Source organism: Photorhabdus hindustanensis (assembly GCF_002968995.1).
In the GTDB taxonomy this organism is placed as follows: domain Bacteria; phylum Pseudomonadota; class Gammaproteobacteria; order Enterobacterales; family Enterobacteriaceae; genus Photorhabdus; species Photorhabdus akhurstii.
This window is the reverse complement of sequence record NZ_PUWT01000028.1, coordinates 1-57,671: the sequence shown is the minus strand read 5'-3', so window position 1 is coordinate 57,671 and position 57,671 is coordinate 1. Positions and strand designations below refer to the sequence as shown.

Below are 57,671 nucleotides of genomic sequence, written 5' to 3'. Positions count from 1 at the left end.
ACTACGGTATCCCATTTGATTACATCAGGGACAATTATAACGATTTGTTTTACTTGTTTTCCAGATATATTTTCTTATTAATCCATTGGGAATATACACCCGAGATTATTTTATATATTTATTGCTGATAAAACACCCAGAAAATTAACAACTAAATATATAATGCAATTCTATCTTATGACATTTTTATATTTCCTTTAAATCAATTAAAATCCGATTGCAAGATATTGTCCAACTACATAGGCATCAGCAGATAATTTGATTTCATTTCCAAGATAATCGAAAGCTTTACCAGCTACCCAAGCGTTAAAACTATTCAATGTTCCGTTGGATAATGCAGCCATTGGAAGTGCCCACCCACCACCATCTGTCATAAAAACCCTCAAGCAACTATAACAGCCATGAAAAATATAATTAAAGCGAAATCATAAGAATCAGAGATAAAAATTATACATATAAATTTTTTTATTTTTCCTGCCACACCTTTTATCTCAACCTCCAATATAAATCTTTCCATATATAAACCATCAAAGATAGTTAGTAGAAACAAAACATTAATACCTTAGGTATATTTTCGATTAAAAATATTGACTATTTATTACTACCAATTACATATAAATAATTAACATCTTAAATTATAAATTAACGGACACTATCTTTACAACAACTCAAGGTATGGTCTATAAATACATAACCTAATTTGAGGAAAGTATATGAGTCTCAAAAATGATTTTAAGAATTTTTCTACTAGCAATAATGCTAATGTAGTAAATCAAGAAAAATACGAAAAAATCCTGAGTTTGTATTCTGAGTTTCTACCAGATAATGTCCCCACTCATTTATTAAATAAGGTATTACGTCGATCGTCAACAATAGTCTCTGTTGTGGCTAATTTCATCACGACACAATCTGGTGATCGTGTTCTCGATAATGGCGATATCACTAAACTCAACACTCAATTAAATAGAGAGTTAGAACAAAAAATCATAACTAAAATTTCCAATTACGCATTGGAAAAATTAAAAAATATTGCAGATATTCCTAATAAAAATGTACTTGTGAAAAACCGAAACTTATTGGAAAAGTTAATTCCGGTAGGTGTATCACCTCTTTGGCCGACTGACATACCACCAAATGGTGGGTGAAATGTAATGGAACGATCTTCGATAAAACTTTATATCTAAAATTAGCGGAAGTTTGTCTTAGTGGCAAGTTACCTATATAAGGGCATCAAAGCCACATAACCTAGCGTTTAACTATACGATGAGGGCAGCATAATGAGCACGTTGGTACTTGACGAAATCCCGGTAGGAATACCACTTCCCTGGCCGGCTGACATACCACCAAATGGGTGGGTGAAATGCAATGGAGCAATCTTTGATCAAACTTTATATCCAAAATTAGCGCAAGCTTATCCTACTGGTAGATTACCTGATTTACGTGGTGAATTTATCCGGGGCTGGGATGATGGGCGTGGGGTGGATCTTGGCCGATATCTATTATCCTGGCAACTGGCAGATATTGCTCCACATAGTCACAGAGTTGTTCGGATGTGGTCCCACTCAAATGGTGGAACCGATGGGGTGGGTGCGGCAGGCCGTATTCTCAATAGTGTCTACCAAAACGTTAACTACGGCATTGATCCGCGCGGACTAGGTATCGCTATCGGTATGGGATCTGGTGGTTACGGTTACATGGATAATGTGATTGCCGCTTCAACGGGAATAGAAACACGTCCACGAAACGTGGCATTTAATTACATTGTGAGGATTGCATGATGAATAAAGCTGTACTGGATAAAAATAATATTGCCATCAGTGCCGGAAGTATCGTTGTATTTAATTACGATGCGATTACGCTGGAATATTTAAACAGTTCTGATGAGTACCTTCCCGTTGGTATCGGCCTTCCTGCTAACTCCTGCACAGACGCACCACCTAAAACCCAAGAGGGATATATCGCTTGTCGTTCACCTGATTTAACCGGCTGGCAAATGGTACCAGATTATCGAGGGAAAATAGCTTACAACATCCAAACTGGGGAACAGAAGGAAATCATTGAACCGGGTGAATTACCAGAAACGCTGACATTCAAACAACCAAGCACCGATTTTGATAAGTGGGATGGCGAAAAATGGGTAACAGATATTGAAGCTCAAAAAGCCAATCAGATTAAACAGGTAGAACAACAACGTGTTATTCTTCGCCAGCAGGCAAATGAAGCCATCATTTTATTACAATATGCTATTGAGACTGAGATGGCCTCAGACGCAGAGAAAGCATTATTACTTGCCTGGAAGAAGTATGTGGTATTACTGAGCCGTATTGATACCTCAATGGTTTCAGATATTGAGTGGCCACAAATACCAGAATAATACAATTATCAAGACTAGACATTATTCTATCCCCGATCTTTTTTCAGTGATAATAATGACTATTTTGACCGGCTGATTTCCTATGCTTTTGGCGTCTCAATCCGGTCAAATATGATTTATAATTAGAATTATGGGCTGCATGGCAGCCCTTTTTTTATTTTATTTTTCAGGAGATAACATCTATATCTATGGAAAAAACATAAAAAAAATATAATAACCTAACCAATAGATAAAATAATAATACTTTCGTAGCTGCTATTTTTACACCCTGTATTTTAATAAAACTTGTGAAAACCATTATTAAAATTGCCGGAAGAAATAAGATAAAATAATTTTCAGATATAAAACATAAACATCTTGAATATCCTTTCGATTACAATATGTTAAACAATTTATTGTCATCAGTCATACATAAATAATCAATCGCTTAAGTTATAATATAATCTTATTATCCTCTTTTTGGAGTAGACTATAATTGAAATCAATCTCAAAAAATTACCTATACTATAACTCAACATGCTAATTATAACAGAACATTATTTTATTTAAGGAAAGTGTATATGAGTCCCAAGAATGATTTTAAAGCTTTTTCTATTAATAATAATGCCAACATAGTGAGTCAACAAGAATATGAAAAAAGTCAGAATTTACAAACCGGGTTTCCACCAGAAGATATTACTACTCATGTGTTAAATAAAGCATTACGTCAATCATCAACAATAGCCTCAGCCGTGGCTGATTTTATCGCGACACAATCTGGCGATGATGTTCTGGATGATGGAGATATTGTTAAACTCATCACACAATTAAATAGAGCGTTAGAACAAAAAATTATCACTAAAATTTCCAGCTCCGCCTTAGAGAAAGCAAAAAATGGCGCAGATATTCCTAATAAAAATGCATTTATGAAAAACTTAGGTTTACATGAAGCTGCAAAACGGGAAATAGGAACTGGCGTTAATCAAGTTCCAGATATGTCGTTTTTCAACGCAAACCTAAGTTCTACCGGCTGGCAGAAATTACCTTCGGGTTTAATTGAAATGTGGGGGTTTGTACTAGTTCACGGCTATGGTTCTATGGAGGCCGGGTATTTAAATAATTTCCCAATACCATTTCCGAACGCATGTTTAAATATTGTGTTAGCTAACGGTGGTTATAATCCTCAAGATTCTGGAATATGTTCAGTACACGTAGTAGATCGGAGTCAATTCCGATGTTATAGAAGCCCTACTAATCATCCTACGCCTGTTGGCGCGTATTTTAGGGCGATAGGATTTTAATTTAATAAAAATCAACTTGCCATGTTCACTTAATTAGCATGGCAAAAAATCATGAACAATAAGAACCATGCATTTAACGCATTAAATAAGGAATCACTTTTACAATAATTCAATATATTATCTATAAAGTTTATCACTTAATTTAAGGAGTATACTATGAATCCTAAAAATGATTTTAAGGCTTTCTCTATTAGTCATAACGCCAATGTAGCAAGCCAAGAAAAATATGAAGAGAGTCAAAATTTGAAGACTGGGTTTGAACCCGATGGTATTACCACCCATATATTAAATAAAGCATTACGTCAATCATCCACAATATCCTCTGTAGTTGCTAATTTTATCGCGACACAATCTGGCAATGATGTTCTGGATGACGGAAATATAGAGAAACTCAACGCTCAATTAAATAATGCTCTGGAACAGAAAATGGCACCAAAGGTTCCCGATGCCTCATTAACTCAGAAAGGTATTGTTCAGCTTACCGATGTGGTTGGTAATAGTAATTCACTCGCTGCAACTCAGAAGCTTGTTTCTGATGTAAATGATAATGCTAACAATAAATTAGCCAAAAACCAAAATGGGGCAGATATTCCCAATAAAAACGAGTTTGTGAAAAATCTCGATTTGTTGGAAACCGTCAATTTGGCGAAAAACGCTGTACCGAATAGCAGGAGAATTAACGGCAAAGCGCTAACTGAAGACATCAATCTGGTAGCCGGAGATGTGGGGGCGTTTTCACGTGCGGAAGTTGACGAGCGATATCAAAAGAAAGGCCCTAATCAGTGGTGGCGGAAAATAGGAGCCGGTGGAGACAAAGGAAGTAGCATATCACTGAGTCAGGATATACGAGGACGATGTATATATTTACGTACTGTTAGCCAAGGTATATTTTTACCTTTACAAATGCCTCCGATCGATAATATTTTGGTTGGTACAGGGTATGGTTCAAAAGGATGGCTCGTTGTGCATTCGTCAGATGCAGGGCTGAGGTTATCTATAGTAAACCAAGAGGATTGTCCTGATATTACAGAAATTTATATTGCTGATTAAAATTATGGGCTGCATAGCAGCCCTTTTCCCATTTTATTTTTTAGCAAAAAATTTATTCCTCTATTTGATATAAATATTTATCTATATTTATCGAACAAACAAAAAAATATAATAATTCAATCAACAGACAAAACAATACTATTTTCGTAACCACTATTCTGACACCATCTATTTTAATAAAACTTGTTAAAACCGTTTGAAAATTGACAAAATAGACAAGATAAAATAATTTACAAATGTAAAATAAAAAACTTTGAATATGCTTTCTATTACAAGACGTTAAACGATTTATTACCGTCAGCCACATACAAACAATCAATCGATTGATTAATAATGTAATCTTATTATCCTATTTTTGGCGTAGACTATAATTGAAATCAATCTCGATAAATTACCTGTACTATAACTCAATATGTTAATTATAAAAGAATATTATTTACTTAAGGAATATATGTATGAGTCCTAAGAATGATTTTAAAGCGTTTTCTACTAGCAATAATGCTAATGTAGCCAGTCAAGAAATATACGAAAAAAGTCCGAATTTACAAACTGGATTTCCTCCAGAAAATATTACCTCTCATATATTAAATAAAACATTACGCCAGTCGTCCACAATAGCCTCTGTTGTCGCTGATTTTATTGCGACAGAATCTGGCAGTGATGTCTTAGATGATGGTAATATAGCCAAACTCACTACACAATTAAATAAAGCGTTAGAAAAAAAAAATTACAACAAAAATTCCCGACGCCTCATTAACACAGAAAGGTATTATTCAGCTTACAAATGTGGTTGGCAATAGCAATACACTGGCTGCAACTCAGAAGCTTGTTTTCGATGTAAATGATAACGCCAATAAAAGACTAGAAAAAACGCAAAACGGCGCGGATATTCCAAATAAAAATGCGTTTGTGAAAAACTTAGGTTTAAATGAAGCGGCAAAACGGGAAGTGGGAACCGGAGTTAATCAAATTCCAGATATGTCATTTTTCACCTCAAACTTGGTTCAGAATGGTTGGCAAAAATTACCCTCAGGTTTAATTGAAATGTGGGGAATAGCAATAGTTTCTCTCGGTGGAAATCCTAATGGCGGATATATTAATAACTTTCCAATACCATTCCCAAATAAATGTTTTAGCATCACGTTAACTCACAATGATTGGGACCCCGGATCAGCAGGAATATTCGGGGCATCCGTATTAAATCAAAGTCAGTTCAAATGTTATAGAAGTTCTACCCCTTATGCACTTGATGTTTATACCTATTTTAGGGCAATAGGATATTAATTAAAAACAATTAATTCATTATGATGATTATTTAATTAAATTTGGCAGAGAATTATGAACGATAAAAACTATGTATTCAGTGCATTAAATAGAGCATTTTATCCACTATTATTACAACAGAATTATATTGAAGCTGGCTCATGGCCAAATGACCCTTTACCTGTAACTGATAATATATTCAATGAATTTTCAGGAATCCCACCCATAGGAAAAATACTTTCCTGTGGTGAAGATGGTCTTCCTTGCTGGGAAGATATCCCACCACCAACAAAAGAGGAATTGATATTTATAGCGGAAAGCCAAAAAACACAATTTATATCTCTTGCAAATGAAAAAATAACTCCACTTTTTGATGCAAAAGAACTTGATATAGCAACAGACGAAGAGATGCTATTACTCAAAGAATGGAAAAAATACCGAGTGATGCTTAACCGGGTTGACACTTCAAACGCACCAGAAATTGACTGGCCAATTAAGCCATTATCGTAATTAACAAAAAGACCGGGATTCAAACAGAACCCGGTCTTAATTATTTTATTATTGCTGATGCTACAATGATAAATATTCTGTCATCATACAACCCATTCTCCGTCAATATTTATTAACTCATGCGACATTAGTTACATTACCCATCATCGAAATTTAATTTCCAGAATGAACCTTTCAATCTGAAAATTACTTAAAATGGCTTCCATAAGAGGAAATTAATCATTTCGATATATTTTCAATTAAAACATATTGAATTATTTATTACCTAAAATATACGAAAAATAATTAACCTCATAAGATATAAAGATATTTAATTATTTCTTATCATCTCTATACTATAAATATTGATAAATTACCTCTACAATAACTTAAGATATTATCTATAAAACTCACCATTGAACTTCAGGAAAATATATATGAATCCCAAAAATGATTTTAAAGCGTTTTCTATTGATAATAACGCTAATGTAGTGAGCCAAGCAATATATGAAGGAGAGCAAAGTTTAAAAACTGGGTTTACAGAAAATGATAGAATTTCCCGTCATGTATTAAATAAAGCATTACGTCAGTCGTCAACTATATCCTCTGTCGTAGCTGATTTTATCGCGACAGAATCTGGCAGTGATGTTTTGGATGATGGTAATATAGCCAAACTAACTGCACAATTAAATAAAGCGTTAGAACAAAAAATTATAACTAAAATTCCCGATTTCGCATTGGAAAAAGCAAAAAATGGGGCAGATATTCCTAATAAAAATGAGTTTGTAAAAAATCTCGGTTTATTGGACTTATTATTAGCAGGTACTCCTCTGTTTACACAAGGGGGTAATTTCATGACTTTTAAAATTCCATTTTTCATCGGATCAGAGAGAAAATATATCTTATTCCAATCTGTATATGCAAAGGCTCCCAGTTTAGGTAACGAGGGAACATTCACTATCACATACCCAATTGCATACTCTTATGAACCTCATGCTATACTTTCCAGCATGGGAGGATATATCAGTGGAGGTAACTATGGTGAAGGAGCTGAAATATTAAAAATCAATAAAGAAAACCTAGTAATAATATCACACTGGCAGTCTCGTGATACAACCTTTCCGCCTGTACGCATATTTGTAGTAGGGATATCTAATAACTAACTTTCAACGCTAATAGTTGTTATCTATCTCACATTTTATAATTATTTTGATAAAACCCCAGAAATTAACTGGCCAATTGCTCCATTATCGTAATTAACAAAAAGACCGGAATTCAAACAGAACCCGGTCTTAATTATTTTATTATTGCTGATGCTACAATGATAAATATTCTATCATCATACAATTCATTCTCCGTCAATATTTGTTAACTCATGCAACATTAGTTACATTATCCATCATAGAAATTTAATTTCCATAACAAACCTTTCAATATAGAAATTATTTAAAATGGTTTCCATAAGATAAAATTAATCATTTCGATATGTTTTCAATTGAAATATATTAAATTATTTATTACTTAAAATATACGAAAAATAATTAACATCATAAGATATAAAGATATTTAATTATTTCTTCTCATCTCTATACTATGAGCGTTGATAAATTACCTCTACAATAATTTAAGATATTATCTATAAAACTCACCATTGAACTTCAGGAAAATATATATGAATCCCAAAAATGATTTTAAAGCGTTTTCTATTGAAAATAACGCTAATGTAGTGAGCCAAGCAGTATATGAAGGAGAGCAAAGTTTAAAAACTGGGTTTCCAGAAAACGATAGAATTTCCCTTCATGTGTTAAATAAAGCATTACGTCAGTCATCAACTATATCCTCTGTCGTAGCTGATTTTATCGCGACAGAATCTGGCAGTGATGTTTTGGATGATGGTGATACCGCAAAACTCACTACTCAATTAAATAGAGCATTAGAACAAAAAATTATAACTAAAATTTCCGACTCCGCATTAGAAAAAGCACAAAACGGCGCAGATATTCCCAATAAAAATGCGTTTGTGAAAAACTTAGGTTTAAATGAAGCGGCAAAACGGGAAATAGGAATTGGGGTTCATCAGATTCCAGATATGTCGTTTTTCACCGCAAACTTAGCTCAGGCTGGCTGGCAAAAATTACCTTCAGGTTTAATTGAAATGTGGGGAATTGCACTAGTTAACGGTAGTTTATCTACTAACGCCGGGTATTTAAATTATTTTCCAATACCATTCCCGAATAAATGTTTAAATATCACATTAACTCATTCTGGCCATACTCCTGAAGCAGCCGGGATATTCTCAGTAATGATAGAAAATCAGAGCCAGTTTCGATGTTTTAGAAGTCCTACCGGTTTAGATGCTGATGTTATAGCATTTTTTAGAGCAATAGGGTATTAATTTTATAAAGCATGACCGATTAACCCATTATCGTAATTAATTAATAAAAGGCCGGCATTAAGACAGAACCCGGCCTCAATTATTTTATGAATAAAACAACCTGAGACTCATTGCATCGAATGTAACAGAGTGGCTATCACCGCCGATGTGAAAAACAAAAGATGCTATTATGTAGTACTAGACTTATATCGTGCTAGACTTCGTTTTTCCATGTAATTTATACTATGTAGCAATGCAACCAGTGTGTAATAGAATGGAATAAGAACCGGCGATAACACACTAAATATAAAGTGAAGAAAAAGTTAATTTATTGAAATGTCGTTATTAATCAAAAAAAGCTGTATCAATTGTGATATGTGTGAACCCGAATGTCCCAATCAAGCAATATCAATGGGAGATGAAATCTATGAAATCGATTCTGAGCGTTGCACCGAATGCATCGGTCATTATGATACTCCAACCTGTCACTCAGTCTGTCCGATAAATAATACTATTATTACCGATCCAGACCGACAAGAAACAGAAGAACAACTGTGGGATAAATTTGTGTTACTTCATCATGCAGATAAAATCTGAAATCAACGCTCAAGAATAACGGTCGCACAGGCATAGCGACGCTCATCAGCCAATGTCACATGCAAGGAGGTCGCCCCCAATTGCTGAGCCAACGCTGCGGCCGCACCATAGAGTCGCAAAATCGGTTTTCCCAGTGCATCATTGACCACTTCAAACTGGTTAAATGCCAGCCCATTACGGATACCCGTTCCTAATGCCTTTGCTGCGGCTTCTTTTACCGCAAAGCGTTTAGCCAAAAAACGAACCGGTTTTTCATGTTGCTGATATTGTTCCCATTCTAATTCACTGAGAATGCGTTTTGCCAAGCGCTCGCCTGAGCGCTCGACAACCCCTTCAATACGGGCAATTTCAACAATATCTGTACCTAACCCAATAATAGCCATTAACGGCGAGCTTTCCGCATTTGGGTTTTCATATCTGCCACAGCAGCGGTCAAACCACTGAATACCGCACGTCCAATAATGGCATGACCAATATTCAACTCATAAATTTCTGGCAGAGCAGCAATACGTTGTACATTATGATATGTCAGCCCATGACCCGCATTCACCGTTAGACCTTTACTCGCTGCATAAGTCGCCGCTTCTTTAATACGATGAAACTCTTTTTCCTGTTCTACTTCATTTTCCGCATCGGCATAAGCACCAGTATGAATTTCAATGAAAGGTGCGCCAACTTCACTAGCCGCATCAATTTGTCGATGTTCCGCATCAATAAATAACGAGACAAGAATACCCGCATCAGATAGACGCTTAACCGCCGCAGCAACCTTATCTTTCTGACCAATAACATCTAAGCCCCCTTCTGTTGTCACTTCCTGCCGCTTTTCAGGCACCAAACAGCAAAATTCAGGTTTAATACGACAGGCAATATCCACCATTTCATCTGTCACGGCCATTTCAAGGTTCATCCGAGTCTGGATGGTTTTCTTCAACAATTCTACATCCCGATCGGTAATATGACGGCGATCTTCACGCAAATGAATGGTAATACCATCGGCTCCCGCTTGTTCCGCAACAAAAGCCGCTTGAACCGGATCAGGATAATTGGTACCGCGGGCATTGCGCACCGTCGCAATATGATCGATATTAACGCCTAATAATACTTCAGCCATATTTATCTCCTGTAGTCATATTAGAATATGACAAGTTTACACTTTCCATCTTGAAGAGAAACAAATTCATTAATTTTCTTTCTTTTCTGGCTTCTGATGTACAAACTGCCGAAATAATTCACGACTTTTTAAAGGTTTGCCACCCAGATAAGGTTTTAATGCAATACGTGTGAAACGCTTTGCTGCCTTTAATGTCGCAGAATCAGGGAATTCACGAGTCGCCAGTGATTTTAATTCGCGTCCGGTAAAACTGTAATGATCAACAACCAAACTAGCGATAAATCCTTTTTCTTCTCTATAACGGTAGGTCATCGTGTCAGCTACAGGTTCACCACTGCCCGCACAATGAAGATAATCAACGCCATAACCAAGATTTGCCAGCAACGCTAGTTCAAACCGACGTAATGCATATTCCGGTGTATATTCACTGGCGGCAAGAACTTGCAAGCATTGGAGATAATCAAAGAACAAGGCGGGATAAGCCGTTCCCTGTTCAAGCACTCTTGACAACAATTCATTGATATATAAACCGCTGTACAACACACTGCCGGTAAGAGGAAGGGCCAGGGAGATAGGATCTGCATCGCGCAGCGTTTTAATTGCCCCCCGCCCACTCCAACGAACCAGCAATGGGGTAAAGGGCTGCAAGCAGCCTTTTAAATTGGAACGACGGCTACGCGCACCTTTTGCCAACACGCTAATTCGCCCTTCATTTTCAGTGAATAGATCCAGTAACAGACTCGTTTCACTGTAAGGACGCCCATGAAGAACAAAAACACGTTGCCAACCGTCCACAGGGATGCCTTATTTCAAATCATCGACGTAACCCAAGCTACGTAACGCTCGCTCATCATCAGCCCAACCCGCTTTAACTTTAACCCACAGTTCTAAGTGGATTTTTACATCAAACAGCCTTTCCATATCCTGACGGGCCTCAATACCAATGGTCTTGATTTTACTGCCTTTATTACCAATAACCATTTTCTTCTGGCCTTCACGCTCAACCAAAATTAAGCCGTGGATATTGTAACCACCACGCTCATTCGCCACGAACTGCTCAATTTCAACCGTGACAGAATATGGCAATTCATCACCAAGAAAACGCATAAGCTTTTCTCGGATGATTTCAGAAGCCATAAACCGCTGAGAACGGTCAGTAATATAATCTTCCGGGAAATGGTGAGTCGCTTTCGGTATATATCCGCGCACAATTTTGGCAATCGTATCAACATTCATGCCTTTTTCAGCGCTCATGGGGACAACATCAAGAAAACTCATCTGTTTACTGAGAAAACCAATATGTGGCAACAAACTGGTTTTATCCGTCACGTTATCCACTTTATTGATAGCCAGTAAAACCGGACAACGCAGATTACGCAGTTTGTTCAGTACCATTTCGTCATCCGGGGTCCAATGAGTCCCTTCGACAACAAAAATAACCAACTCCACATCACCGATAGAACTGCTGGCCGCCCGGTTCATCAGCCGGTTAATCGCCCGTTTTTCTTCAATATGTAATCCCGGCGTATCCACATAAATAGTCTGATAAGCCCCTTCAGTATGGATACCCATAATACGGTGACGGGTCGTTTGCGGCTTACGAGAAGTAATAGATACTTTTTGACCTAAAAGCTGATTCAGCAACGTGGATTTCCCCACATTAGGCCGTCCAACTATTGCAACAAATCCGCAATAGGTTTCTTGTTCGCTCATTCAAGCTCCAGTTGTTTTAATGCTTGCTCAGCCGCTGCCTGTTCCGCTTTGCGACGGCTAGAGCCTGTTCCTTTAACTGGCAGTTCGATACCACTCACTTGACAGTGAATAGTAAATTCTTGGTCGTGAGCTTCACCACGAACCATAACAACCAGATATGACGGCAGAGGCAGATGATGCCCCTGCAAATATTCCTGTAAACGGGTTTTCGGATCTTTCTGTTTGTCGCCAGGACTGATTTCATTCAAGCGGGTTTCGTACCATCTCAGGATAATTCTTTCAATAGTCTGAATATCACTATCAAGGAAAATCGCACCAATCAATGCTTCGACGGTATCAGCCAGTATTGATTCACGACGGTAACCGCCGCTTTTCAGTTCCCCCGGCCCTAAACGAAGGCATTCACCTAATTCAAATTCCCTTGCTAATTCAGCCAGTGTATTACCACGCACCAATGTGGCGCGCATGCGGCTCATATCCCCCTCATCAACACGAGGAAAACGATGATACAACGCATTGGCAATAACAAAACTCAGGATTGAGTCACCAAGAAATTCCAGCCGCTCATTATGTTTACTGCTGGCACTACGATGAGTTAACGCTTGTATCAGCAGATCATGCTGCTCAAAAGTGTACCCCAGCTTACGCTGCAATCTGTTAATTACGATGGGATTCATGTGCTACCAATATCGGTCAGAATTCGTCAAATAAAAACGCACACGCAACAGACCTGTTACAGAAACCCCTGACAAAACTGTTGCGTTTGCACTGGCCCCTTATAGGAGCCAGTCATTAAGTTTGAAAGGACATTCTACACTGTGAGTAAAATTAATGCTTCGCTAATATAAAAATATTAATTAATTCCACCAATACGGCTGAAGCGAACTCCGGTAGGCCATTCCCCTTCCTGTTTTTCAAAACTCATCCAGATGGCGGAAGCTCGACCAACTAGATTCTTCTCAGGGACAAAACCCCATACACGGCTATCAGCGCTATTATCACGGTTATCACCCATCATAAAATAGTGGCCTTCGGGCACAATCCACATTCCCTCTGGCAAGCCAGGTTGACGGAAATTAGGCACCGATAATACACCTGGAATCTCCAAAATATGGTGAGTTGCCGCGCCCAAATTTTCAATCCGTTCACCCTGCCGCATACTGTAAGGCGGCAACGTTTCTTCAACGGGGATTTGGAAAACACCTACCTTCTTCAGACTTTCACCCTTGGAATCGACACCATACTGCTGCATTGTCCACTCACTTGGGAATAGTGAACCGTAAGAAACCGGTAATTCTTCCTGACAATTCCCTGTTTTGCTGCAATTAGAAAAAATACGCAGCTCTTTCTTTGCCGGATCATAAATAATTTTATCGCCCGGTAAACCAATCACCCGTTTGATGTAGTCAAAACTGGGGTCCAACGGGTATTTAAATACGGCAACATCACCACGCTTTGGTTCGCCGGTCTTAATCAATGTTGTTTGAGTGATAGGATCTTTCAGTCCGTATGAATATTTTTCCACCAGAATGAAATCACCAATCAATAAAGTTGGCATCATGGAACCCGATGGAATCTGAAAAGGCTCATAAACAAAAGAGCGCAGGATCAGAACCACGGCTAACACAGGAAAAATAGATGAACAAGTATCTACCCATGTTGGCTTGTTAATAGTCTCAGCCAGATGCTCCTGATCCATTGTACCTTCAGTCAACTCTTGCAATCTGGCAAGTTTTTTCTTGCGCGCTGGTGCCCATTTGAAACGATCAATACACCAAATAATGCCGGTGACTAACGTTGCCAACGTTAGGATCAGGGCAAAAGTGTTAGCCATTTAGACTCCTTACAAGCTTATTAATTGTCTTTACCAACATGAAGAATGGCTAAGAAAGCTTCCTGTGGTAACTCAACGTTACCCACTTGTTTCATACGCTTCTTACCCTCTTTCTGTTTCTGCAATAGCTTTTTCTTACGGCTGACGTCACCACCATAACACTTCGCCAAGACGTTTTTACGCAATTGCTTCACTGTTGAGCGAGCAATAATATGATTACCAATCGCAGCCTGAATTGCGATATCGAACTGCTGACGAGGAATAAGTTCTTTCATCTTCTCCACCAGCTCCCGGCCACGGTACTGCGCATTACCACGGTGAGTAATCAACGCCAATGCATCAACTCGTTCACCGTTAATCAATACATCCACACGAACCATATCAGATGACTGGAAACGAGTGAAATTATAATCCAGTGAAGCATAACCGCGAGAGGTAGATTTCAATCGATCGAAGAAGTCCAAAACCACTTCTGCCATCGGTATTTCGTAAGTCAGTGCAACCTGTTTACCGTGGTAAACCATGTTGGTTTGCACCCCGCGTTTCTCAACACATAAGGTAATGACATTCCCCAAGTACTCCTGAGGCAACAACATATGGCACTCAGCAATTGGTTCACGCAGCTCTTCAATATTATTCAACGGTGGTAGTTTAGAGGGGCTATCCACATAGACAATATCACGGCTAGTTGTCTCCACTTCATACACAACCGTTGGGGCCGTGGTAATAAGGTCGAGATCATATTCACGTTCCAGGCGTTCTTGAATAATCTCCATATGCAACAGACCAAGGAAACCGCAGCGGAAACCAAAACCCAATGCAGAAGAACTTTCTGGCTCATAAAATAGTGAAGCGTCATTCAGACTCAATTTACCTAGTGCATCACGGAACGCTTCATAGTCATCAGAACTAACAGGGAACAGCCCTGCATAAACTTGCGGCTTCACTTTTTTAAAGCCCGGAAGTGGTTTTTCCGCAGGTTGACGGGCCAATGTCAAGGTATCCCCGACAGGCGCGCCAAGAATGTCTTTAATTGCACAAACTAACCAGCCCACTTCGCCACAATCTAATACATCACGATCAACACGCTTAGGGGTGAAAATGCCTAGACGATCGGCGTTATACACCTGACCGGTACTCATCACCTTGATTTTATCACCCTTACGTAAAGTGCCGTTTTTAATCCGCACCAAGGAGACAACACCAAGGTAATTATCAAACCATGAGTCAATGATAAGAGCCTGTAATGGCGCATCAGGATCGCCTTCCGGCGCGGGAATCTCTTTAACCAAGCGCTCAATGACATCTTGTACGCCGACACCCGTTTTGGCTGAACAACGCACTGCATCAGTAGCATCAATACCGACGATATCTTCGATCTCTTCCGCTACACGCTCAGGCTCTGCCGCCGGCAAATCGATTTTGTTCAGAACAGGAACAACTTCTAGATCCATATCCAACGCGGTATAACAGTTAGCCAGCGTCTGGGCTTCCACTCCCTGTCCCGCGTCAACCACCAGCAACGCCCCTTCGCAGGCAGCTAGTGAGCGGGAAACTTCATATGAGAAATCAACATGCCCCGGCGTATCGATAAAGTTTAATTGATAGATTTGCCCATCATTCGCCTTGTAATCCAAGGTAACACTTTGGGCCTTAATGGTGATACCACGCTCACGCTCAAGATCCATTGAATCCAGCACTTGTTCTGCCATCTCACGATCTGTTAAGCCGCCACAAATTTGAATAATACGGTCAGATAACGTCGACTTACCGTGGTCAATGTGAGCAATAATGGAGAAATTTCGTATTTGCTTCATTATAAATATTTTTCTGCCTTGATATTTCTGAGTCATTCGCCTAATGGACACACGAGGGACATAAAGCGACGGTTTATTAGGTCGGCCACCGGCCTGAAAGGCTGTATTCTACATGCCAAATCCACGAAAACCTAGTCATGCCTGCGGCTTTAGAGTATGAGTTTTAAACGTTTTGGATGATTAAAATAGATTTATTCCCGACGCTGAATGTGAATGGCATCAGGAGGCAAGCCGATTTGTAAAACGACAGGTTGATATTCCAGCCGATTATCCCAGTAAGTGGCGATTCTGCGGGCAAAGAAGAATCCTAATGCGCCTCCTAAAACACCGCCACAAAACACCCACAATTGATTGGTTACCCATAACTGAAAAAGTACCCCACCGAGGAATAACCCAATAAGCGGAGTCAGATAAACCAGCAACGCCGAACGCAGCAAGCTCCCTTCCGGGATACCAACTTCCACTTTTTGCCCCGGTTGCAACGGTTGTAAAATCTCCAGTTCAAGCTGATGTATGCCATCAGACCCTAATTTATTAAGTAAATAAGAACCACACGTTGCTCGCGCCTGACAACTGCCACAGCCAGAAGAGGAACCATAACGTAATAATGCCCGTCCCTGTTGCCAGTGAATTACTGTTGCCCACTCTTTGACCATCAGTCAGCTCCTATAAATGCGACGCCAGCGGCGACACGCTTGGCGGTTGCCAATGGTAGTTCACCAATAATTGTCACCTCATTTGCTCCACGTATCACACTATAAATCGTTCGAGGCCCACCACGGAAAGGATATTCCAACTTACCGGTTTTATTAGCGTTAGTCACATTCACAGAAAAGCTAAATAAGCCATCGCTAAACATAATGGATTCAAGTGAGTCACTATTTGACAATTTACGACGATTACGTGAAACCTCAACGAAACCAGCCGGCAATTTACCCACTTTCCAATTGAATACGACCTTCTCTGACGGTGGAATGACCAGCATTGGCGGCATATTTAAGCGAGTAATCACACTCATTGCATCATTGATGCCCCCACCGATGGTGGAAGAAACCACCCTAAATTGTTCAAGTGCCTCACTATCACGATCAAGTAAATCAATACGTAATGGTAAATGAGTCTCTTCGTCGATTAGTAAAATATAATTATAACGCACTTCATCTTTTGAGGTGATACGTACAACCCTACAAGGCCGATCACCGATATGGGTACGACCAGCATCAATAAAATTGTAGTATTTTTTCAACTGATTAAAGTCAGCAAAAATGACGGCCGGTAAATAATCAATAATATGATTACCGCTAAGACTGAAAGCATCCAATCCGGGTTCAAAATAACTGATCTCATTACCACGCTGGACAATCTCCCGACGAGAACCATCCATCTGCATAATCTGAGCAATTGGAATATCATCGATAACGGCATGGCGATAACGAACTGAGACGATAGACTGCTGGTTGAGATTAATAAAAGCAAGCTCATAAGTCAGAGACTGAGTAGCATTTCCCATCTCCTGCAACAAAACCTCAGCGCTGCTAAGCTGCGCCGAGGCTTGTAAAGGAGCAAACAAGCAGCCTGCCAGCAAACAGACGGAAAACCAAATACGTTTCATTACTGCTATTGTGTTCCTAAAGATTGCGTTCCGGGAACCGGAATAGCAACCTGTGGTGAAATTCCCCGTTCGTCATTTTGCTTAAAATGCACACGGCGATCGAGTTCATATTGTTGCAGCATGATGTTAATACGCTTATTACGTTCCTGCATTTGAATGCGCTGATCATTGCCAAACAGATCATCACCGGAAGGCACTCCCAAACTCACCGGAGAAGCCGATCCCATCATTGGCAAAGTGTTAAATGCGGGCGTATCAGATTGATATTCAAGATCCTCAACACTATGGCTGTTGTACTGCTGTACACCAACCAATACTGCCAGCGAGACACAGGCTGCAACACTCACTTGAACCATTTGACTCACCCAAGGGCGAAGCTTTTGCCAGAACGGCATTTTTTGCCAGCTCTCTGGTTCAGGTTGGGATTCAGGAATAGCCCCAGCAATGGAATGAACTGGCTCTTTTTCAAGCGCCAATGCAACCCGACTAGCAATATCCAGATGCAATACTTCTGTCACATCACCGCGCAATGTGTCACGGATCAAGTGGTAATTTTCCCAGCGTTTCTGCATTACAGAATCTTTAGACAAAATACTAACGACTTCACTATCAAGAGTTTCGCCATCCATCAATGCGGAAAGTTTTTCTCTTTGCATGTCAAAGTACCCTTCAGTATTGTTCCACTATTTTTAATTTTAAATCAGTGGTTGAATGTTATCATCAATGGCTTCCCTTGCACGGAAGATGCGGGAACGAACCGTACCTACCGGACAATTCATAATGGTAGCTATTTCTTCATAGCTTAACCCATCTAATTCCCTCAGCGTTATTGCTATTCGCAAATCTTCGGGAAGAGATTCAATGGTGCGGAAAACCACCTGCCTCAATTCTTCTGACAACATTAAGTTCTCAGGGTTCGAAATTTCTTTTAATCCATTCGAAATTTCATAATTTTCTGCGTCACTGGCATCCAAATCACTGGACGGCGGACGGCGCCCTTGAGCGGTCAGATAATTCTTCGCAGTATTTACTGCTATACGATACAACCAAGTATAAAAAGCACTATCACCACGAAACGAAGCCAATGCCCGATAGGCTTTAATAAATGTTTCCTGAGCAACGTCAGGAACATCACCCTGCGGAATATAGCGGGATAAAAGACTCGCCACTTTATGCTGATATCTGACTACCAGTAGGTTAAACGCCTTTTGGTCACCTGTCTGCACTCGCTCAACCAGCATTTGATCCGTTAACTGCTCGCTCATCCGAGGTTAAATCTCCCGAAGCAAAGCTCCACATTGATATTTACTGAACTAACCATGATGTCCTATTCCCAAGCAAGCATGGCTTTGAGTAATAAAATTCTGCGAAGTTCAATTTCCGCCATCATTTTGTTGCAATCATCGCCTTTCTCATATCTGATAGGCTAACATGATTTTTACCCATCTTCTTCATACATCATCAATTATGCAATCATTATTCTCACAACATTACAGCGATGTACTTATTATCGGCAGCGGTGTCGCCGGCCTATCTCTGGCTTTACGGCTGGCCTCACAATATAAAGTCACTGTATTAAGTAAGAGTATTCTCAGCGAAGGGGCATCCTATTATGCACAGGGCGGTATCGCCGCTGTATTTGATAAAACGGATAGTATCGCATCTCATGTTGAAGATACCCTTATCGCCGGAGCTGGACTTTGCGATAAAAGCGCTGTTGAGTTTATCACCAGCAATGCCCGTCCTTGCGTGCAATGGTTGGTTGATCAAGGTGTTATGTTTGATACAGAAACTAGCGAAGAGGGAGAAACACAATATCATCTGACTCGCGAAGGTGGTCACAGCCATCGTCGTATTCTGCATCATGCTGATACAACGGGCAAAGAGGTAGAAACGACACTGGTTGATAAAGCGATGTCTCATCCGAATATCACGGTGAGAGAGCGCTACAATGCGGTTGATTTAATTACTTCAAATAAGGCCCGGTTAGATGGCGAGAACCGAGTCGTCGGCGCTTATATCTGGAACCGTCAACAAGAACAGGTGGAAACTTATCGCGCTAAGGTCGTGGTACTGGCAACAGGCGGTGCGGCTAAAGTCTATCAATATACGACAAATCCCGATATCTCATCCGGTGATGGCATTGCAATGGCATGGCGCGCGGGCTGCCGTATCGCCAATCTGGAATTTAACCAGTTTCACCCAACCTGCCTATTCCATCCTCAGGCACGCAATTTCTTGTTGACAGAGGCCCTGCGAGGTGAAGGGGCATATCTGAAACGACCGGATGGTAGCCGTTTTATGCCTGATTTTGATGAACGTGCTGAACTGGCCCCTCGCGACATCGTAGCGCGAGCAATTGACCATGAAATGAAACGCCTTGGTGCTGACTGTATGTTTCTGGATATCAGCCACAAACCAGCGGATTTCATTACCCAGCATTTTCCAATGATTTATGAAAAATTGCTGACACTGGGCTTTGATCTAACAAAAGAACCGATCCCAATCGTTCCTGCTGCCCATTACACTTGCGGTGGTATTGTTGTCGATCACCAGGGACGCTCTGACCTCGACAACTTATATGCTATCGGTGAAGTCAGCTATACGGGCCTACACGGTGCAAACCGTATGGCGTCTAATTCTCTGCTGGAGTGTCTGGTGTATGGTTGGTCTGCTGCGGAGGATATCCAACAACAGATTGAAAAAATAGAAGAAATACCGCAACTCCCCTTCTGGGATGAGAGCCGTGTTGACAATTCAGATGAACAAGTCGTCATTCAGCACAACTGGCACGAATTACGTCTATTTATGTGGGATTACGTCGGTATTGTACGTACAACCAAACGCCTGGAACGAGCACTGCGCCGTATTAATATGCTGCAACAGGAAATTCACGATTATTATTCCAATTTCAGGATTTCTAACAATCTGCTGGAATTACGAAATCTGGTGCAAGTCGCCGAATTAATCGTGCGTTGTGCGTTAGAAAGGAAAGAGAGCCGAGGTCTGCATTTCACACTGGATTATCCCGATTTACTGCCAGAGTCAAAACCAACGATTTTGACACCCTGATCTTTGCTGGCAAAACCTCTGCATGACCACGCTCCGGCGTGGTTCTTTCAATAACTCAATAAATAATTCAATAATAGAGATAGAAATCCGTCACCAACTGCTGAAATTCTTGCGTATATGCACCGTCTGGCTGACGAATAATCAATTCACTTATTAAGCGGTTTTTTTCCTTACGGGAAAATGCCAATAACACCCGATGCAATGGTTTGCCTTTCCTGTCGCGAATATTGACCCGATGATGAGAAAACCAGCCCAGACGACATGCTATTGTTTCAAATTCCTCACCAATGGCATATGGCAATACCACACAAAACAGACCATCCGCTGTAATCAACTTCTCTGCATATTGCAATAACCGCCGGTGAGTCAGCGACCCCGTATAACGAGCCTGTTCCCTCGCCTCATTTCGACAAGCAACAGCCGGCTCAAAATAGGGAGGATTACTGACAATTAAGTCATAACATTGCGAATACTGTTCAGCGAAATCACCAATATCCTGCTGATAAACATCTATTTTTCTCTGCCAGGGAGATTGTTCTGCATTATCTTGCGCCTGCAATGCAGCCGCTGTATCCAGCTCCACTGCGTCAATTTTGGTATTCTCATCCGTACGCTGCGCTAACATCAACGCAATGAGTCCACTACCACAACCGATATCCAAAATCGCTTTTTTATCACTCACCGGAGCCCATGCTCCCAATAAAACGCCATCAGTCCCAACTTTCATCGCACACCGATCATGACCAACAAAAAATTGCTTGAAAGTAAATCCATCCCGGCGTAAAAGTCGTTTCTGTTTCAAATTAATAACCTATATCTATTTAGCACAATAAATTTCGCTACAGGATAAAGGTTATTATGTTTCGATAAAAGCTATCTACTCTTAATTGACCGCTTTAATATGATGAACAATACGCCCAACCTGTTTATAATCGGCGGCCTAAACAGAGGTATATGATGACTGCAACAAACTTTTCTGAACTTGAGCTTGATGAACGCCTGCTTGACGCCCTGAATGATAAAGGTTATTCCCGCCCAACAGCAATTCAGGCTGCGGCTATTCCAGCTGCAATGGACGGGCGTGATGTACTAGGATCAGCGCCTACCGGTACTGGTAAAACCGCAGCTTACCTGCTGCCAGCTATGCAACATTTATTGGATTTTCCACGCAAAAAATCTGGACCACCACGTATTCTGATCCTGACGCCCACCCGTGAACTGGCAATGCAAGTGGCAGATCAAGCTAAAGAATTCGCTGCGCATACCAATTTGGATATCGCTACCATTACCGGCGGCGTAGCCTATATGAATCACGCAGAAATTTTCAGCGAAAATCAAGATATTGTCGTCGCCACTACAGGCCGTCTGCTGCAATATATCAAGGAAGAAAACTTTGATTGCCGGGCAGTTGAAACACTGATCCTTGATGAAGCCGATCGTATGCTGGATATGGGTTTTGCCAACGATATTGAAACCATCGCGGGTGAAACCCGTTGGCGCAAACAGACCATGCTGTTCTCTGCCACTCTGGAAGGGGAAGCCATTCGTGATTTTGCTGAGCGCTTACTGGAAGATCCAATTGAGATTGATGCTGAATCGTCACGTCGTGAACGCAAAAAAATCCAGCAATTTTACTACCGTGCAGACAATTTGGCACACAAAACAGCCCTGCTTTGCCATTTACTGAAACAACCCGATGTCACTAAATCCATTATCTTTGTTCGCAAACGTGAACGAGTACACGAACTTGTGGGTGAATTGCATCAAGCCGGCATTAAAGCCCGGTTCCTTGAAGGGGAAATGGTACAGGCTAAAAGGACGGAAGCGGTTAAGCTCCTGAATGATGGCAGCGTCACTGTTCTGGTTGCAACAGATGTTGCTGCCCGTGGATTGGATATTGATGATATCAGCCATGTTTTCAATTTCGATTTACCGCGCACCGCTGATGTTTATCTACACCGTATTGGCCGGACAGCTCGCGCAGGTCGCAAAGGTACTGCAATTACCTTAGTAGAAGCACATGATCATCCTTTATTAGGCAAAATCAGTCGCTATCTGAATGAACCACTAAAGTCGCGTATGGTTGATGAACTCCGCCCAACAACCAAAGCACCAAGTGACAAAGCCCACAATAAGCCATCGAAAAAAGTATTGGCTAAACGCAAAGAGAAAAAGAAAGCAGAAGAATCGAAGAAAAAAGCCAAAATACGTCATCGAGATAGCAAAAATATCGGTAAACGCCGTAAACCTTCCGGTAATCCAAAACCTGAAACGTCAGTCAATAACGATGCGTAAATCTTTAAACGGGCCGATTGGCCCGTTAATTATAATATGCAGTTTCGCGTAGTAAGATTATTCTGTAAGTAAATAGGGCCCTCAGCAAACGCTTCTTTATTTCTATAAATAATTCATCAGGTATTTTGCCATCCCGAGTTTTTGCAATCGATTATTTAATCGGTTTATGACAGGATTTATCTCCCGTCCCAATTAGAAACTTTATTAAAATCTGCCCCTTTTGGAAAGTATTGCCGAATTAGCCCATTTATATCCTCATTCACCCCTTTTTCCCAGAGGAATAAAGATTAGCTAAATGAATATCTGTATTTAATTTTTTGCTAATAATTTTGTAGGGCGGATGCTCTTTACACCTGTAACTCACACTACACTGACTAGCGATCCAAATGGTCTCCCCTCATCACAGATACAGCATGGCTGGGGAGAACAGAGAGTATTAGAGTTTCATAAACACTATTTGTAGACATTCTTGGTCCTATTTCTGTACCAAGGAATAAAAAGATTTAGCGTTCCGCCCCAGAAAATACCGTCAAGCACACCATTGCTAAAACCAAAAAACAGATTGAAATGTAACGAATGCAACAACGCAGGGTGAATACTTAACATAGCCGTAATAATAAACTTAACGATAAATGTGATAACAATCAGCGTCAGCGTTAACGAAGTACCAGGACGGATGATTAAATCACTGCCTGCTTTTTCACGTAATCTTGGTTGAGAACGCCACAAACCCCATCCCATTACAATCCCGACGAGTAAACCTGCTATCATCGTTATCAAGGCTAAATCTGAGAATGTGGTTTCATAAATGACGCTATATACTCCCCAGACCAGGAATACTATTGGTAGTAAGAAAAGGCGATCAATTCGCATTTCACGATCGTACAAGGCACTAATCCCGCGCCTGATGAGAAAAGCAAAAAGAATCCAGACCCATATTGGGGTATCTTTAATAATGGTGGTCAGTGACATGTTATTCTCCTTTCATATTTTGCGAGTGATCGCAGCAAATGCGATGGCAGTGATTCCAATAGCACTAACGATCGCAGTCAATGTTAGCGTTTCAGAATATCCCACCATTGCACCGATGATTCCTGCTCCAAGATAAATGAATGGGTGTGCACCACTGGTAACAAAAGTATCTACCGCTACAACTTTTCCAAGGTCTTTTTCCGGAGAGAGGGTTTGCATAGCAGTGGCCCAACCAGTAAGCCAAGATGCCTCAACAATCCCAACAAACATTGCCCCCAGAATGACCATCCAAGCGAAGCCCCCCATACCCAATAAAAGCATTGCACTACAGAGAAATAAACCACAGATTACGGCAAGTCGTATTAGACGTTGGTGACCAGCAGTAAGTACTGTGATAACAGATCCAACACATGCACCAGCTCCCGAAGCTGCCAGACAAAACCCCCACATCGTATCGCTGAATCGATCACTAATTGCGTATGGAGCGATGACTAAGAAAATAGGGAAGCACAACACATTCAGGATCAATGTCGCGATAAACCCGAGTAACAATACAGAGTTACCAGTAATGACTGTAATACCATTCAATATCTCACGTATAGAGAATTTATCATCGGAACCACGAATCCCTATATCAGGTATCAGGGCAGTAAAAAAAGCTGCTGCGAAAAATGTAATACCATCAACCAGTATTCCCCATGCTGGTTCCCACAATATGATCATCACTCCTATTGTGGCCGGAAAGACTACTGCCACAAAGTTATCTACAAAATTCATGGCTCCATTTCCTGCCACTAAGGCTTGCTTGGGTAGCAAATTTACAAGCAGAACTTGAGCGCATGGGCGAGAGACGCCAATGCCAATGCCAATACCAAATATTAAATAGGCAAGTACTAATCCCCACCACGGAGCGTTTAACACAAGTAACATAGTTGCAGCAACTTGCGCCAACCCTCTGGCAGTATCTGTCGCAATGAGAATGTGTTTTGGTGACTTTCTGTCTGCTAGCAGACCTCCAACAACAGCCCCAATGACCGTCCCTAACCTACCGCAGCCATGACGACACCAAAAACCTCCCCACTAAGTTTGACATGAATCAACGCAACAGGAAGGGCAGCTAAACAGACCGCATCACCAATCATTGACAAGCCTTGACCAATAAGCAATTTCCGGAATGATGAGGAGCGTAATACCTCGGAATAAGGTGATGCTCGTTCAGTGAATGAAGTCATTTGTTTCTCCGCAAATATAGATACGTCCATCTGTTTTATGATTTTGGATGTAAAATTTTGCAGTTTTAGGCAGAACACCGTTCATGTTCATCTACGAATTGCGGCCCAGGTTTTTTCGTTTCTCAACTCAGTATCTTGAAGAATTGCATACCCACCGAATTCCTCCGGAACGGAAACACCATCAATAATCATCCAAGGAAGATAGACATTTTCACTCATTGTTTTCCAATTCTTGATCTCAGTTTGCAGAAATCTCAGGGAAGCATTAAATCTTAGTGAGTTTATTCTAGCAATCACACAAGTTTTTGATCATCTATAATAAATGGTCAGGCTTAAAGCTACCACAACTTTGCTTCACCTCTAACAGTTATTTCGAGAAAAATTACTTTCAAAACAACCACGCTACCGCCAATTTATATACGTGAATGCAATATAAATATAACACTTCTCACAAGCTTATTCCTCTACCTTTAATTTAAATTAAAGTCAAACTCAAATAAATATGAATTATTTTTTTGAGATAAAGATCAAAGAAAACTTAAATAAGTGAATGTTATTTAATGTTAATTACGAGTTCTATTATTTATTTTTCATAAAAACATGCTATATCAATAATTTAATTTTCTGCCCATTAGTAATAAATAAAGAAACATTTTCTCGAAAAATAAACAATTTAACATTTCATACCAAACAACTTACCATAACACTTATGTTCTTTTATTTTTTCCGATCAGGTGTCAAGATACTGTCTCCATAAATTTATTCACTTTTCATAATAATTACCACATGTAACAATACGGGTGTTCACGATTAACGATTTCGCTTAATAAAATCAGGTAAAAATATCATAGCAATGTAGATATCATTTATCGTGTAAACCCACTATGGGAAACCGAAACATATTTAAGGGAATATATCCAGCAACACTGGGTTTTAGACATTGTTTATTAAGGAAAATAAATTAATATATAATATTCATAAAATGCGATAAAAACATGGTGATTTGTGAGTTTATCCTAATGCTCCAACCCACAATTACTGATTTAATTTATTGATCTTTAATGAAAAATAACGGGCCAAATAGCCCGTTTCTATCTTATTTCAAATAATATCGACTGACTTGCCGAGCTTTCAGCCAGTGATTAACCTTATCATATTCAGCTTGCATCTCACGGCTCCGCGCTTTTAGCGGTGTGAGATTGAGATACATCTGGAACGTTGATTGTTGCTTGTTTTGCAATTTAGGATCAGCGCCTGACTTCAAGAATATCAGCACCAATTCCGGCGAATTAATTTTGGCTGCAATATGTAACGGAGTATCTCCAATCCGATTAGCCTGATTGGGATTAGCACCGGCGGCCAACAGTAATTCAATCTGCATTCTTCTTCCTACCTGAACCGCAACATGTAAAGGCGTTGCTAAGGTTATGGGATGTATAATATTCACATCCGGCACAACTGATAATAAAGATTTAAGATAATCAGGATTGTTGATTTTTGCAGCCGTATGCAAAGCACTTTCTTGTTGCAATCCAGGTTGAGTAGGATCAGCCCCCTCTTTCAGCAAATTATTAACATCATCCATTCGCTGATTGAATATAGCCCATTGTAACGGAGTTATATTTTCTTCACTCCGCTGACAATCCAGTTCCAATTCAGGCTCAATTACTTCGCCAATTTTCATCGCGCCTCTCTTTAATTATGCGGAAACATTCAGCTCCGGTTCATCAAGCATGACTAGAGATTCTTCTTGCTGTTCATCATTTAAAGACGACCAAGGTTTGTATATTGTTAATAATTCCAACATCTTTTTAAGAGAATGTGCTTTTAGTCCACGTATCAGATTATGAGGAAACCCTTGATCTGATTCTCCTGAATTATCATTATATTTCAGTAAGATTTTATGTCCTATCGGCTGAGATACGGGCAGTTTCTGTTGTAATACATCAAGCAAATCATGTTCCACAACATAATGACGTACCAATCCATTTTCAGCGATAGCCCTACCCTCTTGGGGTGAAAAACCCAAATTTTTCATCATATTGTCAGAAACACCGGCTGAATTAAATATTACCGCAGGCTTTCCAATTGATAATGCGGCTGTCGCTGCTAATCCCCCTCCCAAAGAGTGCCCAGTAAATAATAAGTTTTCGCCAAATGCCATTCTGGCGGCACGAGCTAAATCAATGGCTTGATGATATTGAGCTTCATCAAATCCAAAACCTTGTCGTAAATTAGTTAATATATCCTTCAAATCATTAGTGCCCACAAAAGCAACTATATAGAGATCATCTTTCCGATAAATACCTGCCTGAAAACCCGTTGTTTCATCCCTTAAATTTGCCGGTTCTATTCCTGCCTTTAATAATTCATCATCAGAAAGACGAACATAATCACCTATTCCCATAGTGGTGCGTATGTAGACATCATCAGAAATTAAGGTCAACATATAATCAATTTCATGAGATTGCTTACCCCTAATTTGTTCAGACTTAATTCCTGTGATTGACTTTAAATTAATGTTAATACTCTGCTCATTAATTAATGATTGATAGACTCTATTACTTTGTTTAGTTGTTTCCGAGAGGGAAAAAACTTCTGTGGTCGCTTTTTCAATATTCTGGTCTGGAACAGAAGGCGGTGTAACACGTTGAAGATTATTTAAAACGGGAAAACTTGAATCGACTGACAGATTCATTTCAATTGATAAACTCATAAAATTCCCCTAAAGATAGCTGAAAATAATCGACTATTTAATTAGTACAACTCATCTATCGGCAGGGAATGCCATAAAGTTAAATAAATGTTTAAATTATGTTAATAAAATTAATCAACTGTGATTCTTCTCTCTGATAACAGAGAAATTCTACCTATTATTTGTCAATAAATAACCAGAAAAGAGTCAAAGTGACCTGACTACTTACAACAAATCTGTTTTGGCTTTATACGATATTCAAACGATCCAGCTTATCCTTAACCACAATCTGGCCCTTCACGGTATTGAATACCCGTAATCACTTCTATCTATACATTCGCACAATAAACTAAATTATCAATGAGTTATCTTAGTTATTTAGTCAAAGCAATATGCCTCATTCCTATATATCTACACAAATGAGGATACTCATTGATTCAGAACAGTTAATTTCATATAGTTACTATAAAACATATTGCTACCTTATGTTTTAAATAAGTTTCTATAGCTAACCACAAAGCAATTCTTTGGATAAACTTTCAAAAATACTTTACAACATTGAAATAGTTATCAAGAATTTAGTTTTAGTGTGCATCAAAGGTTTTCCTCTGATTTTGTAATCGGTAAGCTAACATCCATTTGGTAATCTATAAAAAGGATTTACTATGTCCGCACCTCTCACATGGCACGACGTAATCGGTAACGAGAAAAAACAACCCTATTTTCTCGACACACTGACCTATGTCGCAAAAGAACGTCAGGCAGGTAAAACCATTTATCCGCCACAACAGGATGTATTTAATGCATTCCGCTACACCGAGTTGGCTGATATTAAGGTGGTGATACTTGGGCAAGACCCTTACCACGGCCCCAATCAGGCACATGGCCTCTCTTTTTCTGTACAACCGGGTATTCCCGCGCCACCTTCGCTGGTGAATATGTACAAAGAGCTGACATCCGATATACCTGACTTCCAGCATCCAAATCACGGTTGCCTAGTCAGTTGGGCTAAACAAGGGGTGTTACTACTCAATACCGTACTCACCGTAGAACGTGGTAATGCACACTCCCACGCGAATCTGGGATGGGAAACTTTCACTGATAAAGTCATTGCCGCTATCAATGAGCACCGTTCAGGCGTCGTTTTTCTGCTTTGGGGTTCCCATGCTCAGAAAAAAGGCTACTTTATTGATGCTAATAAACACCACGTTCTCAAAGCACCCCATCCATCTCCACTATCTGCCCACCGAGGGTTCTTTGGCTGCAAACATTTTTCAAAGGCCAATGCATTGCTAGAAAAACAAGGCATCGCGCCGATTAACTGGACACCTGAGTTGCCACAATAAAAAAATGCCGCCCCTGTTGGAGCGGCATTGATACTTATTACTAAACTAAAACCACTACTAAACTAAAATTACTTCGATACGGCTACCATTGCCGGGCGCAACAAACGGCCGTTTAAGGTATACCCTTTCTGCATGACCATCATGACATGATTTGGTTCATGCTGATCGGATTCCATCATGGTCATGGCCTGATGAATTTCAGGATTAAAAGGAACATTTGTGTCGCCGACAACTTCAATACCAAATTTACCCACAGCCCCAAGGAAAGACTTCAACGTCAGTTCAATGCCTTCAACCATAGATACTATTTCAGTATTAGTGCGATCTGCTGCTTCCAAAGCGCGCTCAAGATTATCAATCACTGGTAACAGTTCATTAGCAAATCTTTCTAACGCAAACTTATGGGCTTTTTCCACATCTTGCTCAGCACGACGACGGATATTTTCAACTTCAGCCTTAGCACGCAAAATGGCATCACGTTCACGCTGTTGCGCCTGCTTGAGCTGTTCTTCCAGCTCTGCGACACGCGGATCAACAACGCTTTCAGTCTCTGATGCTTCTGCTTTATCCGCACTGTTTTGCTGTTCAGATACAACTTCCATATCTTCCGAGACTTGCTCGTCAGGCATCTTTTGTTCTTTACTACTCATGAATATCTCCGCGTATTTGGCATTAATCTCGCTACTTAGCCTATTATGGGGATCTAAACTGGGGATTCAAGGGAACCCGCCATATTGTGAGGATAAAACCTCTTGCTAGAAGGAAATTACAACGATGAATAAAAAATTCAAATGCATAGGTATTGTTGGTCACCCGCGCCACCCAGAAGCACTTGCTACTCATGAGATGCTTTATCATTGGTTAAAATCCAAAGGTTACTCTGTCATTATTGATCGTCAAGTTGCCAAAGACATCGGTTTAAAAGATGCACGAACTGGCGGTTTGACCGAAATTGGTCAACAAGCTGATTTAGCTGTCGTTGTTGGTGGTGACGGCAATATGCTGGGCGCCGCCCGAGTCCTTTCCCGTTATGATATAAAAGTCATTGGTATTAACCGAGGTAATCTAGGTTTTCTGACAGATTTAGATCCTGATAATGCCCTACAGCAACTTTCTGAAGTATTAGATGGCGAATATCGGAACGAACATCGTTTCCTGCTAGAAGCCCAAGTCAGAAGAAACGGCCAAAAACCCCGTATCAGTACCGCAATCAACGAAATCGTACTCCACCCGGGGAAAGTAGCACATATGATTGAATTCGAAGTCTATATCGATGAACGTTTTGCCTTTTCCCAACGTTCTGACGGACTCATTATCGCAACACCAACGGGTTCCACAGCTTACTCGCTTTCCGCAGGTGGGCCGATTCTGACACCTAACCTAAACGCTATCGTCCTAGTACCGATGTTTCCACATACATTGTCTTCCCGGCCGCTGGTTATCAGTAGCGAAAGCAATATAAGATTGAAATTTTCCCAAAATAGCAATGATTATGAAGTCAGTTGCGATAGCCAAATCGTTCTGCCTATACAGGATGGAGAAGATGTGATTATTAGCCGCAGCGAACAGAAGCTCAATCTCATTCATCCTAAAGACTATAATTATTTCAATACATTAAGTACAAAACTAAGCTGGTCTAAAAAAATGTTCTAAAAAAATTAGGTTTCACCACTTTACTGTATAAAAAACCAGTTTATACTGTATGAAGATACAGAGGTGTTTTTATACACAGGAGAAGTGTGATGCTCACCCAGTTAACCATTAGCAATTTTGCCATTGTTCGGGAGCTTGAAATTGACTTCCAGCCAGGTATGACAGCCATCACAGGTGAAACTGGCGCGGGTAAATCCATCGCAATTGATGCATTAGGTTTATGTCTGGGTAATCGTGGTGAAGCCAATATGGTGCGTAGCGGGGCTTCTCGTGCTGATATTTGCGCCCGGTTTGCTCTTTCTGATACGCCTTCTGCTCGTCAATGGTTAGAAGAACACCAACTTGATGACAGCAATGAATGCTTACTACGCCGCACAATAACGTCAGATGGCCGTTCCAGAGGCTTTATCAATGGCACTGCTGTACCGCTTTCCCAATTACGTGAACTAGGTACCCATCTTATTCAAATTCATGGTCAACACGCTCACCAATTACTATTGAATAATGGTCACCAAAAACGTCTGCTTGATACTTACGCTAATCAATCCAATCTACAAAATGAAATGAAACAAGCATATCAGCAATGGCACCAAAGTTGTCAGGATCTTGCTCGATTCCAACAACAGGCGCTTGAGCGCCAATCTCGTCAGCAGTTGCTGGAATATCACTTAAAAGAACTTAATGAGTTGGCACCGCAACCAGGTGAATATCAGGAACAAGATAATGAATATAAACGGCTAGCAAACCGAGGTCAGTTACTCTCTGTCAGCCAAACCGCACTCCAGCTACTCAGTGATAACGATGAACAAAATATTATCAGCCTGCTGAATTACGCTAAACACGAGCTGGCAGAACTCATCACTATGGATGATAAATTCAACCAGTTACTCACTATGCTGGAAGAAGCATCCATTCAAATTAATGAAGTCAGCGATGAACTCCGCCACTACGGTGATCAACTGGATATGGACCCAAATCGTCTCTTTGAACTGGAACAAAAAATTTCACAACAAATTAGGGTGGCCCGTAAACATCACGTTGTCCCAGAAGAGCTTCCTTCGCTACATCAACAATTATTGGAAGAGCAGCAATCACTGGCGCAACAAGAAGATGACTGTACCCACCTTAGTGAACAGGTTAATAAACACCATAAGCAGGCATTGGAAGTCGCAGAAAGATTGCACCGAGTTCGCCAGCAATATGCCAAAGAATTAAGTGAGCTCATTACTTGCAGCATGCATCAACTCGCTATGCCTCATGGCCGCTTTACTATCGATGTCTCTTTTGCACCTGAACATCTGAATGCTGATGGTTCAGATAAAGTTGAATTTAATGTCACCACTAACCCTGGTCAGCCACACCAATCTCTGGCAAAAGTCGCTTCCGGTGGTGAGCTTTCCCGTATTGCGCTGGCAATTCAGGTTATAACAGCTAAGAAAATGGAAACATCCGCCTTGATTTTCGATGAAGTGGATGTCGGTATCAGCGGCCCGACAGCCGCAATAGTCGGCCGTCTGTTACGCGAATTAGGCGAATCTACACAGGTTATGTGCGTCACTCACCTGCCCCAAGTAGCCGGTTGTGGACACCAACATTTTTATGTCAGTAAACAGACTGACGGTGAAGAAACTGAAACTCAAATGCAATTGCTGGATAAAAAAGCCAGATTACAAGAGCTGGCGCGGCTTCTCGCAGGCAGTGAAGTGACAAAAAATACCCTGGCGAATGCCAAAGAGCTGTTAGCAGCATAATTTGACACAACTTTTGCGTATATTTAAGGTCATAGTAAAGCTTGTATACCCTATGGATTTCAAGATGCATCACGACGGCAAGGGAACTAATCCCCGGAAGCATAGGTAACTATGTGACCGGGGTGAGTGAGCGCAGCCAACAAAGAGGCAACTTGAAAGATAACGGGTATAAAGGTTTTCAATCTCGTCAAGGTTTATTATTATCAACACCCTGACTCCTAAAGGAATGTAATTACCATGCGCTGTAAAATGTTGACTGCCGCTGCTGTATCATTTGTCATGCTGACCGCGGGTTGCTCTACGTTGGAACGGGCTGTTTACCGCCCTGACATTAATCAGGGGAACTACCTAACACCGACTAGTGTATCAAAAATTCACAAGGGAATGACCCAGCAACAGGTAGCTTACACATTAGGAACACCAATGTTACAAGACCCGTTTGGAACTCAAACGTGGTTTTATGTATTTCGTCAGCAACCTGGGCACGAAAAAGTGACTCAGCAAACTCTGACACTGACATTTGACAGTAATGGTGTACTGACTGACATTAAAAACGAAAATTCACTTACCGAAGATCTTCAATAACCAAAGAAATATAGACAGTCAGTCAAAAAAATAGATGACTGACTGTCTATAATAATCATTGAGCATTATTTTTAGCCCGTTCAGCACGCTTACGACGCATTTCTTTTGGATCAGCCAATAATGGGCGGTAAATTTCCACCCTATCACCCTCTTCCAAAATATCCGTCAACTTAACAGGACGGCTATAAACTCCAATCTTATTCTTTTGCAGATCAATATCATTACGCAAAGTCAGCAAACCTGATGCAACTATTGCCTGCTCAACAGTTGCGCCTTGAGCCAATTTCACCGTACGCAGATATTGGCGATCAGGCAATGCATACACAACTTCGACATTGATATCAGACACGATAAACCTCGCGCGCGCGCAGAGTAAAAGCCTGCACCATACTCCCCGCCAATTCCTTAAAAATCTTACCGAAAGCTAATTCAATCAGCTTATTAGTGAATTCAAAATCAAGTTGTAACTCAACTTTACAGGCATCTTCACTCAGAGGGATGAACCGCCAACCTCCCATTAACTTACGAAAAGGCCCGTCGACCAGTTGCATATTAATGCTTTGGTTATCGGCCAGAATATTCCGGGTAACAAAAGTCTTACTTATACCCGCTTTCGAAACATCGACTGATGCAGTCATTTCGTTATTGCTAACACTCAGTACCCGACTGCCGACACATCCCGGCAAAAAATCCGGGTAAGAACCGATATCATTGACCAATTTGTACATTTGTTCCACGCTGTATGGTACTAACGCAGAGCGACTAATCTGTGGCATATCATTTCCTGTAAGGCTTAATTGTAGCGAATAATATCACCTATACGTGATCAAAGAAAAATCTGTCAGCGTATAATGCAATAAACACACATTAATCAGCAAATATGTGCGGGAAAAGATTTCTTTCACCAAAGCATTCAGTATAATGCATACACTATGACAAAGAAAAAAGCACACAAACCCGGTTCGGCAACCATTGCCATGAATAGACGAGCTCGTCACGAATACTTCATTGAAGAAGAATTTGAAGCGGGTCTCTCGTTACAAGGATGGGAAGTCAAATCACTGCGCGCTGGTAAAGCCAACATCAGCGACAGTTACGTTTTGCTCAAAGATGGAGACGCTTATCTTTTTGGCGCCACCATCACCCCGTTAAATGTAGCTTCTTCCCATGTCGTCTGTGATCCAATGCGTTCACGCAAACTCTTACTTAATCAGCGCGAACTTGACTCATTATATGGTCGAGTCAATCGTGATGGTTATACCGTTGTTGCCTTATCTCTTTATTGGAAAAACGCCTGGTGCAAAGTCAAGATTGGCGTAGCAAAAGGTAAAAAGGCGCACGACAAACGTTCGGACATTAAAGAACGTGAATGGAAATTAGACAAAGCACGTATTATGAAGAATGCTGGGCGATAAATTCTGGCATTACAGTTTAGTATTCTGATATACTTGCTTTTAAGACACTTGGGGCTGATTCTGGATTCGACGGGATTCGCGAAACCCAAGGTGCATGCCGAGGGGCGGTTGGCCTCGTAAAAAGCCGCAAAAAAATAGTCGCAAACGACGAAAAATACGCACTGGCAGCTTAATAACCTGCGCAGAGCCCTCTCTCCCTAGCCTCCGCTCTTAGGACGGGGATCAAGAGAGGTCAAACCCAAAAGAGATCGCGTGGATGCCTTGCCTGGGGTTGAAGCGTTAAATCTAATCAGGCTAGTTTGTTAGTGGCGTGTCTGTCCGCAGCTGGCAAGCGAATGTAAAGATTAGACTAAGCATGTAGTACCAAGGATGTAGGAATTTCGGACGCGGGTTCAACTCCCGCCAGCTCCACCAAAATTCTCCATCGGTGATTACCAGAGTCATCCGATGCAGTCCTGAAAGCCCGCATGGCGCAAGCCCTGCGGGCTTTTTTGTGCCTTCAATTTGTCCCGCGAAGTCTGATGCCAACTAATTTAATCCGAACCTTTTAGGCACCTTGTTAGGCACCTCATAAAGTTTTATTGTTTTTGAGGTGCCTAAAACTATGGAAATCCGGCAATGGCAAGACAAACCAAACCTCTATCCGTTAAGGAAATCGAATCCGCCAAGCCCAGGGAAGGTGCCTGTTCATGTGGCAACTTCTTACTATTACCCGCCCTGCCGAAGCGGCTGAGGCTCGCTGGGATGAAGTAGATCTGGAAGCGCAAGAATGGAAAATTCCCGCATCACGGATGAAAATGAACCGTGACCATACTGTTCCCTTGTCAGATGAAGCAATTGCGATATTGGAGATGATGAAGCCATTTAGTGGCAACCGAGAATTTATCTTTCCCAGCCGTATAAAACCTAATCAGCCAATGAATAGTCAAACAGTTAACGCTTCACTAAAACGCGCAGGTTTTGGTGGTGTCCTAGTCTCACACGATCTGAGGTCTGTTGCCAGCACAGCCCTTAATAAACAAGGCTTTCCGCCTGATGTCATTGAGGCAGCACTAGCCCATGTGGATAAGAATGAGGTACGTCAAGCGTATAACCGTAGTGATTATCTTGAGCAGCGACGACCTGTGATGCAGTGGTGGGCTGATTTTGTTAAAGCTGCTGATAATGGAAATATGATTGAAGGTGGAATAAAAGGAATGCGGTTGGTTGGATGACTTATGTGAACTGAGGTTAGCTCAGGATTTTGGGATGATCTAGATAAACTTTATATTTCGTCCGGTATGTGCCAAGAGAAGACCTAATATTTGACTATTTTCTCCCTGCGAGACACGTACCACTAAGCGATAATCTGCTCATTTTTATTCAACATCCCGAGCAGGTTCTTCTCTAGCTCTTGCTGCGCATAAACAACCAACCTCAAGTGTCGGTCTTCATTAATGGTCATCCGGTGCAACATCACAGTGCCTCGGTGTATCTGCGCAAGATGGTCTAGGAGGCGCTGGCACTGGTAGGGTATGCACGTTGGATCACGTCATTGTTGCCGGCAAAGACACTACGTCCTTTGCTGAATGTGGCCTAATCTGAGATTGGGGGGCTTTTGCCCCTACTTCTCAGAAAAGTATTCCTACTCTTCATCATTCAAATCCGTAAATGCCTGGAGCAAGATTGCGGCTTGAACCTCCTCTCTTACAACATCCATTTCTGCGGAGGCTCCAGCTCTAAAAGAGTCGCGTAGTGAGATATGCGTTTCAGAGGTTCCAACTCGCGAGGCGATTTTTGTCATTTGTCTTAAAGCCGTATGATGACGATCATAGTCGCCCGCTCTCACCATCTGCGGAAGCATTTCAATCACGGGAGGCATAGGCACGCCTTGTTCAGCGGCCTTGTATGCGGATATCTGTCCAAGCACTCCGCAGAGAAAGCCAATATCAGGAGCAATGCGTATAGCAAATCGGCGAGCCCGTTGTGCTGTTGTTGATTGGTTCGCTTGCTGCTTGACCTCTCCCTCGTGCTTTCGAATGAATGCGAGAAGCCAATCCTCGATCTCGATAAGTGTTCGCCCTGCGCACCACATTGAAACCAATGTTTTTAGTGCTCCCAATATTCTTTTAGAAGTGGCCTTGGGTTTTGTTGTATTCGTGTAGGAACGACCAAAAACGGACTCAAGAGCGGCTTGTCTGACGAAAATCGTCAAATCTAAGGGATGGTCAGCCACGATATCCAACAGCCAGCTGATCCAGTGCTCTGTAGCCGTCTTTTCAACTGGTGCTGTACCAAACGCCTCAACCAATCTTTCGATCAGCTTTGGTGGAACACCATTACGGATAGCAATTTCCCGTTGCCAATCAAGAACGAGAGGGTCTTCCAGTTGTTCCTCAGCAGCTTTGAGAGCTATTCGGCGATGTTCGAGCCAATGGTCAGCTCCCAGAGCATTAGTTTCCCTACGCCGAAAAAAGCCTAATGAACGGCAAACGATATCGTCGAAGCCGCTCTCTCCTGTTGAGGTGACAGCAGACATACGCCGGATAATTGATTGCACTTTCGAATCCGAATTGGCGGATATCTCGATCCGATCAAGAAGTAACTCTATCGGATCATAGACCTCTTCACAGGCATCCTGCTCCGAGAAAATGGTCTTCATAATTCCATCCGGTGGAAGGGAAAGATTATCTATTTCCACACGGATTGGTGTTGCAGGAACAACGATTGCCAAGCCGGTTGCGGCATACGCCGCCCGACCAGCCCTCCCGAGCGCATTAAGTATCTCGTGAGGACGTAAGTCCGTGCGAGGATTCCCGCTGGGATCATCAATCGCACTTCTGTCGGTTCCCGCAAGAATCACAACATCGCACGGCAGATTAAGTCCCTGCGCAATTGTGGATGTTGCGGCAACCACATCAAGGCCCAGGTCCTCGCTCTCAGTATCCCTACGAGCCCGAAAAACGCTTTCGGTCAGCCGCCGCTCCAATGGTAGCAAATCACCATGATGAACTGCCGCCCTGCACCCCATAGGGTCAAATGTGGCTTCGGCCGCCCCTATATCCCTGATAACTGATTCACGCATTTCCTCCTGCGTCACATCCAGAGCGATGGTGGCCGGGGCCAGTAGTTCATTGATCTGATCCGCAACGCTCCCGCACGCTTTGGTATCGTTGCAGAAGACAATCACCCGCTTTCCTATGGCCGCATAGTCGGCCGCGATCCGCGCAGCGACTTCATTTCTGTTTGATGTCAGCTTTCCTTTGACATTTTTCAAAAGCGGCGGCCTTTGATCTGTGAGCGCCTGTATGACCAGCTTCTCCGGCCTTTTGGGATGCCACCCAGAAATCAGAGAAAAGAGTCCAAGAGGCTGTGCGGGAACCCGACTCCTTGCTGCTTTGGTCTTTGCCTTCGATGCGGCTTGTACGGCCTCATGCACGTCAGAGCGGTCATAGATGACGCAAGAGCGAAGTTGCCGTGTTGGCTTCCAAGGATCGTCGAACGCCTCAACCTCCCTTCCCGTTACAGACCGCAGCCAACGTGCGATTTCTGCACCGTTAGCGACCATAGCTGACAGTAGTAGTAGGTCTGCTTCCTTACGATGGCGGAGAAACGTCAGGAGCGCCAACATCGAATCAATAGCGCGTGTACTAATTTTCGATGAAATAGCGGGATCATCTGCACTGATGAGGTGAAACTCATCGAAGACAAGGAGACCGACCTTGTCAAAAAGCTCAGGCGCGAAACCAAGGAGGGCAAGGCAACGCTCAGGAGTCATGACAGAGAATGGTGGCAGCTTTTCACCAAGCTCTTCGAGCGCAACGTCTTCAACGACGCTCACCACCTCTAAGTCACCGATTTGTGCAGAGAGATCGGTCTCGACTTGATCGACGAGCGCGTGAGTAGGAGCTAGGTAGACGACGTTCTCACCCGCACATAGAGTTGCTGCGATTTTCAGGACGGATAGCGTGGTTTTACCCGAACCAGTCGGTGACGTCATCACCATAGACCTGCCACGGTTCAGATATCCCGTCCCGATAGCTTTCAGATGATTGATCCACAGAAATGGGCGAGATTGTGTCTGAGCTAGGAGCCAGTCGGCCCATGTCTTTGGTTGCGCTCCAGATGGTGCTGGCAGTCGAATCAGCATCGCAGCCTGCACTCCATCAACAAGCCGACTCAACAAAGTGGCCAAATGATGCGGGCCGGCAAATTGGTGATGAACTTTCCCTTCCAACGCTGCGTTGATCTCTACCGCTGAGGCTTCCGACAAGCGGAGAACACACTTGAGCCTTGAGCTGATATCAGGGTCGGGCACAGTGCTTCCACGCGCCTCCTGTCCAAGTCCCTGGACCACGTAAGCACATTCCCTTAAAAGAAGGTCAGTGGCTACTTCTCGACTATCTCGCGTTGCGATGGTGTCTTCGCTGAGGTCACGCTCTATCAGCGTCGTGAGATTACCAGTTGCCAATTCCCGAAGGCTCAGGATCAGGGAACGTCGCACCGCCCGACGTTCCCCGCTGGCCCGGAGCTGACTAGCGACTTCCGCCGCGTCCGCTGCCCGACCAGCAATCAGGAATAAAAGCGTCGCTGAAATTGATGATCCTATTGCATCACTCGAAACAACGGTTGGGCGATCCATTGCGGTCTCGCGAACGCGGCTTAATATCTGATGAGCACTCGCGGCGACAAAAGCCGCGGCGCGCGTTTGCTCAGGTCGAAGATTGAGTGCGACATAGGCTTCGAAGGTCGAAGCAAGGCGTCGCACTTGGTCGAGCACATCGCTTATGGCCTCAGGTTCACCTTCGCGAGACAGAAGACGCACCGTAGCTAATTCTATGTGCGCAGCCGTCAACAGCTCGTCTAGCGTTTCGGGATCGAGGCCAGGCAGATCAGGAGCCTGTCGCAGGAGAGCGCGGGAACTAGGGTCAAACATTGGCGATCTCCTCGACTTTGGCAGCCACCTCTCCGGCGAGAAGATCCAACCCCGTGCGCACATCCTCGAAGGCCAGCACACCAGCCATGCGCGCTTCAAGTTCACCACCAGCGACCGCTTTAAAACCGGTTATGATGTGCAAAAAACTCCCAGTTCTGCGCTGATCTTCACCAGTCGCTACAGCAACTCTGAACTCGCGAGCGCCTTCCCAGAAAATTTCATCCACAGCCTCTTCTGCGTCGATACTTGGGACACTCCTCAGCAAGGTTACGAGGTCGGCGAGGATCTCATCATCGCGATCGCCGCTCCGAATTGTTCCTATTTCGGGCCACACGCTAGAGGTTATAAGGTTGCGCGGCGATTTCGAAGCCTTGTCCTCACAGAGCACAATTCGTTTGATCTCACGCACACTCTCATCTAGTTCGATGATAAAGCCGTCAAAGCCTTTATCCGCCTGTCGAACGTGGGGTGACGTCATATAGCCGTTCGGAAGCTCTAGCCGAGCGGCAATCCAGGAGATATGCTGGAATAGAAGTCCGTCCCGGTGAATAATAGATGTGTTGATCCGCTTTCTCGCTGCCTCCTTCTGTGCTTCGGTTCCTGACTGGAGTAGCTCGACGTCTTCAGCACGCGGAGCCGTCAGTTTTCTCACGACATTCTCGGCGACCCTGCCTTTCGGAACGCGCCGTCGCGGCTCCAGAGTATTAATTACTCTCTGAGCGTTTTCTTCCTGCCGTAAATATAAATAAGCAATCACTTCAATCAGCTTGGCTCGACTTTTATGGCTGATTGTCCACTCTGAAAACTCGCACTCTGCAGTTGAGGCCTGATTGAAGGCAATTGGCATCCTATTTTCACCTGCAATAGAAGTAATTAATTATGAGTTCAGCATGAGAAATTTCTTATGCAAACGTGTTTAATTCAACATTCTTACGTAATGAAGCAGGCATTTTTAATTGCATCCGAGTACCTTGGTGTGGCTGCATCAAGCCATCTTGCAACCAAAAGCCACAAATCAATTAGATAATAAACGAATTACTTCCTTGCGTCTCTGCTTCGCGGATCGCGTTGTTCTAGGTTCGCTACCCAAGAATAAAAACGTGAAACCGACCTTTGCCTACCCGACCAGCCTGAAAGCAGGCCTCGACCGTTACGCCGCGCTGCATGCTCAGGTGTATGGCGAGGCCGTTGATGCAGGAAACGTTTATAGAGGGGGATCGGAGATTTAGGAAGGGAGTTAGGCATAAATAGCAGAAATCTGAACGGGATTGTATAATATCCATTTTAGACTAGAAGATGCTGATCGTTCCCTAGACTAATCTACAGCTTCAGGCTGGAAACGGCCAGAAACTTGTACCGAACAGCGCGCCGCGAAAATCATGCTGGGGCACAAGCTGTCCCAGGCTTGGTAGTTCTGGGAACAGCATGATTATCAGCTGGAGACGGCGAAAACATATGGCGGCCAGATTCAGCAGCTGAGAACTTTAAGAGGGAATATGGTAGCTTGGGACGCTACGGTTAAGAGAGGAACTATGGACTCGTTTTCCAAGCGACAGGGATACTCTAGGCCTGACGCAGAAATCAGCATCAGACACGAAGCTCCAGAAGCGCTGAGAGCGGCGGTCGTGTCTATCGCCTACCGATGTGGCTTCGCTCCCAGCGAACTTCGTCTTATACTGTGCGGCATCCTTTACAAAACTCCAGATAAGAGCAATTGGTCAGAATATCCGAATATCGATTACGAAGTCGGAACTCTGATGGACGAGCTTGAATGGTTCGACGTCTACGATTTCATCGAGCATTTGTCTGAAAAGTCTCTTTACAAGGGCAGTGACTTATCTGGGGAAGTGAACAACTATTTCAGGGTGGCTGGCATCGGTTGGCAGCTTCTCGATCAAAAGATTCAAATGCGAGGTACTGAAGCCTTTGAGACAGCAGTGAGAGAAGGACAGTTACTGCTCTCCCAGCAGCACCGTGCGACCGCAGCATATGAGCTACACGAGGCTCTGCAGGATCTATCACGTAGGCCTCAACCTGAAATTAGTGGAGCGACCCAGGATGCGATGGCCGCTCTGGCATGCGTGGCGCGAGACGTTGTAGGAAGTAAAGACACGCTTGGTCAACTGATCCAGCGAAATCCCGGGCTTTTTCCCAAACCTGTAGATCAGATCGTTGAAAAGGCATGGGCCTACTCCTCCAACTTCGGCAGGTATCTCATGGAAAGAATGCCGCCTGAGTTTGAAGAAGCGGAATTGATGGTCAGGGTGAGTGGGGTGCTGTGTCGATATTTGGCACGTCGTACGGGTGATTCAACCTGATGAGCACAGCACGTCATGGTGGGAACGGCGTTCGGCTGTTCATCGGAGAGCGGATCGAACACGCCTCAGATCGCGAGGTTTTGGTCACCGTTTGCGATGCTCTAGAAAAGGGCAACGAGTGGGCCTACATATTCGCCAACTTCAACGTTAACGGGCGTCAGATTGATGTCGCGGTCTTTTCCTCCACAACTACGCTTGTTATTGAAGCCAAGGGATACACACAGCCCATCAAGGGCGGTGTGAACGGCAGTTGGACTCAAGTCGGATCGTACGGCAGTCGAAAGCTACGCAACGGATATACTCAAGCCTTGGATGCCAAGAATGCGTTGCGTGATGCAATGGCCGAGCTATTCGGCGCTCTTTCCGGCTATCCCAACGCCTTGCTAGCCATTGCGCCGGCGATTCCGTCAGGCTCCTCGTTGCCACCGAGTGATTTCAAGGTGAAATCTGGCGGGCTGGATGCGATCAAGGTTGCTCTCAGCACAAAGTCAGGAGCCTTGCTGAGTGAAGAGCGATGCCAAGCTCTCGCAGCTCATTTAAACCTTGAACGCGTATCGGGAAGAGATGCGGCAATTCATGAAACTGTGCTCTTATCAGAGCGAACAGTGTCAAGTTATGAGTCCGCTTTTTTGGAGTTTCACGGGCCAATCGGTGCACTGCTGGCAGAGGACCAATACCACCTTGGTGACAAACTGATCTCGGCATCTAAGATTCTAGAAATGGCTCTGTCGTCGCAATCTGCGCTGCTGATCAGGGGACCGTCAGGATGTGGAAAGTCCTTGCTGAGTGCACGCATCGCCACGGAATGTATCCAGGCCGGTGTGCTGCCTATCCACATCCAAGGCAAAGACTTCGAGGGAAAGCTTCAGAAGATAATTGACGTTGAGCTTAGACTACTCGGCACTTCCGTGCGCGATTTACTACGAGCAAGTCGCCTCCTTGTGAGGCATCTAGTCCTGTTTCTCGACGGCTATAACGAGTGCCCAGAGCCTTTGCGAATTGCTTTGACGCGAAGTCTTCAAGCGTTTTCACTACGCTATGGTGCGGGTATTGTTATCACCTCACAAGGCGCCCTGGCTAGGCAAGAGCTTCTGTCAGTCGAAGAGACTCTTGTAAGTCCACCGCAATCCGCATTGAAGTCACAGCTCGCAAAACTTAGCCATGAAGATGAAAACTTCACAAACTGCCAAGCTCTCCTTGAGATAGCACTCTCAGGGCTTGAAGCGGAACTCATTGGGCAGGCCGCCGCATCACTGCCCGCCGGGGCAAGTACGTTCGTTCTATTCGACATGGTCGCCAGGATGCGCCTCGGCAGTTTCGCAACTGCGGGAATTCGGGCTCTTTCTGGGTTTGCAGAAGAACTGATCTCTCAAACTGCGTTTAGTATGTCCATTCGAGAGTTCGACAGATTTTGCAATGCGACAAGCGTGACAGACGCGACACGGCACGCGGTCCTTGAGTCGCGGCTTGTGTCACAGCGCGGTGACAGACTCAGTTTCTCTCATGAAATGTTTTTCTATGCCTTCATGGCGGAGTCTGCGGTTCGCGTAGCGCGCAAAGATTCTGAGCGTGTGCAAGCTTTTCTGCGATCTCCGCGATTTCATGGCTCTAAGGCTCTTATTCTCGGCGCGATGGAGGATGATTCGATGCTAAGGGATATTTTGGAGAAGACCACTGATCAGGGCATCCTAGAGTCTTGCGTCCGAGGAGAGTGTGGAGATGCCGCGAGACGTATCGTGAAAGCAAAGCTCGACGTGCTACTCGCCGAAATGGTCGCAGAGACTTCTGAACTGCGCTTCCTACTGAATGGCGAGGGATGGCATAGCTGTTCGATTGAGACTGGCGATCATCGGCCAATCCTCTCGAAGTTTGAAGTTTTTCTTCCTGCCATTGGCTGGCTTCTAATACAGGGAGTCCACTTAGAACAAATCATGGCGGCGTGTCGCGTCATGGACGGGAAAATTGCTGAAGCCAATCGGGATCTCTATAAGGAAGCAAGGGCCAAAAAGGTGCCAATTCGGGACGAGACATTTAGCCAAGCCTATGTGTTCAATCGCAAGATCGCGCTTTCGCAGCTTGTGTCCTTTATCCATAGTGGCGGCCTTAGCTTACGCCACACTCCAGGGCGCGAGCTTGGTGAAGCTCTAAATACATCATGGAATGAAGCGAGCACGCATGGCGAGTTCTACGTCCTTCTCGAAATCACCAAGTTCACGAAGCAAGCACCATGGGCAGCGCCATGTGTGTTGAATCTTCTTGAGCGATTGAAAAGCTTGCCCTACCACCTTCAGCTAGCCACGATGGACTTTTGTGTCCACTTGAGAAATGTGGATGATGCCGTCAAGGCAAAGATGATCGCGGCGCTTGAGGACTCCATGAACAAATTGGGCGTGTTTATGAATTCCATGATTTTCGATGTACTGAAGGGTTTAGGCGGACTAGACGCCGAAGAAGAAAACTACAGAACGGTGGTCTTAGAGGAGATCGAAAGTGTGTTCTCCGAGTCGGGGCCGCAGGCCGATACGGAAGCATGGAATATCTTCTCTCGACAATTTGATCACCCGTATGACGGCATTTATTGGGAGGAGGTGAACAATCTCGCTAGCGACCAGAAGCGGCAGTTCCTCTTCAAGGCACTCAAAGGGGCGAGCACTGAGTATGTTTCATTTGTCGGTATTCTGATTCGTCAGCTTGCAGATTTCGGTGACCCATCAGTTTCTGAGGCTATTGAACCATGGCTTAGGTTGCCAGCCAAAAGGTCGTCCATGCCACAAGATGCGGTTGAGGTATTTTTCGCAGCGTACGAAGCGATGGGGATTTTGAGCCTTCCACTTCCTGCCACTACGACATCACCTGTCGATGTCGATGAAACTATGCGGGCCTGCGGGGAATTATCTTATTGGGCTTGCCGGTTGAGAACTTGCGAGCTCGAGTCCTCGTCCCAGACTCTCGATGCGCGAACTACGTTACTGGCTTACTCCGCTTCGGCAAGTGCCGGAGCACTGTGGTCTTCAACATCTCGAATGTTGTCTTCGGATGGTGCAAGAACTCACGTTGCAACGAGCTATCCGAACACAGCCCTGGCTGTCTGCCGCGATGCATTGACTAATCGCGAGTCGCAGAAGACATACCACGAACACGGGTTCATGAATGATCTGGCGCGCATTGTTTCCTTTTCCATTCAAGTAATTGGGCAGTTTGGAGACGCCGACGACTTGCAACGTTTACGCAGTCTTTGCGACGAAGAGGAGCTAGGTCATCAAGCACTCAACGCGATCCAGAAGATTGAAGACCGTGTTCGTTACCTGAAGTAAATGCGTCAGCGTTGAATGTCGAAAACCTTTAAGACCCGATGCGCCAAGCCAATTAACGCTAAACGACAATGACCACGGCAGGGACGCGCTGCAGCGTCTGACTGTGTAAAGGAGAATACATGGCAAGCATTGTTTCGGAGTACCAACGCTTTCTCGATTATTTAACGCAGCAGGACGTACCTGACGATATCCGGCGACTTGCGCATCTGATCCTCAATCACCTTCAACCTCTCGCTGAAGTTGATCTGCCCATCGCTTACGAAGGCAATGCTGACGCTCCAGAAGCAGGTTCTGGTCTGGGCCGATTGCACCAGCTTGAGGTTGGCCCATTCCGTGGATTCATGCGGCAAGAGATATTTGACCACAACATCAACAGGAGCTAGGCGCAGCAAGGGCTGGAGCCATCAAGCGCTACAAATTCCTACCACACGGTGGCGAACACGAACTGCGGGTAGACAGCAATCCACCGATGAAGAATTACGTCCTGCTTGCGCAGCAGGCTCTAGATGGGGATGAAAAGCGTGAAGCGCTTCGTCAGTCACATCCCACTCTGGAAAGCCTGACCGATAGCCTCTGGTCGTGGATGGGCAGACGCGGTGACGGACGCATTGAGATCAAGCTCAGCGGACCACGTTCGCCTTGGGAGTTGAATAATAAATGCTCTAAATTGAAATCGGCCGTCAATCGCATTGCAGGGCAACATCCCGGGGCCCCGGCTGCGGTTGCGGCTTTAGAAAGATTGCTGGGAGTCAACGGTTCCAGCATTGAATGGGGATATTTGAACAGCGGCGTGCACGATTCACAGCAGGACCACGAGTTCGACCGCGCCACAGTGAGAACAATCGTGGAGTCGATCGTGTCTCTTGATGCGGCCCTTAGCGCCATGAGAAATCAGTAAGGGACACAGGCATTGCAGTCGACACGAATGTGTTGTCGCAATCAGCCCCCCTAAACGCAACTTAAGCGGTTCGGAGGGCTTGCTGGCTTTTCCAGGTAGTTGGATCGGGCTAGCTCCCCGGTTCAACGGGGAGCTAGAGGGTGCCAGAGTATTTGAATTCGGAAAAGAATGCTAATGTTCAATTAGCTAATGAAGGATAGAGATAATAAATGGGAAAATGATGTTTTTTGCGCCAAAGCAGGCATCGAAGAAACCTATGAAATGAGGGCATATGAATAATTATCTGTCGCTATGAACCGCCACAAATTAAACAGATATCACAGCGTCATTGAAGATATCTTAAAAAAGAGGTATCCAGGAGCCCCAATATTTTAAAATAAAATCGCTCATGAGAAGCAGTAGAAAACAGTCGCGAATTAGAAGGCCAATTAAAAAGAGATGGGCGAGCAACCTCATATAAATAAGGTTTCATAATTACGCTATACGTGGTTTTATTCAACCAATTGTTATATATAGAGTTATATGTCACGTAACGTGTGTAAGGTGTAGCACTATTTTAGAAAGTTATTTATAAATGACTTCAACTATGGAATTATATCGATGACCTTTTTTCAACGTATAAATAAAATCAAATATGAAATAATTGCAGTGCTCCTCATGGTTAGCATTGGACTACTTAATTTCGGATGGCTAAGTTTAAAGACAATTTCTGAAACCCCGCCTGGATATTATGAAAATATCGTCATTGAACATATGCAATTGCTCACAAATCTGCGCAACGAGTATCACAATCAGCGGGATGAAATGAGAAATGAAATGTTGACCAAAAAGCATACTTTCCTAGAAACTGTTCAAATTGCATTAAAGCTGAATGTATCTGAATCCCGATATCTGGATTTTTGGTTAGCAGAAAAACCGATTATCATCGGTATGTTGAAGCCTTTTGAAGAGTCAAAATATCTAAGTTGGTATGTACATCTTCCTCAAGAAACCCGGAATTTGGTTAAGAATATAGCAGATAATTTGCACGAGGTTTATCCCAAACTTGCTAAGTGTAATCAAAATGCGGCTAAGGATTATATGGCATTGGTCTCAGGACTGACTGCACCATCTGACGATAAAATATCTGATGCTTTGGTTGCGCAAACTCAGGTAATAATGCGCAATATCTCTCAAAGTCAGCAATCTTCATCAGAGATATGCGATAATGCAATGGTGTCATATTTTTCATCGGTACAGCTGTTATCCAGAACATATAGTACACTTGCAGATACTTATCAAGATTTTTCAAAAATGAATGAAACAATTCGTAAAATAATTAGCACAATACTTTCCTTCTGTTTATTTTTAGTTTGTTATCGGTGCCGTGAAAATTTGATAAAAAAGGCAGCACAGTCAATGGGAGGGTAATTTTTCTGCCAAGACCACTGGAGTGGCTACTATTAGGATAAGGATGTTTAGGGCTGGTTGCACATATGCTGGATGTTGCAATGGAACATGCTGCAAGGTGAGTTCGGTAAAGAACTCTTTTTTTCGAACTGTGCTCAAGGGAAACTGACAGTCAGGTCAGACTCCGACAGCAAATAAATCAAGGGGTTACACTAAGGTGTAGCCCTTTTTGTTTGCCCAATGTCCACCTTGCGTCCACTGGTTTTAATTTTATGAGCATCAATGGACACTACCTGCACCGTCGCATTCCTTCTGCCTTCTGGTTCATCATTGAAACTACTTAAGATGCTTGAACGTAACCCGGCGCATATTGATGAGTTAAGCACACTTTAAGCTTTCACTTTCTCCTTGTCATTAATGCTAAAGGAGAAAATAATTTCAGTTCTGTGTATCCTGTAAAGCCGCGCCCTATTCTAATTTCTATCATTAAAGCACGGCTTAAGCTCTTCAACATTAGCAAATGCTTTAACGCACTCCTGGCCTAAAGGGGAATTACTGATTGCTCAGGAAATTGGTGTCACACCTGCTGAGATATGATGGCCCAGTCGGTATTTTGATGAAAATAAGCAGCCTATCAAACGAACCGTCCGAAATGATTTACCAAACAATCCTGATATCACATAAGTTATTTCTATATCCGAAAATGTAACGACAACTTTTAAGCCACTAAACTAATATGTTCCCAAGCTGGAGTGACGCGCATGAAAATCATATAATTTCCGTCGGACAGGCGGCTTCAGTGATCCTCCCGCTTTTATAGATGGCGTTATAGACTCAATAAGCATCGACCTGAAGCACACCGCAATCTGTACCTGATTTTGTTACGTGTAGATCCCTTTACGATCCGATGAGTAGGTGCTCCTTCTTTAGATAATGTGACGTTCTTGCTTGTACTCCCACTACGAAACGGTATGATTCTGCTAAATGTCTTTCAATTTATGCTGACGCTTTCCCCCGATTAAAAAGCTACATGTGGAAGTGTCATCCGCGATGATGGGTGTAGGAATGGGCTTCTGGATATTTTTTATTACACTAGTTGTTATCTGTCTTTTGTGTTCCAAAAAGAAAAAATCAACTTCAACCAGATCGAACGGCAGAAACATCAGTAAATCAAATAACTCATCCCAGCAAAAATTTCCTAATAAACCAACCAATAGCGTGACAAACATATCTTCTCGGTATCCACAGGCACCCGACGATGACGAACTGGCAACCTTCACTCTCGTTAATGGGATAACTGTTGAATACAGTACCAGTTGCGAGCAACCGCGTGAAACCGCAGCCCGACGTAATACGACGCCAGCGCTGTGGATCAAACCGGGAGAAAGCGTTACCATTCAAAATATCGTCATTAATAACGGTAACTTTTATTTTGGCGGACAGTTAAAAACATATTCATCAAAAGAATATGGATATTTTTATAATGATGGTTCAGATGCCTCTCTGGTCAACGATGCATTGCCCATCCAGTCCATAACAAGACATTACGAAGATGAGTCGCTGGGATACTGGCCTAGCTTTTCAACACTATCTCCACGCTGCCGCGGCGCTTATCTTGACTGGCTGGCAAGCGACCGAAGCGATGCGACCTGCCCCATAGGCTATGTTTTTATCTATTTTTACGGTCTTGAGCGTCGCATACTGGCTGACGGGATGCAGGAAGCCATTTCTGATAATGAATTTAGAGCGTTATTTGAAGAGGTATCGCGCCTGAGGGTCATATTTCAGTCGAATAACTCCTTCCGTCGTTATGCGACTCAATTAATAGAAACAATGTCGCTTCTCCGGCCTGATGTCATCTTCATACAGAATGAAAACGAATACTTTGCCTCGGGAAGCTCGCTGCTATTTCGGTTTCATCTGGCCACAACTGTTGCTCAGGGAGGGCCTATTTCAGCAGATCTGGCTCTGGCATGGGTAAAATATTATACCGAATATACGTTACGAACTCCGGCGCGCCGTTGTGCAGAAGAGTTTGCCGCCCTGTTTAAACAACGCTACGTCAAAAAATTTGGTGAGGGTCTTGTGGTTAAACCGAACAAGACCCGGTTGAAACTGGATTATGCCTCCGCAAACAGTACGCTCCGGGGGATTCGTATTGAGCTTCCTGACCTACCTGATCCCAGTGTATTAAGAGCTCCGGTAAAAAAACTGATACAAATTGCGGAGTCCTGTACCAACGCTCTGGATGCCTACAGCCGCTATCTTGGTAAAAAGGACACCTCACGTAGCGATGTCGCCGCCATTATGCTCCTTCCCGATGAAATCCTTACCAAAGATGCAGAACAAATGTTCGCTGGTTTTAAAAGCTGGGCTAACGAAAGGGTTCTGGAAAATTCAGGACTGGCAACAGTTGCAAGCTTCTGGGCCCGTCTGGATATGTCAGTGCCAGACAAGATCAATAAAAAAGAAGCGGAGTTGATGCAGAATTTCGCTCAGCGGGCAGGTTACGGCATAGTACCAGATATGCGTTATCATTATGTCAAACCGGAACCAGACGGTAATATTGTTTTATTTGCAGAGGGACACGGTGAATTCTTCACACCTTCCACAGAATTCATGTCCGTTTCTGTGGCGCTCCGGTTAGGCGCAATGGTTGCGCAAATGGATAAGAATGTTGACGTCGCTGAGCAAGCTGCACTGGAAAAAGCGATTGACCATAACAACACGTTGTCGCCAGCAGAAAAACACTCGCTGCACGCTTACCTGATCTGGCGACTGAATACCCCTGCCAGTATGGCGGGCCTGAAAACCAGAATCGAGCAACTTAACGATAAAGAGAAATCGGCTATCGGCAACGTTATTATCAACGTCGCCTGCGCCGACGGTAAAATTGATCCGGGAGAGATTAAACAGCTGGAAAAAATTTACTCCAGCCTTGGGCTGGACAGCAGTACCGTTACCAGTGATATCCATCGTCTGTCAACAGCAGAAAAAACATCGCAGGCCACCATGCAGGTCACATCAAGTGTGAAAAGTACATTTTCTCTCAATGAGAATATTCTTGCCCGCCATGAATCGGACACGACAGACGTTCGTCAGTTGCTGAGCACAATCTTTGTCGAAGATGATCCCGAAGAAGTACCACCAGTAGACATTCCGCCACACTCGACCATTGGCCTTGATGAAGCGCATAACCAGCTGTACCAACGTTTGCTGGAAAAAGAACGCTGGGCGCGAAATGAAGTTGCTGAGCTATGCCAGCAATTTAACCTGATGGTGAGCGGCGCAATTGAAGTCATTAATGACTGGTCATATGAACTGGTTGACGCCCCGGTTCTCGATGACGACGATGATATTTACGTTGACCTGGAAATCGCACAAGAACTCAAAGGATAATTTATGTCTGGCATTCGCATCCGTCTTAAAGAAAGAGACGCTATTATTCAGTCACTGAAGTCAGGTGTTACACCTAAAATAGGTATTCAGCATATTCAGGTCGGCCGGGTCAACGAGATAAAAGCGTTGTATCAGGATATCGAACGCATCGCCAATGGCAGTGCAGGATTCCGTTTGATTATCGGGGAATATGGTTCAGGTAAAACATTCTTTTTAAGCGTCGTTCGATCAATTGCTTTAGAAAAAAAACTGGTGACGGTAAGCGCCGACTTGTCTCCGGATCGCCGTATCCATGCTTCAGGCGGGCAGGCGCGGAGCCTCTATTCTGAGCTGATGAAAAATTTATCCACCCGAAATAAACCGGATGGCAATGCTTTACTAAGCGTGGTTGAGCGCTTTATTACGGAAGCCCGAAAGAAAGCAGAAAGCACAAACACACCGGTTCCGGTCATTATTCATCAAAAACTCACCACACTGTCCGAAATGGTTGGCGGTTATGATTTCGCTAAAGTAATTGAGTGTTACTGGCAGGGTCATGAGCAGGATAATGAGGTTTTAAAATCGAATGCTATTCGCTGGCTGCGAGGCGAATACACCACAAAAACCGACGCACGGAACGATCTGGGCGTACGCGCCATTATTTCTGACGCCTCTTTCTACGATTCGTTAAAGCTGATGAGCCTGTTTGTCCGCCAAGCCGGGTATGCCGGTCTGCTGGTCAATCTGGATGAAATGGTGAATCTGTACAAGCTCAATAACAGACAGGCCCGGGTCGCTAATTATGAGCAGATACTGCGTATCCTGAATGATTGCCTTCAAGGAACGGCAGAGCATATTGGTTTTCTGCTTGGCGGCACACCGGAGTTCCTATTTGATCCGCGTAAAGGGTTATACAGCTACGAAGCTCTCCAGTCGCGGCTGGCGGAAAACAGCTTTGCTCAGCGAGCAGGAGTGATTGACTATTCATCCCCTTCTCTGCATTTAGCCAGCCTGACGCCGGAAGAACTCTACATTCTGTTGAAAAATCTTCGTCACGTTTATGCTAGCGGTGAAACGGATAACTATCTGGTTCCCGATGATGCGCTGACAGCATTTTTACACCATTGTAGTAATACCATCGGCGATGCCTATTTCCGCACACCGCGAAATACGATTAAAGCATTTCTAGATATGCTCGCCGTGCTGGAACAAAACCCGAACATTCACTGGTCGCAACTAATTACCAGCGTAGCTATCTCAGAAGAAAAACCCTGTGATATGGATGAAATATCTTCAGGGAATGATACCGACGAGGACGGTCTGGCCGATTTCAGATTATGATGAATGAATACCAGCGGCTGGATCCACGCATACAGAAGTGGATATATCGACAGGGATGGGCTGACCTCCGATCTCTGCAAAAAAAAGCGATCCCGCCGATATTAGCAGGGGATCGGGATGTGCTGATCAGCGCCGCCACCGCTGCGGGTAAAACGGAAGCCTTTTTCCTGCCCGCTTGCTCTGCTATCGCGGATATTCAGGACGGTTTCGGTATTTTATACATTAGCCCGCTTAAAGCTTTAATTAACGATCAGCACCGGCGACTGGAAAGTCTGGGCGATGCACTGGAGATATCTGTCACACCCTGGCACGGAGATGCGGCACAAAGTAAAAAATTAAAAGCAAAGAAAAATCCTTCCGGCATTCTGCTTATTACCCCAGAGTCGCTGGAAGCGATGCTGATCCGCAACACTGGCTGGTTAAAACAGGCTTTCGCGCCTCTTGCCTATATAGCCATTGATGAATTCCACGCCTTCATCGGCTCTGAGCGAGGTATGCAGCTCCTCTCTCTGCTGAACCGGGTCGATCATTTACTGGGAAAAAAGGTGAACAATCCGACTCCCAGAGTGGCGTTAAGCGCGACGCTGGGAGAGCTGGGAAAAGTGCCATTATCCCTGCGGCCGAATCAGTGCCTGCCCTGCGATATCATCACCGACACTCAGAGCCATGCCACATTACAACTGCAAGTAAAAGGTTATCAAGAGCCGTTATCAACCACCGGAAAAGAACAGTTACCTCCGGCAGAGACACAAATCTGTCACGATATTTTTCGATTCTGCCGTGGTGATTCCCATCTGGTGTTCGCCAACAGCCGTAAGCGTACCGAAAGTATTGCCGCTACGCTCAGCGATCTCAGTGAAGCGAACATCGTTCCCAACGAGTTCTTTCCTCACCATAGCTCCCTGTCCAGAGATCTGCGCGAAACACTTGAGCAACGGCTTCAGAAAGGCAACCTGCCCACCACCGCCATCTGTACGATGACGCTGGAACTGGGCATCGACATCGGTAAAGTCAGTTCCGTAGTACAGGTCACTGCGCCACATTCTGTTGCCAGCCTGCGTCAGCGCATGGGTCGTTCTGGCAGGCGCGGCTCTGCCGCAGTGCTGAGAATGTTGATTCCCGAACATGAACTGACGCCGACGTCAGGCATTATTGATCAACTGAGGTTACAGCTAGTCCAATCGCTGGCAATGATACGTTTACTCATCGGCAACAAATGGTTTGAACCGGCCGATACCCGACAGATGCATTATTCCACACTGTTTCATCAGATTCTGGCAATCGTCGCGCAGTGGGGTGGCGTGCGCGTGGATCAGCTCTGGTCGCATCTCTGCCAGCACGGACCGTTTCAGAATATCAGTACTGATGATTTTAAAATGCTGTTGCGGCATATGGGGGAACACAAGTTTTTAACACAACTCTCCAGCGGCGAGTTAGTACTAGGTCTTGAAGGCGAACAACAGGTTAATCAGTACACTTTCTATGCCGTATTCCGCACACCTGAAGAGTTTCGTATTGTCGCAGGCAATAAAACGTTAGGTTCGATTCCTGTGGATTCGCCATTAATACCTGAACAGCATATTATTTTCGGTGGACGACGCTGGAAAGTGACTGATATCGACAGCGATAAAAAGGTGATTTACGTCGAAGCAACGAAAGGAGGACTGCCGCCTCTATTTGGCGGTGAAGGCATGTCCATACATGATGTCGTCCGGCAGGAAATGCTCACCATCTATCGGGAGGGCGACTACCGGATTACAGTTGGTGAACATAAAGCCGACTTTGCCGATACCGCTGCCAGAAATCTCTTTGACGAAGGACTGTATAGTTTCTGTAGCAATAACCTTGCATCAGAATGCCTTATTCAACAAGGGCAGAATGTTTGCATTTTCCCTTGGCTAGGAGATCGAGTCGTAAACACATTATCGGCATTGCTGATTCATCGTGGTTTCAAAGCTGGAGCGTTTTCTGGTGTTATTGAGGTTGAAAAGACCACTGTGGCGGAGGTTATACAAACGTTAACCAGCATGCTTCGTGAAGGTCTGCCATCCGAAACTCGTCTTGCCGAAAGTGTTCCGGAGAAATACCTTGAGAAATATGACCAATATCTACCCGAAGCATTGCTCACTCAGGGATACGGATTAAGAGCTTTCGATGTTGAAGGGACTGCTCAGTGGATACAAAAACAAATCCAGAAGACTCTATGAAAGATTAGTTGCCTAAAGAGATTATATAACTCTCACACATCCGCTCGGGTCAACGAATCTGAACAAATTATCATCACATAGCTACTTTGCACCTCCAACACTCTTAACATTTAACATAATATCCCTTTACATTAACTAAACTTGGTCAAGCGCTGAGATTTAAAGGCTAGCATGATGCTAACAAGTTATTAGAAACGGTGAAAAATATATATAGAGGTTGACATTAAGACTTTCGATAATAAATATCATTACGCAATAATGAATGGCGATGAAATTCAATCCCATAGATATTCAAACTATCTTGAAGGGTAAACAATCTATTGTTCACCCTTCATCATTTACTTACTGTGTATCTTGATGAAAATAAAGATACACAGTAAATAGAAAAAAGATCTTTTCGGAGAATAAGCTAAACCCACACCAGAAGATGTTTCGTTAGCTACCTCTGAATGGCTTTTAAAGGAGTTACACTTCAAAACGCGACAGAAATTGGGCTTTAGCTAAGATTTTCTGAAATTCAGGGCACTGCATATGCTCAGAGGTAGTACAGTTTGCGATATGTTTCAACCCATTACGTATTAAACTGAGCTTGCGAATGGTTTTATCTATCTCCCTTGCCTTAATCAGTAACCGTTCCCTGTCTATATTCACTTTTCCTTTTCCGTCTGCATCAAACATGACTGCAATATCGTCAAGCGTGAATCCCGCAGATCGGCCAAGCGCAATTAGTTGAAGTTTATTCAGAACATCAGGACTGTATTGTCTTCTGAGACCAACACGTCCGATCGGACGTATCAGCCCTTTTTTCTCATAGAATCGCAATGCTGAAGGAGATATTCCAGCAAGTTGAGCGACCAAACCAATATCAAGATCTTTCATAGTTGACTTAAACCTAACTTTAAGTTGCACAATGCTTGCCAGCTTAACATCTCTGATCAGACGGAGCATAGAACATGAACACAGACGTTATTTTTCGAATCTTGATAACTGGTATCGGCGCGACAATATGTATGGACATCTGGACATTAATACAAAGGCGTCTGCTCGGTATTCCATCTCTTGATTATGCTCTAGTTGGCAGATGGTTTTTATGGATGAGAAAACAACGATTTTTCCACCAGACTATAGCCAGCACTCCCGCAATCTGTGGAGAAAGACCTTTAGGATGGGTAATACACTATCTGACAGGTGTTTTATTCGCCCTCATCCCGCTAATTTTATCTAGCCAGAGCTGGTTTTATCAGCCCACACTAGCGACAGGATTGTTTGCTGGCTTGATAAGTTTGTTTGTCCCATTTCTGATTATGCAGCCGGCATTTGGATTCGGTCTGGCTGCGTCAAAAACCCCAGTCCCCATGAAATCACGAACGATGAGCCTATTAACTCACACTTCTTATGGATTAGGGCTTTATCTCACAGCAAAAATTATAAACCTGGTAATATCATAACGACACCTGACGTTTTTATATTTTTCATGTATATACCCAATGGATTTCAAGATGCATCGCGACGGCAAGGGAACGAATCCCCGGGAGAATAGGTAACTATGTGACTGGGGTGAGTGAGTGCAGCCAACAAAGAGGCAACTTGAAAGATGACGGGTATACAAGGTATTAAGGAAAGCTACCCATGTTCAAGCCTGATAGACCTTCCATTCTCGATAATCACAGATACACTTATACTTCCGTGGGATACTCATCGTTTATATACTGATGAAATATGCAAAAAAACACACCTTTAAACTATGCTAAATTATATTAGCCAACACCCGATAAAATAAGCTAAACCGGATAATAACAGACAATGGTTAATTTAATTTACGACGAACATTCTACAAAAACTGCTCCCGATGTATAGATTGATATCCAAGATTATGGAAGCAGTTCATTAAGTAGCTTTCAATATAATTTTTCTTCAACTCCAAGGCTAGAGTATATTAATTCCCCCCTGTAATAACGTATTAATTAATATCCTATTGCAAACCAATATGAGCCTAATTGGTCACGCCCAATTGTAGCATTGGTAGAATTAAATCCATAAACTACTGAATAGTTATCCGAAGGAACCCCATTGGCATACACACTAACTTGCATAGATAAGCATACATTGGGAAAAGGTATTGGATATGTTACTGTAATTCTTCCAGCTCTCCCATTCGGATTATACCCCCACTGATAAATTATTCCGGTATCGCCACATTTCCACCAACCGTTTGCGGCTCTTAAGGCGGTGTTTTGAATGAGATTACTCATGGGTTCTCCTTAGTATTAATAATTAATCTTTTCTTCAAAAGAGATCTACCGACTAAATCATTTAATTACATAAATCATGCATTGATAATTCACTTTAACTATAGTAGTTATTAAATGAAGCATGATGAATTATTTTTATCGCTAATAGTGATTAACCATTACGGAGTAATTAATATTAATAAATAATTTTTAAGACAAAAAATATACAAAGCTATTTATTAATAATATTAGGAAGCTACCTTCCCACTTCCTACCGTTTTCCCTGCGTGATGTCCCATGTACCTGTCACATAAATATGGACGCAGCAGTATAAAAAAGAAAAATTTATCATAATTCTCACAATATCAATATGAAATGAATGTATTGCCATGTAAAAAAATAATAAAAACAATATTATTTAAATACAAAACATCAATAAACCAGTATTGAATTATTAATTATAATTAATTAATAACAATTATTTTCCCATTTTTTGCTACAAAACCACCAACACTACTTCAACAGATTTTCAACAAAACAATAAAAAATTATACAAAAAGGGAACTTATTACCTTTTATTGAACAATAATTAGTAACTCAGATAAATTATTTGACTCTAATAAACCCCTGATGAGGTACCAACGATGAAGAAGTTATCAGCTTGCCTTTTAGCGTTAAGTATTACCACTTTTACCTCCAATCCGGTGTTCGCAACTATCTGTTTGCAAAGCGATAAGCCACTGATCAAATGTACTCAAATATGCGGACCGATAGCTCTTTATAGTATTTTCTTCTCAATGGCTTGCTTTTAAATCAACCAATAGCAAGCAAAAGTGACAGGAATAATTTTATTCTTGTCACTTTATTGTGGTTATTACTCTTATTCATAATGATATATCTTTACACAGTTCAATTATTCTAATCATCCAGCACACTAAATAAATCTAATCCAAATTAAGTGATTTGCACAATTATTAAATCGAATAAAATATAAAATTATCTATAGGGAACTATTTTAGATGAGAAAATTTCATTATAAGATATAATCTAATAGCAACTAACATAAGTCCATAATTAAAGCTATTTTTCTGCCTATTTAAGCTTATTACTTCTTAAAGACCATAACTAATCAATAAAATAGCCAAAA

The 57,671-nt window shown here is 43.0% G+C and carries 54 protein-coding genes, 1 other RNA gene and 4 pseudogenes (1 of these 59 running past the window's edge); 31 read left to right on the top strand and 28 right to left on the bottom strand.

Features of this window, described 5'->3' with window-relative positions:
• Together tadA and C6H66_RS25940 are read right to left on the bottom strand one after the other, a co-directional pair.
• Window positions 1-2 carry a 2-nt sliver of a tRNA adenosine(34) deaminase TadA gene (gene tadA / locus C6H66_RS11705; protein WP_046395852.1) on the bottom strand. Its footprint begins 508 nt before the window's first position, so a 2-nt sliver of its 510-nt coding sequence is all that appears in the window; its start codon straddles the left edge of the window (only 2 of its three bases are visible, at window positions 1-2); the stop codon falls past the left edge of the window.
• Between the two features lie 204 nt (window positions 3-206).
• Window positions 207-374 (bottom strand): hypothetical protein, encoded by a 168-nt coding sequence (locus C6H66_RS25940; protein ID WP_160297009.1) that lies wholly within the window; start codon window positions 372-374, stop codon window positions 207-209.
• A gap of 339 nt (window positions 375-713) precedes the next feature.
• Between C6H66_RS25940 and C6H66_RS25935 the strand changes: the two genes are divergently transcribed.
• From C6H66_RS25935 to C6H66_RS11655, 10 genes and pseudogenes are all read left to right on the top strand, one after another.
• Window positions 714-1,145: a hypothetical protein gene (locus C6H66_RS25935; protein WP_052739441.1), complete on the top strand. Its 432-nt coding sequence runs from the start codon at window positions 714-716 to the stop codon at window positions 1,143-1,145.
• Between the two features lie 132 nt (window positions 1,146-1,277).
• Window positions 1,278-1,778 carry a phage tail protein gene (locus C6H66_RS11695; protein ID WP_046395853.1) on the top strand — a complete coding sequence of 167 codons (501 nt, stop codon included), beginning with the start codon at window positions 1,278-1,280 and terminating at the stop codon, window positions 1,776-1,778.
• A complete protein-coding gene (locus C6H66_RS11690) occupies window positions 1,775-2,374 on the top strand; it encodes a tail fiber assembly protein (protein ID WP_105395676.1) in 600 nt (199 codons plus the stop codon). The genes C6H66_RS11695 and C6H66_RS11690 overlap by 4 nt, the downstream gene beginning before the upstream one ends.
• Before the next feature lie 560 nt (window positions 2,375-2,934).
• Window positions 2,935-3,654 carry a gp53-like domain-containing protein gene (locus C6H66_RS11685; protein ID WP_105395675.1) on the top strand — a complete coding sequence of 240 codons (720 nt, stop codon included), beginning with the start codon at window positions 2,935-2,937 and terminating at the stop codon, window positions 3,652-3,654.
• A 156-nt stretch (window positions 3,655-3,810) separates the two neighbouring features.
• On the top strand, window positions 3,811-4,704 hold the full coding sequence (locus C6H66_RS26770) for a phage tail protein (protein WP_248000662.1): 894 nt from the start codon (window positions 3,811-3,813) through the stop codon (window positions 4,702-4,704).
• A 455-nt stretch (window positions 4,705-5,159) separates the two neighbouring features.
• A pseudogene (locus C6H66_RS11675) lies at window positions 5,160-5,988 on the top strand (phage tail protein).
• A gap of 54 nt (window positions 5,989-6,042) precedes the next feature.
• On the top strand, window positions 6,043-6,477 hold the full coding sequence (locus C6H66_RS11670) for a tail fiber assembly protein (RefSeq protein ID WP_105395674.1): 435 nt from the start codon (window positions 6,043-6,045) through the stop codon (window positions 6,475-6,477).
• 416 nt (window positions 6,478-6,893) lie between these two features.
• The gene (locus tag C6H66_RS26765; RefSeq protein WP_246593328.1) at window positions 6,894-7,619 is read left to right on the top strand and encodes a hypothetical protein; all 726 of its coding nucleotides are present in this window, start codon (window positions 6,894-6,896) and stop codon (window positions 7,617-7,619) included.
• A gap of 509 nt (window positions 7,620-8,128) precedes the next feature.
• Entirely contained in the window at window positions 8,129-8,851 is a 723-nt protein-coding gene (locus C6H66_RS11660; protein ID WP_105395673.1) for a gp53-like domain-containing protein, read from the top strand.
• Between the two features lie 315 nt (window positions 8,852-9,166).
• Window positions 9,167-9,427, top strand: a complete 261-nt coding sequence (locus C6H66_RS11655; protein ID WP_046396032.1) for a YfhL family 4Fe-4S dicluster ferredoxin — start codon at window positions 9,167-9,169, stop codon at window positions 9,425-9,427.
• A 2-nt stretch (window positions 9,428-9,429) separates the two neighbouring features.
• On the opposite strand, the gene acpS is transcribed toward C6H66_RS11655, so the two are convergent.
• The 11 genes from acpS to rpoE form a co-directional block, all read right to left on the bottom strand.
• Entirely contained in the window at window positions 9,430-9,810 is a 381-nt protein-coding gene (gene acpS, locus C6H66_RS11650) for a holo-ACP synthase (protein WP_011147524.1), read from the bottom strand.
• Complete coding sequence (gene pdxJ / locus C6H66_RS11645; RefSeq protein ID WP_040149407.1) at window positions 9,810-10,541, bottom strand: pyridoxine 5'-phosphate synthase; 732 nt, start codon at window positions 10,539-10,541, stop codon at window positions 9,810-9,812. Before pdxJ ends, acpS begins: the two co-directional genes overlap by 1 nt.
• A gap of 69 nt (window positions 10,542-10,610) precedes the next feature.
• A complete protein-coding gene (gene recO / locus C6H66_RS11640; protein ID WP_105395672.1) occupies window positions 10,611-11,336 on the bottom strand; it encodes a DNA repair protein RecO in 726 nt (241 codons plus the stop codon).
• Between the two features lie 9 nt (window positions 11,337-11,345).
• Window positions 11,346-12,254, bottom strand: a complete 909-nt coding sequence (gene era / locus C6H66_RS11635; protein WP_046396034.1) for a GTPase Era — start codon at window positions 12,252-12,254, stop codon at window positions 11,346-11,348.
• Window positions 12,251-12,931 (bottom strand): ribonuclease III, encoded by a 681-nt coding sequence (gene rnc, locus C6H66_RS11630; protein WP_036777800.1) that lies wholly within the window; start codon window positions 12,929-12,931, stop codon window positions 12,251-12,253. Before rnc ends, era begins: the two co-directional genes overlap by 4 nt.
• A 176-nt stretch (window positions 12,932-13,107) precedes the next feature.
• Window positions 13,108-14,088 carry a signal peptidase I gene (lepB, locus tag C6H66_RS11625; protein ID WP_036777802.1) on the bottom strand — a complete coding sequence of 327 codons (981 nt, stop codon included), beginning with the start codon at window positions 14,086-14,088 and terminating at the stop codon, window positions 13,108-13,110.
• Window positions 14,089-14,108: 20 nt separating this feature from the next.
• Window positions 14,109-15,905 (bottom strand): translation elongation factor 4, encoded by a 1,797-nt coding sequence (gene lepA / locus C6H66_RS11620; protein ID WP_046396036.1) that lies wholly within the window; start codon window positions 15,903-15,905, stop codon window positions 14,109-14,111.
• Between the two features lie 191 nt (window positions 15,906-16,096).
• Window positions 16,097-16,561, bottom strand: coding sequence for a SoxR-reducing system protein RseC (rseC, locus tag C6H66_RS11615; RefSeq protein ID WP_036777804.1), 465 nt, complete (start codon window positions 16,559-16,561; stop codon window positions 16,097-16,099).
• The gene (gene rseB / locus C6H66_RS11610; protein ID WP_036777806.1) at window positions 16,561-17,517 is read right to left on the bottom strand and encodes a sigma-E factor regulatory protein RseB; all 957 of its coding nucleotides are present in this window, start codon (window positions 17,515-17,517) and stop codon (window positions 16,561-16,563) included. Before rseB ends, rseC begins: the two co-directional genes overlap by 1 nt.
• Window positions 17,518-17,522: 5 nt before the next feature.
• Window positions 17,523-18,173 (bottom strand): anti-sigma-E factor RseA, encoded by a 651-nt coding sequence (gene rseA / locus C6H66_RS11605; protein ID WP_036777808.1) that lies wholly within the window; start codon window positions 18,171-18,173, stop codon window positions 17,523-17,525.
• A gap of 39 nt (window positions 18,174-18,212) precedes the next feature.
• Window positions 18,213-18,782, bottom strand: coding sequence for an RNA polymerase sigma factor RpoE (gene rpoE / locus C6H66_RS11600; protein ID WP_046396038.1), 570 nt, complete (start codon window positions 18,780-18,782; stop codon window positions 18,213-18,215).
• Window positions 18,783-18,948: 166 nt separating this feature from the next.
• On the opposite strand from rpoE, the gene nadB reads away from it, so the two are divergent.
• The gene (gene nadB, locus C6H66_RS11595; protein ID WP_105395671.1) at window positions 18,949-20,589 is read left to right on the top strand and encodes an L-aspartate oxidase; all 1,641 of its coding nucleotides are present in this window, start codon (window positions 18,949-18,951) and stop codon (window positions 20,587-20,589) included.
• Window positions 20,590-20,656: 67 nt separating this feature from the next.
• Here nadB and trmN read toward each other — a convergent pair whose 3' ends face one another.
• Window positions 20,657-21,391, bottom strand: a complete 735-nt coding sequence (gene trmN / locus C6H66_RS11590; protein ID WP_105395670.1) for a tRNA(1)(Val) (adenine(37)-N(6))-methyltransferase TrmN — start codon at window positions 21,389-21,391, stop codon at window positions 20,657-20,659.
• A 155-nt stretch (window positions 21,392-21,546) separates the two neighbouring features.
• Here trmN and srmB point away from each other — a divergent pair, with 155 nt between their 5' ends.
• Window positions 21,547-22,884, top strand: coding sequence for an ATP-dependent RNA helicase SrmB (gene srmB, locus C6H66_RS11585; protein WP_046396041.1), 1,338 nt, complete (start codon window positions 21,547-21,549; stop codon window positions 22,882-22,884).
• 25 nt (window positions 22,885-22,909) lie between these two features.
• Here srmB and C6H66_RS26760 read toward each other — a convergent pair.
• From C6H66_RS26760 to C6H66_RS11565, 7 genes and pseudogenes are all read right to left on the bottom strand, one after another.
• Window positions 22,910-23,212: pseudogene (locus tag C6H66_RS26760) on the bottom strand (hypothetical protein); the annotation flags it as partial.
• Between the two features lie 125 nt (window positions 23,213-23,337).
• Window positions 23,338-23,856, bottom strand: a complete 519-nt coding sequence (locus C6H66_RS11580; RefSeq protein WP_046396042.1) for a DUF6622 family protein — start codon at window positions 23,854-23,856, stop codon at window positions 23,338-23,340.
• Window positions 23,857-23,868: 12 nt separating this feature from the next.
• A complete protein-coding gene (locus C6H66_RS11575) occupies window positions 23,869-24,867 on the bottom strand; it encodes an MFS transporter (protein ID WP_248000663.1) in 999 nt (332 codons plus the stop codon).
• Window positions 24,868-24,896: 29 nt separating this feature from the next.
• Window positions 24,897-25,088: a hypothetical protein gene (locus C6H66_RS26365; RefSeq protein WP_219847614.1), complete on the bottom strand. Its 192-nt coding sequence runs from the start codon at window positions 25,086-25,088 to the stop codon at window positions 24,897-24,899.
• An 87-nt stretch (window positions 25,089-25,175) separates the two neighbouring features.
• Window positions 25,176-25,307 (bottom strand): hypothetical protein, encoded by a 132-nt coding sequence (locus tag C6H66_RS27285; RefSeq protein WP_282183119.1) that lies wholly within the window; start codon window positions 25,305-25,307, stop codon window positions 25,176-25,178.
• Between the two features lie 877 nt (window positions 25,308-26,184).
• Entirely contained in the window at window positions 26,185-26,772 is a 588-nt protein-coding gene (locus C6H66_RS11570) for an ankyrin repeat domain-containing protein (RefSeq protein ID WP_105395669.1), read from the bottom strand.
• 15 nt (window positions 26,773-26,787) lie between these two features.
• Window positions 26,788-27,804 (bottom strand): Tle-like phospholipase domain-containing protein, encoded by a 1,017-nt coding sequence (locus C6H66_RS11565; RefSeq protein ID WP_105395668.1) that lies wholly within the window; start codon window positions 27,802-27,804, stop codon window positions 26,788-26,790.
• 644 nt (window positions 27,805-28,448) lie between these two features.
• Here C6H66_RS11565 and ung point away from each other — a divergent pair.
• Window positions 28,449-29,129 (top strand): uracil-DNA glycosylase, encoded by a 681-nt coding sequence (gene ung, locus C6H66_RS11560; RefSeq protein WP_036810497.1) that lies wholly within the window; start codon window positions 28,449-28,451, stop codon window positions 29,127-29,129.
• Between the two features lie 68 nt (window positions 29,130-29,197).
• Here the strand turns inward: ung and grpE are convergent, their stop codons facing one another.
• Window positions 29,198-29,779 (bottom strand): nucleotide exchange factor GrpE, encoded by a 582-nt coding sequence (grpE, locus tag C6H66_RS11555; RefSeq protein ID WP_046396046.1) that lies wholly within the window; start codon window positions 29,777-29,779, stop codon window positions 29,198-29,200.
• Between the two features lie 124 nt (window positions 29,780-29,903).
• Between grpE and nadK the strand changes: the two genes are divergently transcribed.
• From nadK to bamE, 3 genes are all read left to right on the top strand, one after another.
• On the top strand, window positions 29,904-30,782 hold the full coding sequence (gene nadK, locus C6H66_RS11550; protein WP_036810503.1) for an NAD(+) kinase: 879 nt from the start codon (window positions 29,904-29,906) through the stop codon (window positions 30,780-30,782).
• An 89-nt stretch (window positions 30,783-30,871) separates the two neighbouring features.
• The gene (gene recN, locus C6H66_RS11545; protein WP_105395667.1) at window positions 30,872-32,533 is read left to right on the top strand and encodes a DNA repair protein RecN; all 1,662 of its coding nucleotides are present in this window, start codon (window positions 30,872-30,874) and stop codon (window positions 32,531-32,533) included.
• 237 nt (window positions 32,534-32,770) lie between these two features.
• Window positions 32,771-33,118: an outer membrane protein assembly factor BamE gene (bamE, locus tag C6H66_RS11540; protein ID WP_011147559.1), complete on the top strand. Its 348-nt coding sequence runs from the start codon at window positions 32,771-32,773 to the stop codon at window positions 33,116-33,118.
• A 55-nt stretch (window positions 33,119-33,173) separates the two neighbouring features.
• Here bamE and C6H66_RS11535 read toward each other — a convergent pair whose 3' ends face one another.
• The gene (locus C6H66_RS11535; protein WP_036810509.1) at window positions 33,174-33,467 is read right to left on the bottom strand and encodes an RnfH family protein; all 294 of its coding nucleotides are present in this window, start codon (window positions 33,465-33,467) and stop codon (window positions 33,174-33,176) included.
• Complete coding sequence (locus tag C6H66_RS11530; protein WP_036810511.1) at window positions 33,460-33,894, bottom strand: type II toxin-antitoxin system RatA family toxin; 435 nt, start codon at window positions 33,892-33,894, stop codon at window positions 33,460-33,462. The genes C6H66_RS11535 and C6H66_RS11530 overlap by 8 nt, the downstream gene beginning before the upstream one ends.
• A gap of 156 nt (window positions 33,895-34,050) precedes the next feature.
• On the opposite strand from C6H66_RS11530, the gene smpB reads away from it, so the two are divergent.
• The 3 genes and pseudogenes from smpB to C6H66_RS11515 form a co-directional block, all read left to right on the top strand.
• Window positions 34,051-34,533, top strand: coding sequence for an SsrA-binding protein SmpB (gene smpB / locus C6H66_RS11525; RefSeq protein ID WP_036777830.1), 483 nt, complete (start codon window positions 34,051-34,053; stop codon window positions 34,531-34,533).
• 50 nt (window positions 34,534-34,583) lie between these two features.
• Window positions 34,584-34,947, top strand: a transfer-messenger RNA (tmRNA) gene (gene ssrA, locus C6H66_RS11520).
• A 263-nt stretch (window positions 34,948-35,210) separates the two neighbouring features.
• Window positions 35,211-35,747: pseudogene (locus tag C6H66_RS11515) on the top strand (tyrosine-type recombinase/integrase); the annotation flags it as partial.
• Between the two features lie 410 nt (window positions 35,748-36,157).
• Here C6H66_RS11515 and C6H66_RS11505 read toward each other — a convergent pair.
• Window positions 36,158-39,448 carry a DEAD/DEAH box helicase gene (locus tag C6H66_RS11505; protein ID WP_105395665.1) on the bottom strand — a complete coding sequence of 1,097 codons (3,291 nt, stop codon included), beginning with the start codon at window positions 39,446-39,448 and terminating at the stop codon, window positions 36,158-36,160.
• Entirely contained in the window at window positions 39,441-40,295 is an 855-nt protein-coding gene (locus tag C6H66_RS11500; RefSeq protein ID WP_105395664.1) for a hypothetical protein, read from the bottom strand. Before C6H66_RS11500 ends, C6H66_RS11505 begins: the two co-directional genes overlap by 8 nt.
• A 127-nt stretch (window positions 40,296-40,422) precedes the next feature.
• On the opposite strand from C6H66_RS11500, the gene C6H66_RS11495 reads away from it, so the two are divergent.
• The 10 genes and pseudogenes from C6H66_RS11495 (at window position 40,423) to C6H66_RS11445 (ending at window position 54,293) form a co-directional block, all read left to right on the top strand.
• Window positions 40,423-40,677 (top strand): DUF2274 domain-containing protein, encoded by a 255-nt coding sequence (locus C6H66_RS11495; protein WP_425600144.1) that lies wholly within the window; start codon window positions 40,423-40,425, stop codon window positions 40,675-40,677.
• Window positions 40,678-40,980: 303 nt separating this feature from the next.
• Window positions 40,981-41,766, top strand: a complete 786-nt coding sequence (locus C6H66_RS11490) for an AbiJ-NTD4 domain-containing protein (RefSeq protein WP_181150191.1) — start codon at window positions 40,981-40,983, stop codon at window positions 41,764-41,766.
• Window positions 41,766-45,080, top strand: coding sequence for an NERD domain-containing protein (locus tag C6H66_RS11485; RefSeq protein WP_105395662.1), 3,315 nt, complete (start codon window positions 41,766-41,768; stop codon window positions 45,078-45,080). Before C6H66_RS11490 ends, C6H66_RS11485 begins: the two co-directional genes overlap by 1 nt.
• Before the next feature lie 119 nt (window positions 45,081-45,199).
• A complete protein-coding gene (locus C6H66_RS11480; RefSeq protein ID WP_105395661.1) occupies window positions 45,200-45,463 on the top strand; it encodes a hypothetical protein in 264 nt (87 codons plus the stop codon).
• Window positions 45,464-45,549: 86 nt separating this feature from the next.
• Window positions 45,550-45,978, top strand: a complete 429-nt coding sequence (locus tag C6H66_RS11475; protein ID WP_248000661.1) for a hypothetical protein — start codon at window positions 45,550-45,552, stop codon at window positions 45,976-45,978.
• A gap of 600 nt (window positions 45,979-46,578) precedes the next feature.
• A complete protein-coding gene (locus C6H66_RS11470; RefSeq protein WP_105395660.1) occupies window positions 46,579-47,388 on the top strand; it encodes a hypothetical protein in 810 nt (269 codons plus the stop codon).
• A 459-nt stretch (window positions 47,389-47,847) separates the two neighbouring features.
• Window positions 47,848-47,964 (top strand): annotated as a pseudogene (locus C6H66_RS11460) (helix-turn-helix domain-containing protein); the annotation flags it as partial.
• Between the two features lie 468 nt (window positions 47,965-48,432).
• Window positions 48,433-50,766: a tellurite resistance TerB family protein gene (locus C6H66_RS11455; RefSeq protein WP_105395689.1), complete on the top strand. Its 2,334-nt coding sequence runs from the start codon at window positions 48,433-48,435 to the stop codon at window positions 50,764-50,766.
• Window positions 50,767-50,769: 3 nt separating this feature from the next.
• Window positions 50,770-52,086 (top strand): ATP-binding protein, encoded by a 1,317-nt coding sequence (locus C6H66_RS11450; RefSeq protein WP_105395659.1) that lies wholly within the window; start codon window positions 50,770-50,772, stop codon window positions 52,084-52,086.
• Window positions 52,083-54,293: a DEAD/DEAH box helicase gene (locus tag C6H66_RS11445; RefSeq protein WP_105395658.1), complete on the top strand. Its 2,211-nt coding sequence runs from the start codon at window positions 52,083-52,085 to the stop codon at window positions 54,291-54,293. Before C6H66_RS11450 ends, C6H66_RS11445 begins: the two co-directional genes overlap by 4 nt.
• A 465-nt stretch (window positions 54,294-54,758) precedes the next feature.
• Here the strand turns inward: C6H66_RS11445 and C6H66_RS11435 are convergent, their stop codons facing one another.
• Complete coding sequence (locus C6H66_RS11435; protein ID WP_105395688.1) at window positions 54,759-55,172, bottom strand: helix-turn-helix domain-containing protein; 414 nt, start codon at window positions 55,170-55,172, stop codon at window positions 54,759-54,761.
• Window positions 55,173-55,246: 74 nt separating this feature from the next.
• Here C6H66_RS11435 and C6H66_RS11430 point away from each other — a divergent pair, with 74 nt between their 5' ends.
• Both C6H66_RS11430 and C6H66_RS27625 read left to right on the top strand, forming a co-directional pair.
• Window positions 55,247-55,741, top strand: coding sequence for a DUF2938 domain-containing protein (locus C6H66_RS11430; RefSeq protein WP_105395657.1), 495 nt, complete (start codon window positions 55,247-55,249; stop codon window positions 55,739-55,741).
• A gap of 146 nt (window positions 55,742-55,887) precedes the next feature.
• The gene (locus C6H66_RS27625; protein WP_105395656.1) at window positions 55,888-56,034 is read left to right on the top strand and encodes a YceK/YidQ family lipoprotein; all 147 of its coding nucleotides are present in this window, start codon (window positions 55,888-55,890) and stop codon (window positions 56,032-56,034) included.
• Between the two features lie 223 nt (window positions 56,035-56,257).
• Here the strand turns inward: C6H66_RS27625 and C6H66_RS11420 are convergent, their stop codons facing one another.
• Window positions 56,258-56,545: a gp53-like domain-containing protein gene (locus C6H66_RS11420; RefSeq protein ID WP_105395655.1), complete on the bottom strand. Its 288-nt coding sequence runs from the start codon at window positions 56,543-56,545 to the stop codon at window positions 56,258-56,260.
• Between the last annotated feature and the right edge of the window lie 1,126 nt (window positions 56,546-57,671).

What these genes read in the sequence shown, in the direction of transcription:
- rpoE (WP_046396038.1), bottom strand. Translation starts at nt 18,782, where the DNA reads ATGAGCGAGCAGTTAACGGATCAAATGCTGGTTGAGCGAGTGCAGACA.
- rnc (WP_036777800.1), bottom strand. Translation starts at nt 12,931, where the DNA reads ATGAATCCCATCGTAATTAACAGATTGCAGCGTAAGCTGGGGTACACT.
- C6H66_RS11690 (WP_105395676.1), top strand. Translation starts at nt 1,775, where the DNA reads ATGATGAATAAAGCTGTACTGGATAAAAATAATATTGCCATCAGTGCC.
- C6H66_RS26365 (WP_219847614.1), bottom strand. Translation starts at nt 25,088, where the DNA reads ATGACTTCATTCACTGAACGAGCATCACCTTATTCCGAGGTATTACGC.
- nadB (WP_105395671.1), top strand. Translation starts at nt 18,949, where the DNA reads ATGATTTTTACCCATCTTCTTCATACATCATCAATTATGCAATCATTA.
- nadK (WP_036810503.1), top strand. Translation starts at nt 29,904, where the DNA reads ATGAATAAAAAATTCAAATGCATAGGTATTGTTGGTCACCCGCGCCAC.
- C6H66_RS11450 (WP_105395659.1), top strand. Translation starts at nt 50,770, where the DNA reads ATGTCTGGCATTCGCATCCGTCTTAAAGAAAGAGACGCTATTATTCAG.
- rseB (WP_036777806.1), bottom strand. Translation starts at nt 17,517, where the DNA reads ATGAAACGTATTTGGTTTTCCGTCTGTTTGCTGGCAGGCTGCTTGTTT.
- C6H66_RS11445 (WP_105395658.1), top strand. Translation starts at nt 52,083, where the DNA reads ATGATGAATGAATACCAGCGGCTGGATCCACGCATACAGAAGTGGATA.
- C6H66_RS11565 (WP_105395668.1), bottom strand. Translation starts at nt 27,804, where the DNA reads ATGAGTTTATCAATTGAAATGAATCTGTCAGTCGATTCAAGTTTTCCC.
- C6H66_RS11430 (WP_105395657.1), top strand. Translation starts at nt 55,247, where the DNA reads ATGAACACAGACGTTATTTTTCGAATCTTGATAACTGGTATCGGCGCG.
- srmB (WP_046396041.1), top strand. Translation starts at nt 21,547, where the DNA reads ATGACTGCAACAAACTTTTCTGAACTTGAGCTTGATGAACGCCTGCTT.
- C6H66_RS11455 (WP_105395689.1), top strand. Translation starts at nt 48,433, where the DNA reads ATGGGCTTCTGGATATTTTTTATTACACTAGTTGTTATCTGTCTTTTG.
- lepA (WP_046396036.1), bottom strand. Translation starts at nt 15,905, where the DNA reads ATGAAGCAAATACGAAATTTCTCCATTATTGCTCACATTGACCACGGT.
- C6H66_RS11490 (WP_181150191.1), top strand. Translation starts at nt 40,981, where the DNA reads ATGGACTCGTTTTCCAAGCGACAGGGATACTCTAGGCCTGACGCAGAA.
- C6H66_RS25935 (WP_052739441.1), top strand. Translation starts at nt 714, where the DNA reads ATGAGTCTCAAAAATGATTTTAAGAATTTTTCTACTAGCAATAATGCT.
- bamE (WP_011147559.1), top strand. Translation starts at nt 32,771, where the DNA reads ATGCGCTGTAAAATGTTGACTGCCGCTGCTGTATCATTTGTCATGCTG.
- C6H66_RS11670 (WP_105395674.1), top strand. Translation starts at nt 6,043, where the DNA reads ATGAACGATAAAAACTATGTATTCAGTGCATTAAATAGAGCATTTTAT.
- rseC (WP_036777804.1), bottom strand. Translation starts at nt 16,561, where the DNA reads ATGGTCAAAGAGTGGGCAACAGTAATTCACTGGCAACAGGGACGGGCA.
- C6H66_RS11480 (WP_105395661.1), top strand. Translation starts at nt 45,200, where the DNA reads ATGGCAAGCATTGTTTCGGAGTACCAACGCTTTCTCGATTATTTAACG.
- C6H66_RS11695 (WP_046395853.1), top strand. Translation starts at nt 1,278, where the DNA reads ATGAGCACGTTGGTACTTGACGAAATCCCGGTAGGAATACCACTTCCC.
- ung (WP_036810497.1), top strand. Translation starts at nt 28,449, where the DNA reads ATGTCCGCACCTCTCACATGGCACGACGTAATCGGTAACGAGAAAAAA.
- C6H66_RS11470 (WP_105395660.1), top strand. Translation starts at nt 46,579, where the DNA reads ATGACCTTTTTTCAACGTATAAATAAAATCAAATATGAAATAATTGCA.
- pdxJ (WP_040149407.1), bottom strand. Translation starts at nt 10,541, where the DNA reads ATGGCTGAAGTATTATTAGGCGTTAATATCGATCATATTGCGACGGTG.
- C6H66_RS11485 (WP_105395662.1), top strand. Translation starts at nt 41,766, where the DNA reads ATGAGCACAGCACGTCATGGTGGGAACGGCGTTCGGCTGTTCATCGGA.
- C6H66_RS11655 (WP_046396032.1), top strand. Translation starts at nt 9,167, where the DNA reads ATGTCGTTATTAATCAAAAAAAGCTGTATCAATTGTGATATGTGTGAA.
- C6H66_RS11505 (WP_105395665.1), bottom strand. Translation starts at nt 39,448, where the DNA reads ATGTTTGACCCTAGTTCCCGCGCTCTCCTGCGACAGGCTCCTGATCTG.
- acpS (WP_011147524.1), bottom strand. Translation starts at nt 9,810, where the DNA reads ATGGCTATTATTGGGTTAGGTACAGATATTGTTGAAATTGCCCGTATT.
- C6H66_RS11530 (WP_036810511.1), bottom strand. Translation starts at nt 33,894, where the DNA reads ATGCCACAGATTAGTCGCTCTGCGTTAGTACCATACAGCGTGGAACAA.
- recN (WP_105395667.1), top strand. Translation starts at nt 30,872, where the DNA reads ATGCTCACCCAGTTAACCATTAGCAATTTTGCCATTGTTCGGGAGCTT.
- rseA (WP_036777808.1), bottom strand. Translation starts at nt 18,173, where the DNA reads ATGCAAAGAGAAAAACTTTCCGCATTGATGGATGGCGAAACTCTTGAT.
- era (WP_046396034.1), bottom strand. Translation starts at nt 12,254, where the DNA reads ATGAGCGAACAAGAAACCTATTGCGGATTTGTTGCAATAGTTGGACGG.
- grpE (WP_046396046.1), bottom strand. Translation starts at nt 29,779, where the DNA reads ATGAGTAGTAAAGAACAAAAGATGCCTGACGAGCAAGTCTCGGAAGAT.
- C6H66_RS26765 (WP_246593328.1), top strand. Translation starts at nt 6,894, where the DNA reads ATGAATCCCAAAAATGATTTTAAAGCGTTTTCTATTGATAATAACGCT.
- C6H66_RS27285 (WP_282183119.1), bottom strand. Translation starts at nt 25,307, where the DNA reads ATGAGTGAAAATGTCTATCTTCCTTGGATGATTATTGATGGTGTTTCC.
- smpB (WP_036777830.1), top strand. Translation starts at nt 34,051, where the DNA reads ATGACAAAGAAAAAAGCACACAAACCCGGTTCGGCAACCATTGCCATG.
- C6H66_RS11570 (WP_105395669.1), bottom strand. Translation starts at nt 26,772, where the DNA reads ATGAAAATTGGCGAAGTAATTGAGCCTGAATTGGAACTGGATTGTCAG.
- C6H66_RS25940 (WP_160297009.1), bottom strand. Translation starts at nt 374, where the DNA reads ATGACAGATGGTGGTGGGTGGGCACTTCCAATGGCTGCATTATCCAAC.
- C6H66_RS11580 (WP_046396042.1), bottom strand. Translation starts at nt 23,856, where the DNA reads ATGTCACTGACCACCATTATTAAAGATACCCCAATATGGGTCTGGATT.
- C6H66_RS11475 (WP_248000661.1), top strand. Translation starts at nt 45,550, where the DNA reads ATGAAGAATTACGTCCTGCTTGCGCAGCAGGCTCTAGATGGGGATGAA.
- C6H66_RS11685 (WP_105395675.1), top strand. Translation starts at nt 2,935, where the DNA reads ATGAGTCCCAAGAATGATTTTAAAGCTTTTTCTATTAATAATAATGCC.
- C6H66_RS11420 (WP_105395655.1), bottom strand. Translation starts at nt 56,545, where the DNA reads ATGAGTAATCTCATTCAAAACACCGCCTTAAGAGCCGCAAACGGTTGG.
- C6H66_RS11500 (WP_105395664.1), bottom strand. Translation starts at nt 40,295, where the DNA reads ATGCCAATTGCCTTCAATCAGGCCTCAACTGCAGAGTGCGAGTTTTCA.
- C6H66_RS11660 (WP_105395673.1), top strand. Translation starts at nt 8,129, where the DNA reads ATGAATCCCAAAAATGATTTTAAAGCGTTTTCTATTGAAAATAACGCT.
- C6H66_RS26770 (WP_248000662.1), top strand. Translation starts at nt 3,811, where the DNA reads ATGAATCCTAAAAATGATTTTAAGGCTTTCTCTATTAGTCATAACGCC.
- C6H66_RS27625 (WP_105395656.1), top strand. Translation starts at nt 55,888, where the DNA reads ATGACGGGTATACAAGGTATTAAGGAAAGCTACCCATGTTCAAGCCTG.
- lepB (WP_036777802.1), bottom strand. Translation starts at nt 14,088, where the DNA reads ATGGCTAACACTTTTGCCCTGATCCTAACGTTGGCAACGTTAGTCACC.
- C6H66_RS11435 (WP_105395688.1), bottom strand. Translation starts at nt 55,172, where the DNA reads ATGAAAGATCTTGATATTGGTTTGGTCGCTCAACTTGCTGGAATATCT.